This is a genomic window from Streptococcus henryi DSM 19005, from assembly GCF_000376985.1.
Taxonomy (GTDB): Bacteria; Bacillota; Bacilli; order Lactobacillales; family Streptococcaceae; genus Streptococcus; species Streptococcus henryi.
The window spans coordinates 1-55407 of the sequence record NZ_AQYA01000024.1 but is presented as its reverse complement, the minus strand read 5'-3'; the positions used below and the strand labels follow the sequence as shown (position 1 = coordinate 55407).

The following is a 55407-nucleotide window of genomic DNA, read 5'->3' as shown; positions in this document are numbered from 1 at the left end:
CCATACGATACTCTCTAGAAGTATATTGAGATCCTCGGTCACTATGAAGAAGAGGTCTGGCACCAGGATTGTCTTCCATAGCTTTAGCTAGTGTTGTCATAACAAGCGGATTATCATTATGTTGGCTGATATGATAGGCTACGATTGAGCCATCGTAGAGATCCTTAATAGCACTTAAATAGGCCTTACTGCCTAATCCGTAGGTCATAAAAGTGACATCTGTACACCATTTCTGATTGGGAGCAGTGGCAGTAAAATCGCGATTAAGGAGATTGTCTTCAATATTCTTGTAACTGGTCTTTGTGCAGTAACCTCTTGACCGGCGAATGACAGATTGAAGTCCTAAGATTTGCATAAGACGACGAATGCGTTTCTTGTTGTAGTTAGTGCCTAGCAGACGATTGATGTTAAGCGTCATCCGACGATAGCCAAAGATGCCATTATACTCACAATGAAGGTCTTTAATGTGACTCATAAGTTCCCTATTAAGCTTCTCTGATGCAGTTTCCTTATGGTTTAATAGCCTGACCGAGACACCTTCAAAATCTGGCAAAGAGCACTGATAGATAGCTCTTTTTCCTCGTCATAATAATCCTTAAGGGCTTGAAATTTCTCTAAGTGACGACCTAGTCTTACCTCTGGTTTCGACGTTTGATTTCTTCCAACTTTTTTAGCAGGCCAACCTCCGCTTCTAAATAGCGGTTACGTTCCTCAAGCTGTTTGATCTTGAGTTGTAACTCTTCCTCAGTAGTCAGGTTTGGTTTACTATCAAGGCCCTTACCACGGCGGTCTACTAAACCTTGACTACCTTGCTTTTCAAACTTCTTAACCCAAGAATAGACCTGCTGGTAGGAAACACTATATTTCTCTACAGCTGCCTGGTAATTCTTCTCATGAGCAATGGTAAAATTGACAATCTCAACTCGCTCTTCAAAACTTGTCTTACGTCCCTGCTTCATTCGACTTAATCCTTTACTAGTAGCTTTGATTTCTTTACCACTAGTATACTCTTTTATCCATCGTACGAGAACAGATTTACTAGAAATACCATACTTTTGACAAATAGTATTTAATCCTCTCTGACCAGATAGATAATCTTCAACAGCAGCTTGCTTCAATTCCGACGTGTATTTCTTCCAAGTACGACTTTCCACAAGACCATCTTCACCATCAGATTGGTAACGTCTAATCCATCTTTCTAGAGTCGAGATGGCGACATCAAATCTCCTTGACAACTGACTTAGTGATTGCCCCTTCTCAAGGTGAGACAAGACAGCCTCTAACTTTTCTTCTACACTCTTTGGACTTCTTTTGGACATACGAAAACCCCTCATAGTTTCTAGTGAAATGTTTTTGTTATTTCACTGTCCACTATAAGGGGAGTATATCATAGCAAAATCCTGAGGGCTGGTTTTGATTTAACTTAAATCACTAGAAAGTTAATAAATTTGACCACGAACACTACAAGACTCTCCCGATTATATTAATATTTCAAACGAATCACTGAAAACTAACCCATATTCATTAATCATATATTTAGTATAGCCCATTATCTTATCATTAGATTCGCTATATTATGAAATGTCACATTTAGTATTGAACGAGCAATTTTGTGCGCTGAATAGAAAAAGAACCAACCTGTATTAAGCTGATTCTCTTACACTCTTACCTTTTATTCTGTCTTTGACAGACCTATGATAATCATAGCTGTACTCATAACAAATGCAGATAGCAATCCCATTGTAGTACTATTTATAAAAGGCTTATAAAAAATATAATAGTTGTAAATAGAAAATCCTATTCCAACAGCAGTTACGGCAACAGAAACACTAAGTAAGATTAACAAAAATTTTTTTCTACTCATAATTAACAACCCATTTCTATAACGATTATCGTTTCGATTCATTATACCAACCTTTGAGGTCGAACTATTTTTATTCTGACAAATTTTTTAGTTTATATTTTCAGATAGATGAAGTAGACCAACCAAAATCCCTAATACCATTATCATTGATAATGGGTAGTCCAACTCTTTATGAGTCAATGCTTTACCAATAAAATACATCAAGCCACAACTAAGACCAGAATAGATAAAGGTATCTATTAAGATATTCTTTTTCATGTTATTCCACCTATTACCGGCTATATTTGATAGCCTGTCCTATTGCATATCCCAAAGCAAACGAAGTCGAAACAATTTTAACTCCAGTGTAAATCATCACACCTGTGATAATTAATTCACCATCGTTAATAGACTTAAGCTCCTGTTTTCTCAACTCTTTCATGAGCAGCTCCTTTTTGTTTTTGTTTACAAGCTAAGTATACAATAAGGTGAGGGTTTATTTCAGTCATGTCGCCAAATGTCCTAAAGTGGTAATGAATAACCATTTTTTATCATTCAGAACAAAATATGACATTTGACTATTTGTTTCCCTCAAAAAACGTTAATTCTTGGATAAATTGGTGGTTATAACTATTAGTCGAAAGGGAAACATTTGGATATTTGTTTACAATAGTTTTAACATTTGCTAGTCCGATTCCCCTCCCCACTCCTTTACTAGAGATACCATAGTCATATATTGAACTGATTTCAACACTTTCTTCCTGAATGGAATTTTCAATAACCATAATTTTTCGATCTTCTTTTACAAAATAGGCAAAACCAAGACGACCATCTCTCACTTCTGCTGCAGCTTCTGTAGCATTATCAAGAAGAATAGAGAGCATGGTTATAAAATCAATAAGTTCCATATCTGGTGTATCTATTTGAGATGCAACTTCTACCGAAATAGCAATTCCTTTATTCTGGGCCTCCAACATCTTGGCAGATAGCAGACTTTTCATAGCATCGTTCTGAATATTAGACAATTCTGCAATATCATACTTGCTGTTATAGAATTGTTTATCTGAATCAGCTATAACTGCTTGGTAAACTGATTTTATTTGAGAAATATCCTCTGCCTTAATAGCTTCATTAAGACTTACCAAAATATTAGTATAATCATGCCTAAAACTCCTGATATCTCTATAAAGAGATTCCACGTGCCTGCTATATTGGGACAAATTCGTCAGTTGCCTATCCTTCAAATATTGAATTTCTTCCTCTTTCTTCTCTTTAAGTCGATAATTTAAAAATAGCAAGCTAACCGTAAATAGAACAAAATAGATTAGTAAAATATTAGTACGAATGAAGTACGGATCCCAGTTTAGATGAATGAAATTCCTTTCATTTGCTATTTCTAAAATAATATTCCCTCTAATTAGCAAAAGATAAGTAAGAAATAAAGTATTCATAGCTACAACGACATTTTTCACCATACTATCTTTTGTATCTATCTCAAACTCCTCTGCCTTTACACCTAAGCCCTTAAAAAAATAATGGTAGAAGGGAATCAGCAGTAGAGTGAGTAGAACATTAAAGAAGATACTATTATTAAAAGTAACAATATCAACGTTAAGCAAGAATCTCAAATAGAGACCAATGACACGCATGAACATATCTGAAATAACAGCTGGAAGTAAACCATAAAAAATTTTCTGAGTTTTGTTCCAGTCTGTTTTCAAAAAAGGAATTACTGCTAAAAGAAAGAATGGCTCTAAGAAAATAGAACTTCTAAGTAAAATAAGTCTAACACCCCACAAAATTAAACTAATTTTAACTATAAGTCTTACTCTTAAACCTAAACCACTGATTTGTCGAAAAATAAATAGTCGAATTAAGATATCAATATATAATATAACTTGAATTGAAAGAAAGGTTTGAAGTAGCGTCATAACTTATTCTCCATTATCTCCACTAACTTTTTCTGTTTCAATCGTGAGATGAAGCAGGAATCTCCATTCTCAAAAAAGACAATATGATTAGTGCGATCAATGCGGGTAATGTTATCTGGGTTGACGACACAAGCTCTGTGGGCGTGGTAGAGACGCTTATCAGTTTTTGCTATATCTGAAATCTTTCCATAAAATTCCATCTGCCCAGTCTTGGTTCTTAAAATAATTTTATGAACCGTAGGGGATGTCTCAAAATAGAGAATATCATTAAATGGTACCTGAACATGAGAATGATTCGTCTTATAAACAAATGAGTTGTCCGCAACTGAATAAGGAATATTTTTATAAGCATGTTCTAAAACTTGAGAGACTGCTTCCTGAAATTCAGTTTCTTTCAATCCTTTATCAATAAAATCTAGAGCTGATACATGATAACGATATGTTACTGGCATAAACTCAGAATGAGTTGTTACAAAAACAATAACAGCATTTGGATCCCTCTCTCGAATCTCACGCGCAACCTCTATCCCTTTTTTCTCCTGTCCTTTAATCTCAATATCTAAAAAGAAAAACTGATGGTTCCCTGTTTCTGTGATAGCCTCCAACAACTGATTAGGTTTCCCAAAAACTTCACAATACTTATATTTGACATCTGTTGTATCTATACAATTTTTTATAGCATTTTCCAATCGTGCTTGCTGAAAATGATCATCTTCTAGAATAAAAATATTTAACATTTTAACTCCTAAATTTGTTTCCAAAGTTTCTCTAATTCTTTTTGCTTCAGACGTGAATAAGAGATTGTATCAATTGCCTCATCTAAGAACATAATGGTACGATTCACCTTATCAAGTGCTCGAATCTTTTCAAGGTTAACAATATATTTTCGATGACATCTGTAAAAAATAAAACTTAATTTATCCTCCACATTAGTTAGACTATTATAAATTTCATAAACCCCATTAACTGTCACAACTTTCAAAATATGATTTTTATCTGAAGCCGGTGTGATGTAAAAAATATCCATTAAATCAACTTTAACTTGTACCTTCTGATCATTTACAATAATAGAACGCATAAGCTCCTCCTTAAATAAGCTACCTAAATACACAAGGTCGAATCGAAATAGGGACTATATCATTTTAAAAAAACTTTTTTATAATTCTTCGACCAAATTCACTTTAGATTATCTTATCAAATTTGAAAGAAATAAAGATGCATATATCGTAAACTGTCAATTTTATGTCATGAAATGCTATTTATGGTTACTGATTATAAAAAAACAGCTATTCACGACATTAATAATTAGCCTCGCGTAATAAAATATATAATAGACTTTAGATACCAAATCAAACCGAAAGGAGGTTAATTTGCTTTATATTATCACAAATGACAAATACAAACAAGATGTTCAAAAAACTATCACAAACTACATACAGCAACATTATCCCAAAGTAGATATCAAGATTCAAGAGACGGGACAAATCTATGAATCACAACATCATACTAATCTCTATTTTATCGTAAATAAGCATGGATTAGATATTGCGCAATATATTCGTAATCATGATCAAGGCGGACACATCGTCCTCGTTACAGAAAATATTGACTATACACAACTTTTTCGCTCCCATATCCGTTTCTTAGGTGTCATTGATAGTAATCACGATGTTCAAGCAGAAATAGAAGATTATATTGATTTTGCAATGAACAATCAGATGTTCTAATCAGAGAAATAATACTTAAAAATAGTTAGTCCACAGCTCTGGAAGGGGGCTCAAAGAGAAATAGCAAAGCTAATAGATCTATTATTCTATCACTACCTGAAGCATATAAAAAATCTAGGAGACCCTAGATTTTTTCTTATAATTTCTTACCTAGCATACCTACTAAACTTACCAATAAGAATATTGAAATAAATATCATGGTAATGGTTGCACTTGCTGGTGTTTCCCAATAGTAAGATCCAATAATACCAGCAACCATGCCAATAAATCCTATAAGAATACCAATAAAGATAACTGACTTAAAGTTTTTCCCTAATCGCATAGCAATACTTGCCGGCAAGACCATAATAGTTGATACAAGCAAAGCTCCAGCAGCAGGAATCGTTAAAGCGATAGCAATCCCAGTCACTACATTAAACAGTATTGACATCAAGCGCACAGGCAACCCATCCACCAAGGCAGTATCCTCATCAAATGTCAGAATATACATTGGTCTAATGAATAAAATCGTCAACAATAAAACAATCACTGCAATGACGAACAAGGCAATAACTTGCTCTTGGCTAATTGTGATAATCGACCCAAAGAGGTATTGTTCCAAACTGACACTCCCAGCATTACCAGATTTACTCATAATAATCAGCGAGATTGCCAGACCCAGCGACATAAGAATTGCATTGGAAATTTCCATATAATGCTTATAAACAGTTCTCAAGTACTCTAAGACTACCGCTGCTACTGTTACAACTGCAATCGTTGACCAAGTCGTTGATACTCCTAACATGATACCAAAGGCAACCCCTGCCAAGGATACATGACTAAGAGTGTCGCTCATCAAACTTTGACGTCGTAAAATGAGAAACATCCCCAGAATAGGAGCAAAAATACTAATGGCAACGACCGCCAGAATAGCTCTCTGCATAAAATCATAGGCAAAAATCTCAGTGAACATGATTATCCCCTTTCTGATCATTTTCATGAACATTGAAGCATCTCCAAGGCAAGTCCTGATTTCTCACCAAATGAATATTGCGATCAGCATAATCCTTGACTTCGTCAGGATCATGAGTAATCATAAGAACTGATTTACCATGCTTATGGGCACTATGATGCATGAGTTCGTAAAACGTTTTTGTCGTCCCAGCATCCATACCAGTTGTCGGTTCATCCAATACAAAAATATCTGGATCAGAGGCGAACATACGAGCAATAACAGCTCGTTGCTTTTGTCCCCCGGACAAACTTCCAATGCGCTTATGACGATTTTCCCACATTCCAACAGCTTCTAAACTTACTTTAATATGCTCTTCATCATGCTTATCCAAACGACGAAACCAGCCATTACGAGGATAGCGACCAGACTTAACAAACTCATAGACTGTCGAAGGGAAGCCAGCATTAAAACTAGCAATCTGTTGAGGTAAATATGCCAAGCGAAGCTTTTTCCCATCCTTATTTGTTTTTGACATGGTTACTTTTCCAACCTTAGGTGTTAAAATGCCCAGAGTAGCCTTAATCAAAGTAGATTTAGCTGCTCCATTTTCACCAGTCAGAGTTACAAACTCACCACTGTCCACATAATAGTTGATCCCCTCTAAAACAGGCTCACTATCGTATTGGAATGTCAAATCTTCAACTGTTATATACCTCATATTTCTCCTTCCAGTTTCTTTGAGAATGAATCTAGGAAGCGCTCAATTACCTCTTGATCCGCATCTGAAAACTCATCAATTAAACTACGATAAACACTTAATGTCTTTGTATGGTGATGACTATGTTCAGAAGCTATTGGCTTGGCAGACTCTGTTAATTCAAAATAAGTGACACGTGCATCCACTGTATCTTTTTTCGCTGCCAAAAGATCCCGAGCCAACAAGCTTTTGATAGCTTTTGTAATGGCTGCCTGACTTACATTTAACTTTTTAGCTAAATCCGAATTCGTTAATCGTTCTTGTGACAAAAGCATAAGAATATGCTCCTGAGTATTAGTCAGTTTAACACCACTTTCACAGACACCAAACAATAGCTCATGCTGATTTTCAGCCTTAAGCAAAATCTTATTGACTAAAGTATCAATACTATTTTCTAATTCTTTCATCAAATCGCCTCTTTTCTTAACCAGTTAATTATATCAAAAAAGAAAAAAAGAAGCAAACTAGAGCTACTTTCCGGGAAACTAGTAAATAATACTAGAAAATTAAACAAAAAAGCTGACTACTTAAAAGTAAAAGTAACCAGCAACCACTTAATTCCATATCATTTTTGATAAACTCAACATAATTCAGTAAATCCTATATTATCATTATAGTATTCTAACTTTATAAACTTCTTTGCAGAAGCCACGCATTCCATTAACAATACGATCAGCTTTTTTTTCAGTCTGACAAAGAGCAAAAACAGTTGGACCACTTCCTGTCATCAAGGCAACATCTGCACCACACTTCATCATCTTATCTTTAATCTTTTGGATAAAAGGTTTACGAGATATGGTGACATCTTCAAGCGAATTTCCCATATGACTGATCATAGCCTGGTAATCTTGACTGAGAATCGCTTCCTTAAGAGCTGGAATATTAACCCGAGAAATCGTACTACAATCAATCTCAGGAAAGACCGTTCGAGTCGAAACCCCAAATTCAGGCTTAACAAGTACAACCCATGATGATATCCGGCTGTCTAAACATTCAACAACCTCACCCTTACCAGAAATAAGCGAACAACCCGCCTCAATACAATAAGGAACATCGCTACCAATCTCAAAACCAATTGAAACCATCTCACTCTTAGATAAATTCAAGTCCCACAATTGATTCAAAGCACGAATAGTCGCAGCCGCATCTGTTGAACCACCACCTAATCCAGCACAAATCGGTATAGATTTTTCCAAAACAATCTTAACACCCTTAGAAATACCGTATCGCTCCCTAATCATAGCAGCAGCCTTAAAAACATCATTTCTACCATTTAAAGGCATCTTATGATTATTGGATTCAATAACAATCTCATTAGAATCTATCTCAGTTACAGTGACATAGTCGCTAAGATCTACACTAACCATTATCATTGATAATTCATGATAACCATCTTCACGCTTACCAACAATATCTAAACCCAAATTAATCTTAGCAGGAGCTTTCTCAATAATACTAGACATCAATCTTCCTTTATAAAATAATATTAATATTATACAAAAAACAAAGGCAGAACTCAAAACATATCTTTATAAGATTAGTAAATCCATCTGAAATAATTAAAAAAATAACAAAAAAACGTTGATAACTCAACGCTTTCTAACTTTATGCCATACCGGCGGCCGGTAATAACTGGCTACCCTTTGAATTAATTTATTAGTTTTAAAGCATTTGAACAACTTTAAATTCGTATGAAACTTTATTTTTCTAATATTTTTGGGAGATATTTTGGGAAACTAAAATCTTTTTCCAATCCCATTTGAACAAATAACACAGAGGTGTGAAGCTTTACAATCTTTCTTAAAACCTGGTTTTGGGTGACAAAAATCAAATATCTGTAATAACATATTAAATCAACCTTTCAAAATTCGTTTTCATTGAATATAGGCACTTATTACCTAATCTGACAAACAATGGATTACCATTAGATTACCAAAATTCCGTTTTCGGAGCTTATGTAGTTGAGGAAATTACCCATTTAAAATTTCTTAGTTTTTACTTCATTTCTAACTTATAGTATTTACTACAATCCCTTGTACTAGTACCATACCAAGTTAAAATTGTTCTATCACGCAATCCTTTTAGTAATTAAAACTGTTTTTTATAGATTATGAAATGTTATTGTCATCTTAGTACCTTTTCCTAAACTACTTTGAACTTGAATAGAGGCATTATGAAGCGACAAGCCGTGTTTGACGATAGAGAGTCCCAGACCAGTTCCACCAACTTTTTTTGAACGACTTTTATCCACACGGTAAAAGCGTTCAAAGATACGGTCTTGATCTTCTTTAGCAATGCCGATTCCCGTATCTTCGATTTCCAAGAGAATAGTCTTGTTAGTTTGTGGCTTAACTTTGATAGAGGCATCGCCATTTTCACGATTGTACTTAATTGCATTGTCGCAGAGGTTATAAATAACAGAGTAGAGCAGCACAGGATTTCCCTTTAGTTTGCTGGTCTCTCCTGACAGATGCAGGTGGACTCTCTTCTCTTGAGCTGTTGGTAAAAGGGTATCTTGAACATTCTTAGCAATTTGGTAAAGGTCAACCTCTTCCATGGTTAGCTGATAAGCTTCATCTAGTTGAGAAAGATTGATGATATCCTCCACCAAACTCATGAGTCGTTGTGATTCCTTGTAAATCTTTGTAGAGAAGGCTTGCGCATCAGCTTTTGAAACGAGATTATTAGCAAGAACTTCTGCGTAACCCGAAATCAAATGCAAGGGCGTTTTTAGCTCATGAGATACATTAGCTGTAAATTCTCGTCTCATTTGCTCAGCTTGGAGTTGCTCACTGACATCAAACAAGAGGAGAACAAGACCAGTCACTTTACCATCAGCTAAAATTGGACGAATAAGAGCTCGGTAGGTGCTAGTATCAAAGATAACAAGCCCCTCGCATTTTTGACCTTTGAGTCCTCGGTCAACAAGTTCAACTAAAGGGAGATTGCGGGTAATTTCTAAAATATCCTGCCCCTTACTAAACTCGTCTGCCTCCAGTAAGCTTAAGGCTGCGCCATTGATACTTAAAATCCTGCGCTGATCATCTAGTAAAATCATTCCTTCTTTAATCTTGGAGATGATGGTATCAAATTCCTTCTGATGTCTAGCCAGCAGAGTTTTTTTATGAAGAATTTCCCTTTGGTGACGGTCAAGACGTCGTAACAAGGGCGACAGTTCCTCATAGGCATCATTAGCCAAGGGCTGATCTAGGTTTAGACGGTTGAGCGGTTGGACAATTCTATTGGCCGTATAGCGGGCGATAAGTATTGACAGGATAAGCGCCAGCAAAACAATCAAGAAAATAGGCTGAATCATCCTCAGTAAAAGAAGTAAGACACTGTGCTGAGTGACAGATAAACGGACAATGGTGCCATTATCCAGACGCTGAGCCACATAAAAAGAGCGCTGCGTTAAGGTGGAAGAATAACGAGAGCTTTCACCGTAGCCTTCAGTCAAGGCTTCCTTGATTTCTTCTCTCTTGAGATGATTTTCCATTTTAGCAGAATCTGACTTGCTATCATAGAGAACGTTTCCTAGATTATCCACCCAAGTAATGCGAACGTTAGAAATCTTCAAACCTTGAAAATAATCTTTTCCTTCCGCTGAAATCCCTTGAGCTACTAATGAGCTTGCTGTGTGAAGCTGATCAAATTGAATCTGAGTAAAATAGCGGTAGAGTACCCCCATGATAAGAATGAGAGAGGCCAGTAGGACGCCGATAGCGGCAGACAAAATGGATTTAAAGATTCTTTTGGTCATAAGCTTCCTCCATGCGGTAGCCGACACCACGAACAGTTTGAATGTAGGATCCGCAAGTTCCTAGCTTTGTCCGTAAGGTGCCGATATGAACATCAACCGTCCGTGTTTCAAGCAAGACATCATCTCCCCAAACCATATCTAGCAACTCCTGACGCGTAAATACACGACTAGGATTACGCATAAGGAGAAACAAGAGGTCAAATTCTTTCCGCGTCAAGTCAATTCGCTGACCTTCAACTGTTACAATATGGTTTCTACTATTTAGGGTCAGCTGACCCAGACGAAGTGCGACCTCTTGGGACTGGCTGGCTTGTGTGCGACGAAGAACAGCCTTGATGCGCGAAATCATCTCCATCATTCCAAAAGGCTTGACTAAATAGTCATCAGCCCCCAAATCAAGACCATTAACCTTATCAAATTCTGTTCCCTTAGCTGTTGTCATGATGACAGGAATTTCTTTCATTGCACTAAATGACCGCAGTCGTTTTAAAATACTAAGCCCATCTTCCTCTGGCAACATAATATCCAACAGAATCAGTTCAGGTAGCGGAGCCTCACTCAGCATTTCCCAAAACGGTTTGCTGGAAGAAAATCCCTGTACCTCAAAGCCAGCTATTCGCAAAGTGTAAAGCACCAGTTCTCGAATATCGTCATCATCTTCAACGCAATAAATCATGTCACATCTCCATCTAACTGCCCTGTAATTGAAAAAATCACCCATTTAGCAATATTAACTGTGTGGTCACCAATTCTTTCGATATATTTGGCGACCATAAGAACATCAATAGCCTGCTCACCGTCAACATCTTCTCCCGAAAAGTAGGCTATTAACCTCTTCTTCATTGTATCAAATTCTTGGTCAACTTTATCATCTTTTTTAATGACTTGATTGGCTAAAGTAACATCTTCTTGAACAAAGGCATCTATGCCAGTTGTTACCATGCCTAAAACATGGTCAACCATTACATGAAGTCCAGCCAACTCCTTTTCTGATTGGATGCGACCTGCACCGACAATTTCAGCCACTTCGGCTGCCTGCGCACCGATCCGCTTTAGGTCGTAGACCATTTTTAAGGCAGCAGAAATATGACGAAGGTCTGAAGCAACTGGTTGCTGGAGTAAGAGTAACTTTAAGCACTGTGCTTCAATATCACGCTCTAATTGTTCAATTTTTTGGTAAATGCTAAGTGCATTTTCAGCACTGCTACTATCACCACTCAGGAGTTCAATGGATTTTGAAATAATATCCTCACAGAGAGCACCCATAAGAATCATGTCGTTATTAAGCCTATGAAGCTGATTTTCAAATCTGCTGCGAATCATCCGAATCTCCCCGTAATATAATTTTCTGTTCTTTCATCTTGAGGCAGAGAGAACAATTGACTAGTCTTATTGTATTCAACTACCTCTCCTAGGAGGAAGAAGGCTGTCTTATCTGAAATGCGAACAGCCTGCTGCATGTTATGAGTCACTATAACAATGGTATATTTTTTCTTAAGCTCAATGACCAGTTCTTCAATTTTGGCTGTTGAAATAGGATCTAAAGCCGATGTTGGCTCATCCATCAGGAGAATATCTGGCTCTACGGCTAAGGCACGAGCGATGCAAAGACGTTGTTGCTGACCACCCGACATACCCAAAGCCGACTTGTTCAGTCTATCCTTGACTTCATCCCAAATAGCAGCCTGTCGAAGGGACTTCTCCACAACCTCATCTAGCTGAGTTTTATTGTGAATGCCATGAGTGCGCGGTCCAAAGGCAATATTATCATAAATACTCATTGGAAAAGGATTGGGCTTTTGGAAAACCATCCCCACCTTTTTACGGAGCACATTGATATCAATGTCGCGATAGAGGTCTTCACCATCTAATAGAACCTGACCCGTAATCCGACAATTTTTGACCAAGTCATTCATGCGGTTGAGACTTTTTAAGAGGGTTGATTTCCCACAACCCGACGGTCCAATGAAGGCGGTAATTTCATTAGCCTCAATCTCTAAATTAATATTTTTCAAGGCTTGAAAATCATTGTAATATAAATCCAAATGGTTAATGACTAATTTACTCATCAGCTGTCCTACTTCCTAAGCGTTTTGCAATTAAACCTGAAATAAAATTCACAACAAGAACCAATAGCAACAGAATCACGGCTGTTGCGTATGTCTGGTTGACATAAAGGCCTTCGCCTGAAATAGTGTACATGTGTACAGCCAAGGTACGTGTGGAACTAAAAATGCTCTTAGCTACTTCTGCCACTGTCCCCGCTGTAAAAATCAAGGCTGCGGATTCTCCGATAATGCGCCCAATAGCCAGAACGACCCCTGCAAAAATACCTGACATGGCACTTGGTAGAACAATTTTAAAAATGGTTCTAAGTTTTCCTGCCCCTAGGGCAAAAGCTCCCTCACGATATAAATCAGGAACCGATAGCAAAGCCTCTTCAGTTGTCTGAATAATCACTGGTAAAATCATAATAGCCAGTGTGATGGCACCAGATATGAGGGACAAGCCCAAATGCAGGTATTTAACCAAAAAGAGAGAGCCAAATAAACCGTAAATGATAGAGGGAATACCAGACAGGGTCTGAGCAGCTATACGGATTAACTTGACCATAGGATTGTCACGACGCGCATACTCCGTTAGGTAAATGGAACCTCCAATACCAACCGGTACTGCAATCAATAAGGTCAATACAATCATGTAAATCGTGTTGATAAGAGCTGGCATGAGTGAAACATTCTCACTATCATAAGTCCAAGCAAAGAGGTTAATCTGGATATGAGGAAGCCCCATGATTAAGATATAAGCAACAATAAAAATAATCGCCAAGAAGCTCAGAAGAGCCATGAGATAAACCAAACAAAATAATAACAAAGAAAGCTTATCTTTTTTTCGTGACAGAAGACGCTCCTTCCAGTTTCTTTGATTGATATTTTCCATACTAGTCCTCTTTATTGATTACTGAAAAGCTGATATTGATGATTAAGATAAAGACAAAGAGCACTACGCCTGTTGCAATAAGAGCTCTGCGGTGTAAACCACTGGAATAGCCCATCTCCATGACAATATTGGTGGTCAGCGTACGAACCCCAGATGTCAAATTTTGCGGTAGCACAGCTTGATTCCCCGCAACCATGATAACAGCCATCGTCTCCCCAATCGCTCTGCCAACACCTAGAATGATGGCAGACAGAATTCCCCGCTTGGCAGCTGGAACTACTGCTTTAAAAACACTACGTTCATGGGAAGCACCCAAGGCTAAACCACCCTCATAATACGATGGGGGAACTGCACGAAGCGATGCCTCTGATACACTGATGATGGTTGGTAAAATCATAATACCTAGCAAAATAGAGGCCGCCAAGACTCCCATCCCAAAACCGCCAACTTGCTGACGAATTAAAGGGACGATCACTACTAAGCCAAAGAAACCGTAAACGACTGAAGGAATTCCAGCCATGAGATTGATTGTTGCTTTTAAGGGCTTGTATAGTTTATCGGGACAAAAATAGGCCATAAAAATCGCTGTCAGAACCCCAATAGGAACTCCCAGCAGTAAGGATCCTACCGTCACATACAAGGAACCCACAATCATCGGTAAAATACCGTAAAGATGATTAGCTGGTCGCCATACAGTACCCGAAATAAATGACCAAAATCCGATTTCCTTGATAGCAGGTAAACCACTAACAAATAAAAATAAGCAAATGAGTAAAACCGAAATAACGGTCAGACAGGCAGTAAATAAAAACACTCCTTGCACAATCTTTTCCTTGAAATGATTCATAAGAACCTCTTAATCTGAAAGGCCGTCCCAAGTTGTCGTGTCTCCTACATAGATACTCTCAACCTGCTTAGAACTTAGGTTATCAATGCTATTATCTTTATTGACAATCACGGCGATACCATCCATGGCAATTGCCGTAGAAGAAACACCTTTTTTACTTTCGTCACTTGTTAGATCACGTGAAGCCATTCCCAAATCTGATGTTCCATCTATGGCATCTGTGATGCCTGTGGTAGAGTCGCTGGTCTGAACTTCGACTGTTACAGAGGCATTGACCTTCTCATAAGCTTCCTTCAACTTTTCCATGACAGGTGATACCGAACTTGAACCTGAAACCACGACTTTTCCTGAATTAACAACAGGGCTGTAAGTCTTGTTTGTATCAACTGGAATATAACCATTATCTTCAACGATAGCTTGACCGTCGTTGCTCATGATAAAATTCATAAAATCTTGTGACACCTGGCTAAGATTATCCTTAGTCACAATGTTAAAGGGACGAGAAATTTTATAAGATCCATTTTTGACATTCTCAACAGTCGCTTTTTCCCCATCAATCGTAACAGCCTTAACACTTTTGTCCAGAGAACCTAGAGAAGCATAACCAATCGCTGCCTTATCCCCAGCAACGGTTGTCATCATAACTGAAGTTGAATTGGTAACAACGGCATTTGATGTCGTCCTGTCAACATCATCCTTTTCAACACCAAAGAGTTCGATAAAGGCGCCCCGTGTACCTGACCCATCTTCACGCGTCACAACATCAATAGTGGAAGTGGAAGAAGATTTCGTCCCGCCACAAGCCACTAATAAACTAGTACTCGTCAAACCTACTAAAGCTAGTAAAGATAATTTTTTCAAAAATACCATTTCCTTCTCCTTATCAAACAGTGTTTTTACAAGGCCATTTAAAGACATGAGCCTTTGTAAAACTATCATTAATTTTTACACTTTCATTATAACTACTCTTCATCAAATCTATTCCCATGCTTTTGTAAAGTTTATGTAAAATCAGTCTGAACTTAATATAAATAAATCAGACCTTACGACAAAGTACCAACATTGTTAACGAGAACTTAAAAATAGCTGCAATCCATCAGGTAATTCCTCAAAAAATGTTAACCTATAATGAAGGTTAGATAGACTTTTTCGTAGTTTTCACAAATTATCTGAGATCCAAAGAAAATACCAATACTCATGAGTCTTTAATTCAGATGAGTGCAAACTTCACATCATAAGAATGACAGAAATCAGCACACAATACAATTCAAATCGTATAACAGCTGTGGATTGACCATCATAATTAAGTTTTTCGAGCTTTATTTTACAAAGTTTCCCATTTTAAAAATCGGTCAAAAAAAAAACAATAAATCACCTGATAGGTTTGCAAATATTGAATTTAATCGTATTGAAATAAAAAGTTAGTTTAGCAATTAATAAGATTTTTAAGACAGGGGTTTGGGGATTCTCCCCAAAATAAAACATACCATCAGTCAAAAAGCATCAATCTGACCTTTACTGATTTTTGTTTTTTGCGATAGTGTGTATACACTATCTGAGCTCGCAAAGACCTAAAATTATGTTTTTGTATCAATTCTAAATTCCCCGTGCCAGACACGGTGGCTGACATTGTCAGACAATCATTTTTTAGAAGGACATAAGAAAACCGCAGATAAATTCCTGCTGTTTCATTTACTTATTTAATGTTTAGTAGACTTCTTTTTCAGGTTAACTGAGAGTCCCTTTCCCAATTCATCCAATAATTGAGTTATCAACTGACCAAGTTCTATAAAATTCTGTTGTGAAATATTTCCAACCTGAGTTGACAACTTGGCAATCCTATTAATTGATCTGCCAATCTGAATGAATCGCTCTGTCAGTTGCTCATACTCTGGAAAATTAATCGTCCATGATTCAATCTCTTGGTTAAATAATTTCTTTCTGGCAAAAGCGGAAAAGTTTGACTCTTTTTCATTAGCCATTAATGCTAACAATCTTTTATTCTCATCCTCAGTCAAAAAGACTTGCTTCACGATATTTTTAATTCTATTTTTCATTCATCCACTTTTGATAGTAACCTCGCCTTTTTCGTTTTATGGTATTTATGGAACGATTTTTCATATTTTTCAATCATTTGAACACTGTAAGTCATAGCTCGTAATGCTTGAAGATCCTGAGATTGCTCTGCTATCCTTGCTAACTGATTGATATTATTTTTAATTCGCCTCAAAGAAAATATCAAGTCTTCAAATGAAGTTTCATCAAATACCACAACAATAGGGAATTTCTTAAATAACATTTTCCTAGCATAGTTAGAAAAATTCCTTAAACTTGTATAACTGATAAGCTAGTTTAGCGTTTGATTCTGCGATTTTGTGATATAGAATTTTTTCAGAACTGTTCGATAACGCTCAACCACGATAAATTCTCCTTGTGTATTTTTCTGCCTGAGACACATCGTATTCCCTCAAATATTCTACAAGTTCCTGATAATCTTGCAACAGCCCTTCTTCTAAATTTGGGAAGTCATTTTCTCTACTCTGGATAATAATTTCTAATTGATTGACAATTTCTCTAATTGAGAAACTATAATCCAGGGTTTCTTCCTCATACTCTGCTTTTAACCCTTGATACCGTTGTAACTCTTCTTCTGATTTAAAACCAGCGACTAGCATATTCTCCAATTGATAATAAATTGTCATTCTACTCTCCTTATCTCTTTTGGTAAAACTTTCTAGCATTTTCATGAGCAATTACCTTAGCTTCCAATAATCGCTCATCTTTTAGGCGCTCCATAGAGCTCATTAAATAGGCTAATGGTGACTCTACATCATTAGGAATACAATCTATCATTCCCAAGACTTCATCAGAAGTCATATAGCCTTCGCTTAAAAACTGTCAGTGAGAACTATTGGACAGTTAACGAGTTGCATCATTTTTTGACAATCATTTTAGAAAATGAACCTTATAAACATTATGCACTATTTCGATTACTAGCATACAGCGGGTTACGAAAAGGAGAGCTCTACGCCCTTAAATGGGAAGATTTTGATTATGAGAATCAACTATTAACAGTTAGCAAAAGTTTAGGAAGAATAGATGGCCATGCCATTGAAAAAGGAACTAAAAATACATTCTCTGTGCGCTCTATCTATCTTGATGATGAAACCTGTACTATCCTCAACAAATGGAAACAGGAAACTAGCAGAGAAAAGTGGCAATTATCAGTACAGCCTCTTTCTCTCGACAAAGAATTTATGTTTACATACTGCAACCGAGATGGTGAGATAGAACCCTTACACGCTGACTATATCAACAATATTCTAAAACGTATTATACGTAAGCATAATCCTAAAAAGATTAGCCCACATGGGTTTCGACACACTCACGCAACCTTGATGATTGAAATGGGAATTGACCCAGTCAATACTGCTAAACGCTTAGGCCATGCAAGCAGCCAGATGACTTTAGACACTTATAGCCATGCTACAAAAGCTGGTGAAAAACAGTCAATTACAAAATTTGCAGAGTATCTTAATAAGGCTAAATAAACTAGATTTATTGCTCAGCTTCATATTGACCAAAAACCAAGTCTCGAAAGATTACCAAAAGGATTACCAAAGCACTTTTTTCATCAAAAAAGCACCTTGCGAAAACTTCGCAAAGTGCTCTGAAACGTTGATATAACTGAATATTAACGTTTTGAGAATTGTGATGCCTTGCGGGCTTTTTTGAGACCTGGTTTCACCTTTTCTATTTTGAGTTAGCGTAAATAACCTATATTTCTGGCTGCTTTTGTTATTAAGTTTTATCAATCATTCAACTAATTTCAAACCATTTCACTTGAATAAGGTGAACTTTTTATGCCTATAACATTAATTAAGGTGAAAATAATTTTGAAGCATTTGAACAACTTTAGATTCGTATGAAACTTCATTTTTGAGAGATATTTTATGAAATAAAATCTTTGGATATATTTCAAGAAATAGTAGATTTTTATTGGTATCAGTCGGACTTTAAAAAATATCATTGAGAGAAATAAACCATCCCCCTATATAGAATTAGAAATTGTAGTCCGGTTTGAACGGCCAATTTGTTATATGTGACTCTTACATCCATTTACACAAACAATATGTCAATATTTATTTTTTAACTGTTTCTCCAACCTGCACATCTTTACTATAAAACACCAAGCGTTCGATTTCTTCAAAGCCATTTTTTTGGTAAAAAGCTTCCGCTGGCATTCCTCTATCGGTCAGAAGAGACAGATAAGCAACCTTATCGTCCAGTTCCTTACTCAAATGATCTAGCAGAGTAGAACCAATCTCTTGCCCGTGATAGGCAGGCTTGACACCCATTTCATGGATAAAAAATTCATCACCTGACCACCAAGATCGCTTGACTCCGTAGATAAAACCAATGATGTCATCTCCATCCATCGCCAGATAGCCTTGGAAATTGGGTGTCTGAAAAAACTCAGTTATATAGGTCAAAGCTCTTTCAAAGGTCCACTGGTCATTCCAGGGTTCGTCATTGAAAATCTCCACAAAGACCTGGGCGCAGGCTCGTATGTCTTTTTCAGTTAGTTCATTAATAGTCATATTATCTCTCATTTTACAAAATCAACCTTTTTATTTTACCATTTTTGAGGTGAAAAATCAGATTAGAACCACAAAAAAACGAACTACAAAGAGCTCGTTTTAGGGGAGATTAAAAATTAAACACATCATTCAAGTTTTCAGCCAAGGTTGGGTGGGTGAAGACTTGGTTTTTGATGTAGGTATATGGGATTTTGTTATCCATTGCCATTTTAATGAGGTTGATGATTTCGTGGCTGCCTGCGCCAAAGAGGGTTGCACCAAGAATTTCAGCAGTTTCAGTGTTTACTACAACTTTGAAAATTCCACGGAGGTCATTGTTGACGTGGGCGCGTGGCATATTGGCTACTGGGAGCTCATTTGCCTTATATGGCAATCCAGCCTCCTGCGCAGCTTTTTCCGTCAAACCGACCTGTGACAAAGGTGGCTCAATAAAGAGTGAATTTGGTACATTCTTGCGGCTTTGAAGATTGTAAGTGCCATTACCTGTCAACTTGCCAAAGACGATACGGAAGTCATCGAGGGAGGTGTAGGTAAATTGAAGTCCACCGTTGACATCGCCGACAGCGTAAACACCAGGAACAGCTGTTTCACAGAAGTCATCCACTTGAACAGCCCCACGCTCTGTAACCAAGATGTCGGTATTTTCAAGACCGAGACCTTCCGTCGCTGGTTTGCGCCCCATAGCATACATGAGCGCATCAAAGACGTACTCAGTGCCACTTTCGGTCACGACTACTTCCTTGCCACGGTTAGCGACTGACTCTACTTCACTTCCAAGAACAAAGCTGACGCCATCTTCTTCCAAGTACTGCTGAGCCAGTTTAGCCGCAACTTCTTCGTATCGTCCAAGAAGAGCTGGCGCAGTTTCGAAAACAGTTACCTGGCTACCGAGACGAGCATAGAGTGAGGCAAATTCAAGTCCGATATTACCCCCACCGATGATACCTAGGCGTGCTGGTTTTTCAGGCAAGTTTTGAATGCCAGTTGAGTCAACAACGTTTTTAGATTCCAAGAGACCTGGAATTGGAAAGACATTTGACACCGCACCAGTGTTGATGACGATAGTTTCTGCTGTCAGCTGCTCCGTTTCCTCACCAGCAGACACTTCGATAACCTTGTTTGAAACAAACTTAGCATGAGCATTAATCAAATCAGCTCCGCTATTTTCCAAAACCATCTGGTTCTTATTACGAAGACGGGTTGTGACCGTATCTTTGAGTTCCATGGCTTGATCGAAAGTCAAATTGTTTTCAGCTGCATGGATAAGGGTCTTGGTTGGAATACATCCGATGTTGATACAAGTCCCGCCGTAGTTGGCCGCATTTTGCTCAACCAAGGCTACTTTTTTACCCAAGGCAGCCATTTTACCAGCAAGGGTCTTCCCTGCCTTACCAAAACCAACGACAATAACATCATATTGTTTCATAGATAAAAATACAAAGAGCGTAAAGCTGTTTTGGGCCAGGAACCATGTCAAGTTATCCTGTTTAGCTACTTCTCACAAGAATTGATAAACTACCCAAACACAAAGCCTCTCTCGCTCTTTCCTTTCTGTATATAATCTTCTGAGTTGGCTACTTCTTAAAAACCAATTCAATTACCTAAATTCTACCAAAGTTTTAAAATAATGTCTTAGATCTGCTACAGCATATTTATTATCACTCAATATAATAATTAGAATTTTCCTTATGAAAACACATCGTTTACAATCTCAAAAAACAACGTTCCTTACGTCTCATGTCCAAACCCTTCTCTTTTTCCGATATTGGAAAAAAGCTGATAAGGAAATCCAGCAAGCAGCACATCGTGTTTTGGTATGTCCTCTACATTAATTTTGGTAATGCCTCCGAATGGTACTTCGCCATAATTAGCTTTATAAGTCTTTGCAGAAAATTTATCCCATTCTGAAGAAAATGCACATCTGGTATTCATATCTTCAAAGCCTTGACGAATATCGGCAACACCGGCAAACAAATCTATAAGGGAACCTCTAAAAACATCAATAGATCATCAAATTTGTCTTGAATCTACTGTTTACTTCTTGCAATTTATTATTTGTGAGTCTTACTCAAGGCTATTTCCCAATTTTTGGGCGCACTAAGCCCATGATTTCAACCCTAGTCGTTTGATCTGTTCAAATCGAAAGATATTATAGAGGAGGTTGGTTAAGGTCACATTTGTCTTTGCCCTAGCCATTCCAATCCCTCTAAAGGTACTTCCCTTCATACTATTTTCAATAAATCCGAAAACATGCTCAACTCGACAACGCACTTTGACAATTATTTTGGAAAATGAACCCTATAAACATTATGCGCTATTCCGATTATTAGCTTATAGCTGATTACGCAAGGGAGAACTATATGCTCTCAAGTGGGAAGATTTTGATTCTGAGAATCAACTATTAACAGTTAGCAAAAGTTTAGGAAGAATAGATGATCATGCCATTGAAAAAGGAACAAAAAATACTTTCTCAGTCCGCTCTATCTATCTTGATGACGAAACTTGTTCTATCCTCAACAAATGGAAACAAGAAACTAGCAAAGAAAAAGGGCAATTATCAGTACAACCTCTTTCTCTCAACAAAGAATTTATGTTTACATACTGCAACCGAGATGGTAAGATAGAACCCTTACATGCTGACTATATCAACAATATTCTAAAACGTATTATACGAAATCATCATCTCAAAAAGATTAGCCCACATGGTTTTAGACACACTCACGCAACCTTGATGATTGAAATGGGAATTGACCCTGTAAATACCGCTAAACGTATAGGTCATGCTACCAGCCAGATGACTTTAGATACTTATAGTCATGCTACAAAATCAGGAGAAAAACAATCTATTAAAAAGTTCGCGGATTACCTCAATAAAGCTAAATAGTCATTCTAGCTTAACCACTCTCAAAACTAGGCCTCAACAGATTACCAAAAGGATTACCAAGGCGCTTTTTTCAACAAAAAAGCACCTTGCGAAATCTTCGCAAAGTGCTCTGAAACGTTGATATAACTGGATATTAACGTTTTGAGAATTGTGATGCCTTGCGGGCTTTTTTGAGACCTGGTTTGTCAGGGTTGAATTTCATAATCTTGAAAAAAGCTTTAATCACAACTCGTAAACGTTTTTACTGTTCAAAAAAATTGAATAAATTTCATCTAATTTGAAATAACTCAGTTAACTTCTTTCCTATTTTCTTGACATAATTTAATTCATTTTTCTTTATATTCATTATAGCATATATACCACTAAATCCTGTAATGCTTTTGACATCATTACTAACATTGTTTACAATAAAACTAAATATACTTTAAGGAGAACTACCATGACAAATTTTGAAGAACTTTATGATAACTTGGAAGACTTTATTTCTAATCTTGAAATTCTCTTAACCAAGAATATATTTCACGGTGAATTTCAGCAAACTGTCAAAAACTTCGGAACAGAACTATTCAATCTTTGCAAGCAAAAGCAATTTAATATTGAATCTGCTGACATTCTAACTTTACCCTCATTTGTTGAACTATTTAATCATACCCCAAAACAGTCGAAAGGTTATCTTACTGCAAATATTGAAAGCTTCTTTTCGGATATAATCGAACCTACCAAAAATGAAATCGAATTAAAAAAAGATTGAATTCATAACTTTCATTTAAGCCTAGTTTGGCTAGCTCATCATCTTTAACGTCTCTCTTTTAAAAAACCTCCTAAAACGTATGACGTTGTATGAGAGTACCATATCTACCATCATAAAGTAATCTATCGTTTACAATATTTTCTGTAAATCTCATTGCCTCAAAGTTCTATCATACTTATCTTGCATTCTTTATTCCTAGTCTGATAACAAATTAATCACTTCTGAACTACCAAACAATTGATTTCGTTGCTTGTTTTTCACACGCCAGGCGTTCCCATGATTTTTCCCAGAATATTTCCCTTCTTTAGTAGTATATCCTCGCCAATCATATGTTACGACACCCGATTTTATCAGGGAGATAAACGTCATAAATTGAGGTGAACGAGTGAGCTCTGCTTCTACATATTTAAATTCACCAATATTACCACTCATTCTTCTTTCCGCCTTCACCCATAATGTTGCTGGATGTTTCAGGTGTAGTTCATTTTCTAAATCATCAAAATTCCAATAACCAGCTTTATGACTACTACCGTTTTCTGCCTTTCTGATTTCAACGGTACGGTCATTTTCATTTACCTCTAGATAAAAACCTTGATTATTTTGAGGAGCATTTTCAGAACCAATCGTAATATAGAGGCTACTCATACCTGGATGCTTATCTGATTCATACCCATAATATCTTGCAAATCCTGAAACCCTACTACGGTCATTGGGTTCAAACTCCTCTACGGGTGTCCCATCAAATTGGGGTCTCAATGTAAATAGTGTATCGAGCGTTTTTGACGTTTTAGATTTTAACTCTATAACGCCTTCAAAATCAGCATCCTGTCGATTATTTGTTTCAATTCCTAGCAAAGACTCTAGTGTATCGCCAGCATCTTTCGGTGCAATCTTCCCAGCTCCTTTAGAATTTGGGTGAAAGCCTTGTGAGGCAATTTCTTTAATACTAGGAAGCAATCTTGTTAGAGATTCCTTTATTTTGTCTACACCAAAGACTGATGATAATTGAATATCTTCAATCATTTCAGTTGAAAGATTGATGGTAATAACTTTATCTTTATCAGGATTAACAGTAATATAAATTAATTGACCAGGTTCTACTTGGTCTTTAAATTTTTTCCCATAAATCCAAAATCTTTCATCACCTCTTGTCTTTGCTCTATAGCATGACATTTTTGTTTCAAAATCAGCATTTTTTCCAACCACCTTTGCTTGAAGTATTTTTTTCTCACCTTTTTCAAGTTTTGAAAAATCTAACAAGCCATATTTTTTTAGAATATCTTGAACAAAAACATTTGCATCAATAATTCTTTTACCGATCATTGTGTCTGTTAGCCTTATAATTGTATAGTCTTTACTATTATATTCATGAATCTTTTCAATATAAGAAAGTTCATCTTCATATGGCTCAAATAACATCTACTTTACCTCTTCAAAAAGTTTTTCTATCGGCACCTCTATTGAATTTGCTATTTTCAATAGTGTACGTACCTGTGGATCTTTTGTTTTTCCATTTAATAGGTCACTAATCGTAGACTGACTAAGACCCGATTCTGTTCTAATAAAATAACGATATCTATCATTGAGTTTATTTTTTACATTGATAACAAAGCACTCTAGGTATCTTTCTGCTGTATAGTCCGTATCAAAGCTACCATAATCAACCTGACCACGTTTAAATAGTTTTTTAAAATCTACATTCAAAGCTTTAGCCATGCTTACTGTAATTGCCAATCTGGTTTCAAAATTAGTATTCCTTGAAAGCAATTTGGCAATAGACTTTCTTGAGTACCCTGATATTTTGCTTAATTCAGAGATACTTAGGTCTCGTTTGGTTCTGATTTTATCTAAGTTGTTAAAAATAATCTCCATAACTACTCCTGTAGGTTATATTTAATGATATTTTACTGTAATACCACGCTTTATAATTCGGTAAAGGTATCTTTTTATCTGGTATATTGTTCTTCAATGTAATTTACGAATATATCAACGAGGGCTAATTTAGCCTCCATCCTGGACTTATCAAATACTTTTTGATATAATTTATTAAGAAAGAAAGAGGTAAAACGATGCCTTACGCAATTGATTTATTTTCTGGAGCTGGCGGTTTTAGTGAAGGTATTCTTCAAGCTGGCTTTAACATTATTTTTTCTAGCGATAAGAGTCCAATGGTTGAGGAGACTTATGTTAATAGACATAGGCAATTGGGTCTTATTGAAGGAGTTGATACTCACTTTGAACTTGCTGATATAAAGGATTTGACTTCTGAGTTAATCTTCGAAAAAATAAACAATCTAAGATATGGTCCTATTTTTGAGACTGGTAATGTAGATGCAATTTTTGGTGGTCCTCCTTGTCAAGGTTTTAGCCGTTTAGGTAAACGAGACGCAAGTGACCCTAGAAATATGCTCTTCCATGAATATCTAAGAATCATCCGAGACATTAGACCTAGGTATGTTGTGATGGAAAATGTTACTGGCATTCTCGACATGTTAATGTTAGACTTTCCAAGTGTGCTAAACGATGAACTATACCTTGGTCAAAGATTGGTCAAAGATATTTTAAATGATGAATTTGACGGTCTCGGATATACCTTGCTAGATGTAAAAGTATTAAATGCATCCGAATTTGGAGTTCCTCAACAACGTAACCGTGTTGTCTTTTTAGCATATCGAAACGATGTTGCTCCGATTGAATATCCTGAGTCTGAGAATTACCCTACTGTTACTGTATCTGATGCTTTAGGCAACCTATACAATGAAATACATTACGACTCAGACTATTCAATTGAACGTATGAATGGTGTCACTCCAAACGTTAATGGCGATTTCATTCCTAGAGATGAAATCAAGAATATGGAAGAATCACGCCATGACATTATCGTTTCACAACGCTTTGCTCTTTATAGACCTGGAGAAAATACTCGAGCGGTAATTAATCGCCTCAAGAAGGAAGGCATCAATCTTCGTGATAATTCACCTGAATTATTTAACGAAAGTCTCTTTCAAGTTAATTCAGAAGCAAACTTTGTTATCATACTTGAACAGCTCAGAGAACTTGGTATTTACCAAGACAGGTTCAAGGAGAGTCGCTGGGTGCACTTTACAAATAGACAACTCTCTCAACTAGCTATATTAGACCCAGACGGTAATGAATTTGCTTCAATTATCAAGTCACTTTCAAATCGCTTAGATTCAAGTATAGAAACAACTTTACATTTCTGGGATTCAATAGAAGATAATTTAAATCAATATCTTAATGAAGAAGCGTTTCATGAGATTCTGGTTGACGGTGAGTTTACTGATAGAATCGGTGAAGCCATCTTAACCAAAAAATCTATACGTACAAGACTTAACCCTGATTCTGTGTCCCCTACAATGGTAACATTACCAGATGACTTTATTCATCCTTATTTTAACCGTGTTCTGACTGTTCGTGAGATGGCTCGTATGCAATCATTTGATGATAGTTTTGAATTTCTCGGTAAAAGAACTACAGGCGGGGATAAACGATCTCAGGAAACACCTCAGTTTACTCAAGTTGGAAACGCCGTTCCTCCTCTACTCGCAAGAGCTATTGCTGAACAAGTAGCCATTGCAATCAACCAAAATTAAAATCAGTCAATTTGACTGATTTTTTCTATATCATAAACTCTCCGAAAAATAAGTCTTTTCGAGAAAGAAATAATCTAAACTCTATTTTCAGTTTCTAAGATAATAAGAAAATTTCAATCATAACCAAAAAAATTTTTTAGGAAAAAAATGCCAAAAATGTACTTTATTAACGACAAAACTGGAAATTTTTTCAAAAGTACATTTTCCTATTTAAGCGGAGCGACATTATCTTGATAACCACCTTCGTATCGCTACTGCCTTATACGGTTTGGTTTAATCAGTCCCATTTTCTCTCCAAATATCCGTAAACCCATGGTTAAAATTGTCTTTATGGAAAATAGAAACGGAAAGCCAAAAGTTCATTCAACTATTTCTAAAAAAGGACGAGGTCGTTTGATCTCACTAATGGCTGAAAAGCAAATTGAAACCATTGAGCAAATCAAACACCTAACCTTTGACGGCTTCCAATCCTCACCAGAATTATCCCAATACCAAACCCTCACCTTTATCCGTGAACAAGAATAACATCCCAAAAATAAAAAGCAAACGAATCGTTGGTTTGGTTGGTTTTTATTTTTGGGATGTTATTTTCGATAATAATATACATCTGCAGGGAAATCAGTAAATTGTTGTCATACAACCAACCTTGGTTTTGAAGTATCTGAATAATCTCCTAATGGATTTTCAACACCAATTGGAAATAATCCAATCGCAAATCCTCCTGGAGCTCCATTGTTAGAACCAGCTGCTAAATAAACAAGTCTGTTATCATTCTTACCTGCCGAACGGATTACACCATCTTCGTTAATTGTCCCATCAGCACTGATAGTCAACGTATCGCCTTTGCCATTAACCCATTTTCCGACTAATGATTCGTAATTTCCACTAAGTATCTGATTAACATCTAAATCATCAGAATTTGCTTGTTCAGATACTAATGGTTGCCAAGCAAGCACACTAAAATCAAATGTCTCTTTATTTTTTACATCAAAGTAATCCGTTAATTCCACATCTTTACCAATCGGTACAGTAGCACTTTTTATAGTATCAATACCACTATTATCTGCTCTCAATTGATACTGGGTATCTTCCATTTCTGTTCCTGTTGACATCCACTTAGCAGTAATAATCGTTCCATCTGTGTAAATATTTGTAGCTTCTCGATAACCACCACTTGATGCAACATAACTTTGTGCCAAATAGTCAGCTACTCCGTTATTATCATAATAAAGAGCCGCAAATTCAACTGTTCCTGTAGACTCCCAGTACCGTCCAGAAAATAGTTCATCCTGACCATTCCCATCGATATCATAATAGGCGTAATGCGTCGCTGGAGTATCACTTGTATCATTTCTAAGTTTTTCTAAAACGATATCATAAATACTATTATTACTCATCGTTTTCTCATTACCTTCAGTTTGTGATGAACTAGAAGTCGAGCTACTACTTTCATTTGAACTAGTATACCAACTGCCAGTCGCCGCTTGATTACTATCTTTTTTAGAGCAACCAAACAATATCGATAATCCCATCATTCCTAGCAAAGCCATCTTTTTCATCTAAATTTTCTCCTTAATTAATTATACTATTGGAGATAATAATAGGCGTCAGCTGGTAAATTATATACACCATTTTGGGTTGGTACAATTCGTGGTTTAGAAGTATCCGAATTATCTCCTGTTGTCTTAAAACCAACCTTAAGCAATGCCAATAAACCTCCAGTATACCCATTACTGACTCCAATATAAGGAACACCATCACTTTCGTACCTAAAAGCACCACCCAAACTTCCTTTACCTGACCTTCCATCTACTGTGCTAACGATTAAGCCATCACTTTGAATAATGAGAGTCTCACCTTTGCCATTAACCCATGTTCCGACTAATGATTCGTAATTTCCAGAACTAATCGCAGTTAAATCAATATCTTTGACTGATTGTTGTTCTTGATCATAAGCTGATTTTACTCGAAGAGCACCTGACCAAACGTAACATACTTTTCCATCAAGGGTTACTTCCTGCCAAGTTGAAATATCATTATATTTATCACCATTAACGTAATCAGATACTTGGATAATATCACCCTTTCGTCTTGAATCAATAATATCGGAATTTAAGCTTGGTTTTGAACGTAGATTTACCTCATCTACATTAACAACATATTCTGTTTCATTAGGTTTTCCATGAAAATAGACTTGTATTGTTGATTTATTTTCTTCTCCTGTTGTTAATACTTTATTCTCTTCATCATTGCTATATCCATATAATACTTCCGTCTGGTTTTCCGAAGGGGTAGCTGAACCATTAAGTCTCTCAATATTTTCAGAAGAAATATTAATTACAATCTTAATACGTGGCATAACTGCTGTTCGACTAGGTTCTTCACCATTTACGGTCATATTTCCCGAAGTGACATAGGTTTGAATAGAATCCGATCCTTTATACTCTTCGATTATGTATGTCCCTATCAGAGGACTTCCTTGATTATATGCCATTAGCTCTGCACCAGATCTATATAATATTGCGGTACCATCATTATTTAATGATAACCCTCCAACCATTAATGATGATGTATTAGCTCGGACATAATAATACTTATAATTTAGGTACCATTCACTATAATCTTTACTCTCTTCTTGTGATGATATATTACTACTGCTAGAAGTTTGTATTCTTTCACTACTTTGCGTTGTTTTAGTATTATTTGATTCCTGATGACAGCCTACTAGTAATAAACAAAAAAAATAAAACAAGCTTTTTTCATAATAATCCCTCTTTTTTCTTTCGCTTTATACTCATTATATCATAACAAATGTTCCTCTGAATAAATTATAGTAACTTTCTAAAAATGTTAAAAATTATGGGACAAACCCAGAAAAAAGTGAGATACAATAATTATCTCACTTTAGTTTTAATATAAAATTCTAAGATTTTTAGACGACTCACGTCGCCTTTTTTGATATTCACGCAAATACTATATCTTGTGGTTGGTGTAAACTGGTATATAGTTCCCAAAATTTATATAAAATGACACATTATCGTCTTCAAAAAGTGTACATTTGAACCTACTTCCTCTCCTCTATTTTCTACTACATTTTGTACAATTGAATTTCCACCATAACTACAATATACTCACCCAGCTCTGTACATTATTAGTGTTTAAAATAAAGTACAAAATAAAAATAAAGTACATTTTTCAATCTATGTACTTTATGATTCTATCCCTGTATTATCAGGGTTTAGACCATGTTAGGTCAATTGTTCATAAATTTTTAGTTTTCCGTTATAACAGACTTTTCTAAAAACGTCCATTATAACGGAAGTCATTCTTTGGCAAAAAAGAAATAGCCAATGCATAATGCAATGACTATTTCAAGGAGATTATGAAAAAGAAAAGTTTTAGGGTTGATTGTAGTATAGCCATACGAGCTTAAAATTTCCTAAATTACAACCTAACATAGTTTTAGCTTTGTACTTTGTCCCACGTATCGAAATATCCTGACGTTTTTGTTATCTCTCCCCAAAGATACTTGGAACTGAAAATAATGGTCTCGTCCATCAATTGACTTTTCCTTATTGAGCTTGAAATAGTTTTTATGAGATAATAGAATATCATCAATGATAAATGTGAGAGGCGTTCCATCCGCTGAGTGACGATAAAAATCTTCTTCAAACTTGATATAGCTCTCTGAAAAATAGTCTATCTGTAGCTTATCTTTATATAGTTCACGCCTATCCACTTTCCATTCCTCCTTCTGCTAATTGAATATCTAGAATAGTCTCAACTTCAACCAAATGAAACCTACTATCCGATTTAATTACAATTTCATCTTTGGATATTTCCGTCACCTGTCCATGATAGGTGACTTTTTGATTGTGTGTTTTTACAGTAAATTGTCCTTCAAGTTGACCTGCATAGAGTTGTGAGATAAGTGTTAGCTTATCAAGCAAACTAAGCTCATCTGAAAATTTTATTTTATATTTCTCTTCAACTAGAGACGTAGTATGCTCAGATAAGAAAAAGCCCATCCATTTCATCATACCACGGTCTTGATGTTCTCTAGCTGATTGAAAAGGTAAATAACTTCTATCTATCACTAGTTTAATCCATCTAATCCTCCAGCTGAATGACCACCAACTAATTTACTTCTTGCGATTACTCGTGACCCTTCTGCTAAAGCATTAGCTTTTAGTAAAGAAGTAAAACCAAATTCTTGTCTGATGGTATCAATCGCAGACTGGATCCTTTCTTCCTTCTCGATTTTTTCTACGTCGTCAAATAATGAAATAAGTCCAAAAGATTCGTCTACTAATTGTGAATAATAAATACTAGTACTTCTAACAGCACCAAAACTATACTTTTTATGGAAAAGCGATAAGACATGATTTTTTAAAGTTTCTGTCTGATTGGTTGGCTCTATCTTCATCTGTGCATGAATACTCTTCTTATTCTCACTACGTGAATAACCTACTCCAATGGAAACACATGTCGTCTTCTTACCAGCTTTTCTGAGTCTAACCGCCACTTGCTCAGCCATTTCTGAAAGAACTATTTCAATCTCTCTTTGTCTGATATAGTCTCTTGGTAAAACTTGTGAATTCCCTATTCCATTTGATTTTGGATTATAGGGTTTAGGGACATTGCTTTCATCAATCCCATTAGCGTGGAAAAAGAGATCAACACCATTAATGCCTAGATGAGCCTTAAGAATATCTGGATTACTGTTTGCAAGTTCTTTAATAGACATGATTCCTAAAGCATTGAGTCTTTTTTTCATTCGACTACCAATTCCCCAGAAATCTGTCATTTCCTGGATACCCCATACCTTAGATTCGACATCTTCGTAAGACCAATTAGCACGCATTGTCTTTGTTTTCTTAGCTTCGTTGTCTAATGCTAATTTAGCAAGTAAAGGGTTGCTATTTGACATGCCTACTGTAGAGAAAATACCAGTTTTTCTATAGATGTCATGTTGAATTTTACTAGAAACAATATCTAGCTTTTCTTTTTTAGATATTGTTTTGTCAGTCACAAAGTAATTGAGTGATCCTGTTAAGTCAATAAACCCTTCATCAATTGAATAAGGGAGAATATCTTCTGGGCTACCATAGTTCTTTAAAACACGTTGAATTTCTATGTTTTTCTCAATATATAAGCTCATGCGAGGTGGGACTATAAAAGTAACTTTTGCCCATTCCTCTATATAGCGAATATATTCTGGTGTAATCTCAAGACCTTGTCGCTTGGCGTTATAATAAAAAAACTTTCGGATATGAATATCAAAGGGTAGGTCATACACCCGCCCTACATTACTCTTACCAAAGATTTTCTTAAACATAGGTGATGAAGCTAAAATTAAGCCATTCGAATTATCTGCTCTACTCATTACGCATAAGGAAGTTTTTAATGGATGTAATCCACGCTCTACACATTCTACACTGGCATAGAAGGACTTCATATCAATAAAGGCAATGTCACTTTTAGGCTCTCTTGAATAGTTAAAATAGCCCATGAATCTATCCTCCTACAATTGGCATGAAATGACCAATGATTTTACCAACAATCCTTGGATTATCTTCTGCCGAGGCAAACATATCAGGATAATCAGTATTGAGCGATACAAGGCGGTACCCGTCTTCTTCTAGATAAACTTTCTTGATATAGGCTCTCTCATTCCAAACGACAGCATAGACAGCGCCATCATAGTCAAAGCCACCTTCTCGTATAAGCGCTACTTCTCCACTCAGATATATTGGTTCCATAGAATCCCCTTTAATCCAAGTAGCAATATCATAGCTATAGTCCTCATCCGCAAAGACTTCAACCGACTCTGATTGATCATAAATACTTTCCCCTAGACCAGCTGACAATTCAATATCATCAATAACCTTAATACTGTATAGGGAAACAACCTTGTTTTCTTCCTGAACAGTTAGTAGTTCTTCTGCATAGTGTTCAACCTTTTCACGATTAAGTGAATTAAGCTGTAGGTAAGTATTAACAATTTTATATTCTGATTCAAAATAGCTGCTAGATACCCCTAGAATATCAGCTAACTTCTCAATATTTTGACTATTTGGCTTAGTCTTTCCACTCTCCCAAGCAAAATAAGACTGGCGGGTAATATCTAACTCCCTAGCTATGTCAGATTGAGTAAGTTTTAATTCTTTGCGCCTTTGCTTTAGCATTTCTGGTGAAAACATATCTGCCTCCTTAACTTAAATAATATTTATTTTTAGCTTTTTGATAAGCTACTTTTTCTGTTAGTTTCTTTTTATCCCATGCATAAAAGATCGTTTTTCCCCTATCATAATATGCCCAAGTTCCAATAGTTTTAGAAGTAATCGCATTTCTAAACTCTATTTGAGCTAATTCTGCCACGTCATCATCAGTAATAAACCCTTTTTGCTCTATTAAGTATATAGATCTTTCTTGTGGAATAGGTTCATAAGATTGATAATCTTGAACAATAATATCATGAAACTCAGTAAACACATTAATAATTTCTGAATTAGCTCCAGACTGATAGTGTAAAACAATACTTTGTATCAGTTCTTTTTTTCCACCTAATAAGTGACTTAAAAAATCTATCAATCTAATACTTAGAGTTTCAGTGGATACGTATAGAGAGTTAGCAACTTCTTGAAAACTCAATTTTTGATAGAAAACTTTAGATAACAAAACAATATCTGGCATGAGAAGGCAAGCTGAAAAATAGTTTGCTTCGACTTCTTCTAGAGAAAATTGAGGTTCTTTCAATTCAGTAAAGACACTTCCTTGATGACCAAGTAAAAAATGTCCCAACTCATGACATTTAGTAAAGTTTTGGCGGACAGTAGGATTTTCTTTTTCATAAGAAAGTGAGGTTCTGCCTCTACTATCTATCAACGTTAGACCATCAATTTTTCGCATTGAAAAGTGATGATCTAATACTTTGATATCATTCTCTTTAACCACATGATTAAAAAAATCTTCAAACGTGTAGGTCAACAAAGATAATTTTCTGAGCTTAATGAAGGGATAGAGTTGTGATTTTACAACTGAACTAATCTTTGAAAAGGTGGTTTCCAAATACTTCACCTCCTTGTCAGTTTTTAAACTGACATCATTATATAAAAAAAGTGGACAATTGTCCACTTAAAAAGTATTCATACTACTATTTTACAGAGATAAAAGATTTTTCATTATGAAATCCATTAAAAAGCTTTATGATCTGTTTTTCCTCTTTCAATTGCATTACGCTCAAGTACTTTTATATCTTCGATTTCACTTTCATGTAATTTTATTTCATAGTCAAACTTACTAGAATCTTTAGAATCAACTAGAATATAAGGTTCATAACTATCGTCAGCAAGACTATCTAACTTATAAACCACTCCTTTAATAACTTGTCCCTTCTTAGTGATAAAAAATGCTCTATCTCTAATATTAAAATCAAGGTAAAGGCGTTTTCCCATAAAATACTCCCATTATTTCGTAGTAATAAAATTAAGGCGAAACAAAATCATCTAAACTTACATTGAAATAATCCGCTAATCTAATTGCTGTTTTTAAGAACATATCTGTTTCACCATTCTCCCATCTTGCAATAGTGCGTACTGGTACATCAATTGCTTTAGAAAGTTGTACACGTGTCATTTCTTTAGTTTGTCTTAATTCTTTTAATTTCATCAGTTTCCTCACTTTCTCTCTACTATATTATTCGTAATAGAAATTGAAAAAGTAGAAAAAAGTAAAGAATTTTTTTATTTGTTATTCTCATCAAACAATTTTTGGCGTTCTTTCATAAATTCTAGTAATTCTTGCTTAAAAATTGCTTTTTCTTCATCTGTCATATCAAGTGATGTAGCACGGAAAAGCATTTCTACTTCTGACAGCTCATCTTCTTCTACTGTACGATAGTCTGAATTACCTAATAAATAATCTGTTGATACTCCAAAGAATTTAGAAAACTTCTCTAAGGTTTCAGAACCTGGTTTCCTTTTACCTTTTTCCCATGCTAAATAAGCTGGTTGAGAAATACCAAATTTTTCAGCCATATCTTTTTGTGTTAAATTTGCCTCTAAGCGTAGGGCTTTTAAGCGTTCTGGGAATCCCATAGATGACCTCTTTTAAAAATTTTTTAGTTTTTTTGATAAAAACGGTTGACAATATAAACAGAAGTATATATAATATAATTATAAACATTAGTTTATAATGGTTTCAAAAAAATAATAAGCATTACTTAGAAACCAAACAATGTCCCTTGAAATCCTAATAAAAAATGTGCGTCTGACAACCAGAGGACTGACCGACAAACACACACTATACTTCGTACCTATATTGTATCATATTTGTCAAATTCGTCAAGTCCGTGTACTGGTTGGAGTTGGATTCTACACTTTAGTAGAAACCCATACGCATATCGGACTTTAGCACTTTTCCGAATAGTAAAGTGAACTGGCTTCGCCAACAGGCGTAAGAGAATCGTGACAGGGATGATAATGACTCCTGAATGATTGGCCGGGAAACCGATGGTAATTGACGTCATGCACCTGACTAAACGTTGCCACCGTGAGAATAGTTTTGGCTATTCTCAACCAAATAACATTGATGAAAACTTGCCATGACAAGACTGGAAATCTCCGAGCGAGCTTCATCTCTTAACACATATGCTACTAGATTGTTGAACTTTTAATAATCTAGTAGTCTTTGTTATTTGGAAAGGACATTATGACTTATTGTGAACAAAAACTAAATGCTATCTATCAAAATTTCAAATTCTCCTATCACGTTTATGATCGTGACCCACACCTTCTGCGCCTGCTTTATAACCAAGCTCTAGAGCGCCTGACCCAACAATTGAAGAAATTAAAAGAAGCTTCACTATCCTAATGGTGAGATTTTATTTTACGGCAACACCTACCGCCATCTCATTACCCAATACTACAATTCTCAAGCTTTGGCTTGATTTTTTAATACCCTGAAAGGAAAACTTTATGATTAAAGAAACTCTTAAAATGAACCCTGACTTTATCGGCACTGCTCTTTATGAAAAATTGGGAAACGCCCCACGTACCGTCTTTGGCAAACAAGGGCAATTTCAACGTCATGAAGTGGTTAATGAAAAACACTTGCAATTCTATGTGATCACACCTGCAACTGCTCAAGTCTTTGAAGAAGATGCTGAAGTGGAATTGGTTAACCCTATTTTCTACCCAGATGCTATTAATGGTCGTGATATGGCACCTGCTCTTAACGTCTATGCAGACAAACTAATTGTTAAGAAATAAAACAGATCAGTACCTAAATTAAAACTAAGAAAGATAAGAGGAAAAACATTATGGCAAAAGTTGGATTGAAATTTGATAAAGTGGACATTACAGACAAGCGTTACTTGAATATCACCCCAGCCCTTAAACTGGATGAAGTTTTTGGAAAACTCACTTGGCGTGGAATCAATGAAGTGGAACAAAAGTATGAAGATGACACGACTCAACCTCGTAATCAAGATGGCTCTTACCCACAAGTCCCAACTGGAGAAATCATTTCAACTAAGGTAGCGATTAAATCCGCAAATCAACATGGTACCGAAGAATTCTCCATTGTGGGCATGCTCCCAAGTGAGATTGAAGCGCTCGGACTTAAATTCGGGGATGAAGTGGAACTCTCTGATATCATTGTGACTTACTCTTCTGTCTCAGGTGGGGTCTATAAATTCTTTGCCCAACGCATCAATAAAAAAGGCACCCCTGCTCCCAAACCAGATCAAGTAAAGGCTAAAGAATGAAACTCTGGCACTCTAGAGGACGTCGTGTCCGAAAATACCATCAACACATTAGAGGGATAACCTTTACCCTCTTCTACCTGCCATTTCTAATCGGAAGTGGCTTTTTTCTTGGCTTACAAGTCAATGAAGTAATGAGTCAACCACTCTATTATGGTCTCATAATAGGAGGGATTTTAGGGAGTGGTCTCCTCTTTGCTTTCCTTCTCAATCGTTATCTCTATTCCCATTCACTAGCTTTTTCCAAGCTAGATAACAAGCGTATCATGGCTACCTTTCTTCTCGAAAATGGCTACTACCTCTCCAAGAAAATCAAGCGGGATAAGCAGGTCAAAGAGAAAATCACCCTCCCCAAGGTCTACCTCAAACAGGGGAAATATGACCTCAAAGCCTCCTTCATCCTTCAAGGAAACAAGTTTCAAGATAAGTTTTTGACACTTGGAAACACCCTTGAAATTCAACACGATGGGGACTTTACAGGCAAGAAATTTTCGAAAGGCTACGTCACCTATGAGATAGCCATTGACCAATTTGCTGGCCGTCTCAAGCTCTCAGATGTCAAAGTAACCAAACAGGGTCTCCGCCTCATGAAAGATGTCTATTGGGACTACGTTAAACAACCTCACCTCCTCATTGGTGGTGGGACTGGTGGTGGAAAGACCGTTCTCCTTATGATTTTGCTTTACGGTCTCACACCCATTGCAGATATTGATATCTGTGATCCCAAGCAGTCAGACCTTTCTTCTTTTGCTGATGTTCCCATTTACCAAGGGCATATCTTTGTAACCAAAGAAGAGATTGTTGATTGCTTGAGAGCTAATGTGGAAGAAATGGAAGAACGCTACCTCTACATGAAAAGCCATCCTGACTTTGTGGCTGGCATGAACTTTGCCAAATTTGGTCTCCGTCCAAAATTCATTATCTTTGATGAGTGGGCGGCACTCATGGCTAAACTAGAAGGAAACTACCAACTCCAACATCAAGTTAACCAGTACCTGACCCAACTCATCCTTGAAGCCCGTCAAGCTGGTATCTTTGTCATCATGGCCATGCAACGGCCGGACGGAGAATACATCAAGACAAGTCTTCGTGACCAGTTCATGAAACGTTTATCTGTTGGCCACTTGGAAGACACCGGCTATACCATGATGTATGGAGATGCCAATAAGCACAAGGAATTTAAGTACATTGATGAAATTGATGGCAAGAAAGTCATTGGCCGAGGTTATATCTCTAATGCCGGTGAGGTGGCCCGTGAGTTCTTCTCGCCTTATGTCCCACTAGACAAGGGCTTTTCCTTTAAAGAGGCCTTTATGAAGATGTCTCCCCTGTCAGAATCGCCTATCATGGCCTCTTCGGTCGTTGACACCTCTTCTGCTATCTTTGATGATAGTCAAGAACAAGCTTCTAGCTTTATGACCCTATCTGAAGCCAAGGGCGAATTGGACAAGTCCTATGATCAGCTGAAGAAACTAATCACTCTCATTGAAAAGAATGGCTTTTACACCTTTGGGAAGAGTGAGGGGAAACTGGCCTTTAGCCCTGATGAATTGGAGATTTTGAGAACCATTTTCATTGTCATTGACCAAGAAGACTTAACCTACAAGGAGGCCGTAGAATCCTACTTTAAAGATCCCTAACTGACAACTGGAGGCCCTTAGCGCCCCACCCCTGTGAGCGAGCCGAAGGCGAAGCGAACAGAGCAGGGTGGGGTAGGCGCTAAGGGCCTCTGGTTGTCATCTCTATCCCCGGTCTCTAATAGGGGGGTAGAGATTTGAAAAATCTACGAAGTAACACCTCCCTAGTCCTTGTGGGGTAAGGGATTGCGAGATTTGGACTTTGTACACTTTTTGCTCGAAATTTGTACACCACGTTCTAAAATGGCGTTAGAAAGGAGGGATGCCTCATTGATGGTAGAACACTACAGAAACTAAGAAAAGAGCTAAAGGTTAGTCAAAAGCAGTTTGCGGAGATTGCTGATATGAGTCTATCAACCTTAAAGTCATACGAATGTGGACGTAGGGAATTCAGTCTAGAAAAATTCAAAGAAATCAAATCAAAAATTGGATTTAAGGTCTATGACCAAAAAAGCCCCTTACGTGTTATGGTCGACTATCTAAGGATTACCTTCATGAATGTTCAAAACCTTAAAGACTTTGTTCAGACTTACCTCTATGTTCCGCTTAAAGATTTCACCGATAGCGAAACAGGATTGCTGAATTACAATCACCTTTATAGACGGGGCGACATTTGGATCTTTGACTTCTTAGATAAGGAGGAGAGAAATAATTACCAAATATCCATTCAACTTTCTGGACAAGGGTGTCGTCAGATGGAATTGATTTTAGAGAAACACAATCTAGATTGGCGACAATTCCTTGAAAAGATGCTCTACGAACGAGGAGATATGCAAGTCACACGTCTAGATATTGCACTTGATGAAATGTACCGTGGGTTTGACCAAGAGTCAAGCCATTTTTATTTATCCGATTTAATGAGCCAAGTCTATAAAAAACAAGTGATTTTTGAACATCTTAAAGTTTGGAACCATGTGGGTGGAGGAAGCCTTTCCCTAGACGCTACTGATGATGACCGTCAAGGCATTTCCCTCTACTTTGGTTCTCGTCAATCGAATATGTTCTTTAACTTTTATGAAAAGCGTTACGAGTACGCCAAGAAAGAGAAAATCAGTGTCGAGGAAGCCCTTGAAACCTTCGGCGTTTGGAATCGTTACGAAATCCGATTGGCACAAGAGAAAGCTCATGGCTTAGTTGAAAAATTTATTGACGGTTCAGAATTAGGGGAGTTAGCCCGTGGCTTAGTAAACAATGAAATGACCGTCTATAACGGAATCGGTCAATACGGCGCCTATATCCCAGATCAGAAATGGGAAGATATGTTTGGTTCTGCGGAACCTCTTCAACTCTCCGTTAAACCAGAACCTTACTCCATTGACAGAACTATTCGTTGGCTACTCTTCCAAGTCTCAAACTCATTGGCTTATGTGGAAGAGGCTGATAGAATCATGGACACTGAATACCTGAAAATGATTCAGAATTCTGGAAAACCAACCGACAAAATGGAAAAAGAACTCAAATTCCTTAAGAAAAATTATCAGATGATGGCTGCATCTTAATGGAATAGGAAGGAGGATAACTTGGAACACTACATCATTCAAAACTTTGGTCCCAACTTAAAACGGTTAAGACAAAAAGCTGGGCTTAGTCAAACGGATTTGGCTAAGGAACTAGGTATCGGAAAACAATATCTTTCAGATTATGAAAAGCAAAAATCCTATCCCACTTTTGCTAACCTCGATAAGATAGCCTGTTTTTTTCAAGTCAATTCTAGTCAGTTGTTTGGGACAATCAAAGAAAGCGTTGTTGAGGATAGGTCATCTGATTTAGAGAATCTTATGGATGAGTTTTGCGAGTTGTTAGAAAAACGACTTAAACAATCTGCTAAATGAAAGGAGAAAACAATGGAAGTATTTACTGCACGTTCTCGTTACCGCTCTGAAGGGGTGACTTGGATTTGGTATCGAAATGATGAAGAGGAGGTTCATTCTAATCTTCAACTTTCTGAAGTCTTTCGCTTAATTCGTCAAGAACTAGATAAATTCGTTGATGAAGGTATCCTAACCAAAGAACAAGCCTATGACTTATCGAACGATTGGTTAGCTTATGATGAATTTGTGGAAGGACTGATGTACGCATGATTGGAACCATCAGAATCATTCAGGATGGTCACTCTAAAGAATTGGCCAAAGTTGATTTGATACGCTTCAACGAGGAGGATATTCGTCAACGTTTGCTTGATAAGGGTTATCCTTATGACAGTGAACTCATCATTGCTGGTATTTGTGACTGGGACATTGAAGCCCACTTTACCTTTCAAGAGATTAAGTTTTTGAAGGTTTGTTTAGAACAACTCTATGACAATGATGACTACATTATTGTTTTTTTACTCCAACGTCATTGGAAAGTCATGGACATCATTGACGTTTACTACAAATTTGCTAGTCAAGATGAAGTTGAAGCGCTCAGTCTCCTACTCAAAGATAAAGACAACAAAGAGTTAATTCAGACCTTCTATCAAGCAAATTCTTGGATTAATTGTATCCAAACTTACCTGTCCTCAGGTGAGTTACTCAACACCCCAAAAGGCTTTTATCGAAAAGTCGGTTAAATAGAAACGAGGTTACTTATGACACAAGGAAAATTAGAAAAAGAGATCTTAACAACTGCTTCAGAACTGGGAACCCTTCTGACAGGGTATCACTTTGACGAAGCATGGACAGTGGCTGGACGTTTAAATAGCTTGTTCAAATCTGAAGATGTTATTCAGCTTCCGGCAGACCAGCTAGAAAGTATTCGCTCTGAGCTTAAAGGCTATTATGCAACAAACGCTGAAGTCAATCGTCTCAATAAACGACTGGTTGCTAAAGGGCACAAGCTCCAAGAACTCTCCACAAAATAAAGGAGGTACTGATGACAGACATGCCTAAAGCATCAAAAGACTTTGGACAAGAGCTTTTAGACTTGCTGAAAGACCTAACCCTTCAACTAAAGAACTTTAACTTTGATGAGGCTTGGACGACTGCTGAACAGTTACACAAACTCCTATCCTCAAGAGAGGAAAAGATTTATCTTACTGCTCAAGAACGACAAGCCATTTTTAGGGAGCTAGACAAATGCAGTTACTACACGGTCAATCGTGAACTAAAAGCGTTACGCCAACAGCTCCTTGTAAGATAAGCCCACGACAGAAAGGAGGCTATATGGAAATTGAAATGCTCAGACAAGATACAGGTGAGTTTCGGGCTCGCCTGTCTTACTTTGTCCAAGAGTTCCTGAAAGAAAATGCTGACCATATCGCTCAAATGGTCAAAGGGGAAGTTTTCCAAAAGCGTAAAGAAATTACACTTGATCAGGAAGCTCAATATTATGACATGACTTTTATTTTCCGAAAAGGAGGGTGGATAAAAAAGTCAACCCTTGAAGTTATTGTCAACGGTGCGATGACCGCCAAAATACAAGTCTGAGAAAGGAGAAAAATGACGACTAAAAAGACAACATTTCTTAAGCGTATCAAACCCAAACAAGGCTTTGAAATGCGAGAAGTAAATCAAAAGACCATGAACAGGCTTTTCCTTTCAGGATTAGGTCTAATCATTGGTCTATCTTTCTTATCCATTGTCGCGAGTTTGGCACGTACAAACAAGCCTCAAACCATCGTTCAAGAAGTGAAGAATGAGCCTACTACAGTAGATTATCGTTTGACCTACTTTTTGGATGACTTTGTTTCGAGTTACTTTTCACTGTCAGAGGATACCTCTAAGCAAAGTGAAGAACTAGAACACCTCAATAGTTTTTATTTAAGCCTTCCTGAGACTAAAAATCAAGGACAATCTAGGGTAACAACATCACTCCTTAACTCAAAGCTATTGACCATTGAAGAAGACGTGGCAACCTATCAAGTCACCTTTACAACAGGAAAAGGGGATGATGCCAAAGAAATCACGACTGGCTTTGCCATACCTTATGGTGAACAAGAGGGTACCTATTATGTCGCTGGTCTTCCTTGGTACACCACCATTACAAGCTCCAAGGCAACAGCTACGTCTGATAAAAATGAGCTAACCTTTCTTGATGACACCACAACCAGTGAAAAAACTAAGGAAAAGCTGGACAATTTCATCAAGCTCTTCTTCACTAACTACACCAGCAACCAAGAAAACCTTGATTTGTTGGCAAATAACCTGTTAGCACTTGAAAACACAACTTTCAAGACCTTAGATTATAGCTACTATCAGGAAAAAGGTAAAGAAACCATGGCTTATGTTCAAGTCACTTTTGAAATGGCTGGTAATACTCATAGCGAGAATTTCACACTTACTCTTAGGGACAAAGATAAATCCTATTTTGTCAAAAACCTTAAACACACCATCCCTACAAACTATACAGAAACAGGAGATACAAAATGACACTACAAAGCTTATTTGAATGGTTCGTAAACAACATTGGCGTTTGGATTGTGGCTGGCTTAGCAGGCTGGAAATTTATTGAAGCTGTCCGAGACCAACGAATTGGTCGCGCGATTACAGCTCTTTGTATTGGTGGAGCAGCTATTTTCTTCCTTACGAATCCAATAACTATTCTTAGTACCGTTGGGTCTATCGTTGGCCGTATTTTCGAGCATAGGAGCTAGTTATGAAGGAAGACTTACAGGATAAGAAACTCTACTCTTACAAACAAGCTCTCAGTCAGCCCTATTGGATTCAAAAAATCAATGATGATTTTTCCTTACAATCACCCATCAAGTTCTCTCGTATTGCTTATGCCGTAACCATCTTCTCATCCTTGTTCTTTCTGTCTGAGAACTTGCTAGTCTTTCTTCCCATAGGCTTAAGACTAACACTATCAGGTCTTGTCGCTTGGGTCTTATCTGAGACCCTTGCTAACCTGATGATTGACGGAAAAACATTTATCTTTTACCTCTATGATTATCTGAAATACTACTTTCAGTATGGCATGAGACATGACAGCATCTACTTGAACAAGGGGATCATCTACAAACGACCACCTGCTATCATCAAACGAAAGAAGACACATGAACTATCAAAATAACATTTGGGACATCAAAGATAACCTCATCTTAAGAAAAGATGGTTCAGTCTTTGCCATTTATCAAATCCCTTCAAAGGTTATCAATTCCGTTGATGGGAAAACCAAAGAGAAGCACAAAGACCTTGTCTATACCGCTCTCAGTCATCTCAGGACTTATCATGACTTTGAAATTCGTATGGTTCCAATGGATTTGAACCTCTACTCTCGCTATCAAAAATTGGCTCTTGATATTGATTGGGAATCGGAAGCTGGGAATCTTGCGGATTATATCTTAAACAATACCATTGACCATTTGGAAAGTGAAATTGGCCAACTCTATGAATACCACTATTTTATTCTAGTCCCTCTAAAGTCACTAATGGTTTCCATGGATTTGAAATCAGTTATCTACGAAGGCTACCGCTCCTCTAGAAACCTTGTCTTAAATACCTTAGGTATTGGTGAGACCGTCCCTAGCAACTGGACGGAAGCCTACCAAAGTCAGAAAGAGGTCTTAGAAAACAATCTCTCACTCCTTAACGCTCAACGACTGACAACTGACGAAAACATCTTCATCCACCGCCTTCAATACTTACGAGGACAGGTATATAACAAAGAATCAGAGATTGAAATGGTTCATAATGCTATCGAAAATCTAGATGAAACCAACATTGAATTTGAACATGTTAACATTATGAAACTCACCAATATGGGAGAAACCTCTTATGTTGCTTTCCTTCCCATCAATGGACTTCCTGAAAACATGTCTTATCTTCATCTTCAAGAAGAATTACAAGCCCTGCGTTTTCCAGTTGAGTCTGACTTTAAGATTCAATTTTCCCTTCCTAAAGGAATCTTCTCACTTTTAGGAAAAGCCAAGCGGGCTAGACAGCGTCTTAAAAATACCATTACGGAAGCTGAAGAGGTTGAGGATGTCCAAAAAGGATCGGTAATCAAGAGTAAATTCTTGCTCGAAGATTTACAGGCCAAATTTGATAAAGATGAACCACTGGTCACTTATCTCCATACCTTAACCATTACTGCTTTTACACTTGAAGAATTAAAAGCCAAGTATGAACTCCTTTATGCCACCCTTAATCAACTCTCTGTAGAGGTGGTTAGAGCCAATGCCGATCAGGTCTATCTCTTTTACAAAAACCGGATGACAGAAACCCTTGATAGAGAAGATAGAAACTTTCTCCAAGCCATGTCCCTTAAAGCTTTTTGTGAAAACTTATTCTTCATGACAAAGAAGGTAGGAACAGATATTGGCTTTGCCATCGGACGTATTGACAATCAAATCGATTCTTGGCAAGGGGATTATCAAAAAGCCATTGAAGCGTCATCAAGTCCTGTTTTTACCAACCTTCTTCAAGCCAACAAACTAGGGGTTAAAGACAAGTCTACCAATAACCCACACGTGGCTATTATTGGTGAAACAGGGACAGGGAAATCCTTTCTGACCAAACTCCTTTTTACCTACCATTCTCTCCTTAAAACCAACATTCTTTACATCGATCCAAAAGCTGAGATGCGCAAACAATACCAAAAAGTCTTAATCCAATGATTTTGAAGAACTCCAAGACTACATCAAGTCCATCAACTTTATCACCTTGGATGCTCGCTATGAGAAGAATCATGGTACCCTTGACCCCTTAGTCTTCCTAAAAGGCCAAGAAGCCCGTGACCTTGCTGATTCCATGATTGATACCCTACTTGGAAAAGATAATAGCCTTCGTATCCGTAATGCCTATCTTAAGAGTTTGGACAAGTATTTAGCCAAAAGAGCTCACGGTGAAAAGGTGGGAATGAATCACGTTTTTAAAGACCTCCTAAAACATGAGGATAATAGTGTTAAAGAAGCTGGTGACTACTTGTTGACAGCAGTCAATCAGTCTATTTTGTCTCTCTGTTTTTCAGATGGCCAAAATGAAGCCATCTCAGTTGATTCTAAAATCACTATCCTTGAAATTAATGGCCTCAATCTCCCCAATGATAAAGCCAATAATGACTTAACACCTGATGAGAAAAAGAGTTTAACCATCATGTATGCCTTAGGCTATTACTGTACCAAGTTTGGAAAACAGGACAGGACGGTAGAAACTATTGAATTTTTCGATGAGGCTTGGTTCTTTAATTCAACCACTGTAGGGAAACAGATTCTCAAACGCATGAAACGTGTTGGACGTTCTGAAAATAACTTCCTTGTCTTTATTACACAATCCGTTCATGACTTATCCAGTGAGGAAGACGGTACAGGTTTTGGTTCGGTATTCGCCTTCTTAGAAGACACCGAAATTGATGACGTTCTTGACTATCTCAAAATTCCTAACAATGAGACTACCAAGGAATGGCTTGGTAATATGACCATGGCACAATGTATTTACCTTGATACCTTTGGAAGAAAAGAACGCATCACTGTTGATGGCATGTTCCCAGAAATCACACTACTCTTTGATACTGTAGAAACCAAATTACAGGCAGTTTAGCCAAACACTCTTAAAATACTTCTACCAGATTTTTAGAAAGGAGACGGATGAAACAGTTTAAATTAAAACCAATCATAGCGCTAAGCACTTTGATTGGTTCACTACTCACACAAGTTACCGTATTTGCCTCAGATGTAGATTATACTTACGTTAAAGATAATCTTCCTCAAATTACAAGCAAGGTCTGGTTTGAAGGTTCTTGGTTTGGATTAGATACGGCAATGCTTTACTTAATTAATAAGATGGTTCAAGCAGTCTTTTGGTTAGCCAAATTTTGCTTTACCATCTTTGCTTCCATTTATGAAAAATTGGTTGAATCACCTCAACAGTTTGCGGACTATGTTTCTGATATTATTACTGCAACTGCATCTATTTTTGACAGTTTAAAGGGAGTTATGTTGCCACTCATTGGAGCAAGCATGGCCATTTATATTACTTATGTTTACTTTGTTAAGCACGGGTCATTTTTCAAAACACTTTTAAGGCTCTTCTTTGTATTTGGATGCAGCATCTTATTCTTCTCCAAATATAGTGACGGAACCTATGTCATTTCACGCTTTTACACCAATACAACCTCTGTTACTGCCAACCTTTCGTCTAATGTCACCAAAAGTTTGACTGGCACGAAACTGTCAAGTTCAAGCGCCACTGGTGCTTTAACAGAATACGCAAAGTCAGCTATCTGGACACCTTACAGCTACCTCAATTCAGACACTGCTGATACCGATAATGGCTTTGTCCTCTCTACTGCTCAACTTAAGAGTCTACTGGATTATAATGATGGAGATGATGACTTTAAAGTATCTGATGGTACGGGTGAAGTTTCTATTAAGGAACTCGCTGGAACTGAGGATGCCCCTAAAAATACCATGCTAAAATCAAATTGGGGCGCTATGTTCTCCTACTCCCTTGTAGCTGTTCTTGAATCGATTCTCATGGGATTGATTTTGATATTCTTTGCCATTATGCAGTTCATTCTCAATGTCGCTCTTTTAATTCTCTTAGTTTTTTCACCCTTTGCATTGGTCTTCTCAATGATACCAACCTTTGAGAATATTCTTTTCAACTTAATCAAGAAACTTGGTGGGACAATTGTTCTTAGTGGTCTCATGACTCTCTTAGCTACGATTGCTCTCTACTTTAACAATATTTTGACAACCATTACAACTGCTATTGGTTTTGATAATATGATTGTTGGCTATGTTCTCAAAGCCTTTGTCCTAGTTATTCTTTGGAAAAAACGGAACTACTTCTTGTCTATCTTGACTGCCAATCGTATTCATCATATCTCTAATCGCTTTACTCAACGAATTGATAAAGCTGGTAGAGTCCTCCAAGAAAACACCCTTGGTCGTGTTCAAAAGAATACTCAGGCTAAACTTGCTGTGGCAGGTAGTGTCCTAGCTGGTTCAACCACTTTAGCCAAAGAGGCTATTAACATGAAAACCCGACAAGTGGCAAGTACAGGCTACAATGTCACTAGTCAGGCTATCTCAGATTCAATGGCTCAATCTTCTGCTAGACGGGCTGAAAAACGTGGGGATAGTTATGATGTCGCCTTTAAAGAGGCCAAAGCCAAACAAGCTCACCGTAGTGAAGTGGCTGCTAGCGCCATTCTCAACGTCCGAAAAGGACTTAAAAATGCGGAGTATGGCATCTATCATGCTAAGTCAGTAGCTACTAACGATGACAAGGATAAGATTAAGGCTTCTGAAGCTCGAAACAGATTCCAAGAATTAGGACAAGCTATCCAAACTAAGCGTGAGAAAGTCTCACAACTTCGACAATCAGCCTATAATCAGAAGTCTAAGGAAAGAATTCAAGCGGAGCGAAAGAACCGTCAGGAACTCCCTAAGACCAAATTCAAGGACTATCTCGAAAAAGAGAGAGCCATGAGAGATCAATTAGCACAACTCAATCCAAACATTCTCCGTTCTCAGGAGGTTTAATATGAAATTAGTAAAACGTTTTGGGCTCCTGACAACACTTCTAGCACCCTTATTTGCGGTGCTTTTTCTTTTTGTCGGAGCAAGTAGTATAACATCAACCAGTTCTGCTTCAGTCATTGAAGGTCAAACCTACGTAGAACATTGGTCAGATGGGGATGCCTATAGTCATAATCTTCTTGTCCATAGGTATGGCATTACCGCTGAACAGTTAGATGGCTTTTTAGAAACAACGGGCATTGCTTATGATAAAAGCCGAATTAATGGCAAACTTCTTTTAGAGTGGTCTCAAAAATCTGGACTTGATGTGAGAGCGATTGTCGCTATTGCTCAAATGGAGAGTTCATTTGGGACATCTGGTGTCGCTACTCAAAAGGGAGCTAACATGTTTGGCTATGGTGCCTTTGATTCTAACCCTTCTAATGCTACACAATACAATGATGAAGTGGCAGTAACCGACCTGACAAAGATTACTATCATTAAGAATAAGAATGAGACCTTTAAGATTCAAGATGAGAAAGCTCAAAAGAATGCCAAGGGAACCTTAAACCCAGCGACAGATGGTGGGGTCTATTTCACTGATACGTCTGGTTCTGGAAAACGTAGAGCTGAGGTCATGGAAAAGCTAGACAAGTACATTGATGAACACGGAGGAACACCCAAAGCCCCACAAAGCACTGCTAGTCAATCCCGTGATGGAGGAGGCGTGACGGCAAGTGGTGTCCCTGATGGCTATAGTCTCGTTAAGACGATTGATACTTCAGGATACAATGCAACTAGCTACCCTTGGGGACAATGTACATGGTTTGTCTATAACCGAGCAAAAGAATTTGGTATCTCTTATGATATGTATATGGGTAATGGTGGCGATTGGAGAAACAAATCAGGTTATCAAACCACTCATACGCCTACCGAGCACTCAGCCATTTCATTTGCGCCTGGTCAAGCAAACTCTGATCCAACTTATGGACATGTTGTCTTTGTCGAACAAGTAAAATCAGATGGCTCAATCTTGGTATCAGAATCAAATGCTCTAGGTTTGGGCGTCATCTCATACCGTGTATTTGATGCAGAAACCGCAAAACAATTTACTTATGTCATTGGAAAGTAGTTAAGGATTGTTTAAGTTCATCTAGCTATACTACTATCAATCCTAAAACTTTTCTTTTTCATAATCTCCTAAAGACTAAAGGTGTTTTCCTTTGGTCTCTTTTTTACGTTTAAGGAAGGAAATACAAGATGGAAAAACAACTTATTACAAAACAAGACTTAATAAAACAGGGGTTAAAAGAAGGTACAGCAAGAAAAGTAATCCATGAGGCAAAACAAGTTCTTGTTAGTCAAGGATTTCAATTTTACAACAACAGAAGACTAGGTGCTGTACCAATCAGTACAGTTGAAGAAATACTTCATGTGAAGTTTTAAGGAGGCTTTTTGTGTATATTCCTCAATTCAATCCACGTGTTAGAAAAAATAAAAAATCGGGATTATTCTTTTTTGAAATCAGAGATAATGAAGGTAAGACTGTAGAGTATCAGTCAGGATTTAATTCTAAACGAGATGCAGAGAATGCAGCCTTAGAAATTCAACAAAAATTACGTCAAGGTTATACACTTGATAGATATACTTCTCTATACGATTGGTTTCAAACATGGTATGATTTAAAAATTCGACCAAAGAAAAATTTATCCCAAGAAACTAAGAAAAATTATAAGATTTATGGTGAAACACTAAAACGACTTTTTGGTGATAAAGCAATTGTCGATATTAAAGCAACTGAGTACCAAAGAATCATGAACATATACGGTGAAACAGTCGGCTATGACTATCTTAGCAGAATAAATTCTATTATTAGAAAAACTATTAAATTAGCACAATCTGACAGAATCGTAATTGAAGACTTTACAAGTAATATAGAGCTTTTTGCTGGAAAAGATGGACAAAAACCAGAAGATAAATATATTCATAGTGTTGAAGACTACCATAAGCTAATCCGATATTTAGAAAATAACCTAAATTATGAAGAATCCGTAGTAAATCATATCATATACACAATAGCAAAAACTGGTATGAGATATGGAGAATTAATAGGGTTACTTGATGAAGATTCAAAACTTGAAGAACACTATTTGCATACTCATGAACGCTACAATACAACAGCTTGGAAATGGACTTTAGCAAAGAATGATTCCTCAAAGAGATATGTACCAATAGATAATAAAACAATAAAGGTTTTAACAGATATGAAAAACGAGAGAGAAAGAATCAATAAGCAACTCAAAATAAAAAATAAAGTAGGATTTCTCTTCTTTCATTATGGTCTAGAGCATGGAGTACCTTCGGTCGCAACCGTTAATAAAGCTTTAAAAAAAATACTGAAAGAACTAGACATACAACCACAAATTACAACTAAAGGACTAAGACATACATACGGATCTTATCTGCTTCACAATAATGTAGATATGGGAGTTGTAGCAAAAATACTTGGTCACAAAGATATTCAAATGTTAATTGAAGTCTATGGGCATACACTTACAGAAAAAATTGATAAAGAGTTCAAACAAGTAGAAGAAATCATGAAAAAAATATAAATTGGGACAATATTTGGGATAGACAAATTAAAAACAAAGAAAAAACCCTGTAAAACAGGGCTTTTCATAAACTTTATGCTATACCGGCGGCCGGTGTTGACTGGGTACGTTTTTGATTACTTTGTTTTTTTTGTCGCGTTTGTCTGCCTTTTCCTTCGTGTGGGCCTTTATTTTTCTTGTGTTTTTTGGATTTGTTTTGGGGCATTAGGGTGTTTTTGTCCTTTGCTTTGCCGCTTTGCTATAGCGGTGTGTATCTTTGGCGTGTTTTTTGAATCGTGGTTTTGGGTGTCAGAGCTCCAATCTGTTTTGTTACCTATTTCATCACCCTTTCCATATTCTTTTTTATTGCGTGTAGTCGGTTTTTACCTCATCTTGCAGGTTTTGGATTCCTTTTTTCTTCCTTTAATTTCTTTTTGTGATCTTGTGTGGTTGGGGTTCTTACCCCTTTACCCTTTGTTGGTTTTTTCTTGTTTTCTGCGTTTTGGTTTTTCGTTCCCTTTCTTGTTCTTGTATTATTGGCGGTTGACGTTGTTGTATCGCGGACTCCTTTTGGTTCTTTCCATTGTTTTTTCTAGTTTGTTACCTGTTCTTGTCTTTTTATTACTTTTTGGTGCAGTATTTTGACCTTGGATCTTGGGGTTATGAGGCGGCCGGGCTTGTTTGCTGCTCGATCGTGCGATACCAGTTTCTCTAACTTTTTTTGGGCTGTTTTTTTCGACCCGGTGCACGCTTTTACAGGTCTGGTGTTTTTCTTGTTTGTTCCTTTCGGTTGGCGTTTGTTCGTTTTCCAAGAGATTAGTCTTGTTAGTTTGTGGCTTAACTTTGATAGAGGCATCGCCATTTTCACGATTGTACTTAATTGCATTGTCGCAGAGGTTATAAATAACAGAGTAGAGCAGCACAGGATTTCCCTTTAGTTTGCTGGTCTCTCCTGACAGATGCAGGTGGACTCTCTTCTCTTGAGCTGTTGGTAAAAGGGTATCTTGAACATTCTTAGCAATTTGGTAAAGGTCAACCTCTTCCATGGTTAGCTGATAAGCTTCATCTAGTTGAGAAAGATTGATGATATCCTCCACCAAACTCATGAGTCGTTGTGATTCCTTGTAAATCTTTGTAGAGAAGGCTTGCGCATCAGCTTTTGAAACGAGATTATTAGCAAGAACTTCTGCGTAACCCGAAATCAAATGCAAGGGCGTTTTTAGCTCATGAGATACATTAGCTGTAAATTCTCGTCTCATTTGCTCAGCTTGGAGTTGCTCACTGACATCAAACAAGAGGAGAACAAGACCAGTCACTTTACCATCAGCTAAAATTGGACGAATAAGAGCTCGGTAGGTGCTAGTATCAAAGATAACAAGCCCCTCGCATTTTTGACCTTTGAGTCCTCGGTCAACAAGTTCAACTAAAGGGAGATTGCGGGTAATTTCTAAAATATCCTGCCCCTTACTAAACTCGTCTGCCTCCAGTAAGCTTAAGGCTGCGCCATTGATACTTAAAATCCTGCGCTGATCATCTAGTAAAATCATTCCTTCTTTAATCTTGGAGATGATGGTATCAAATTCCTTCTGATGTCTAGCCAGCAGAGTTTTTTTATGAAGAATTTCCCTTTGGTGACGGTCAAGACGTCGTAACAAGGGCGACAGTTCCTCATAGGCATCATTAGCCAAGGGCTGATCTAGGTTTAGACGGTTGAGCGGTTGGACAATTCTATTGGCCGTATAGCGGGCGATAAGTATTGACAGGATAAGCGCCAGCAAAACAATCAAGAAAATAGGCTGAATCATCCTCAGTAAAAGAAGTAAGACACTGTGCTGAGTGACAGATAAACGGACAATGGTGCCATTATCCAGACGCTGAGCCACATAAAAAGAGCGCTGCGTTAAGGTGGAAGAATAACGAGAGCTTTCACCGTAGCCTTCAGTCAAGGCTTCCTTGATTTCTTCTCTCTTGAGATGATTTTCCATTTTAGCAGAATCTGACTTGCTATCATAGAGAACGTTTCCTAGATTATCCACCCAAGTAATGCGAACGTTAGAAATCTTCAAACCTTGAAAATAATCTTTTCCTTCCGCTGAAATCCCTTGAGCTACTAATGAGCTTGCTGTGTGAAGCTGATCAAATTGAATCTGAGTAAAATAGCGGTAGAGTACCCCCATGATAAGAATGAGAGAGGCCAGTAGGACGCCGATAGCGGCAGACAAAATGGATTTAAAGATTCTTTTGGTCATAAGCTTCCTCCATGCGGTAGCCGACACCACGAACAGTTTGAATGTAGGATCCGCAAGTTCCTAGCTTTGTCCGTAAGGTGCCGATATGAACATCAACCGTCCGTGTTTCAAGCAAGACATCATCTCCCCAAACCATATCTAGCAACTCCTGACGCGTAAATACACGACTAGGATTACGCATAAGGAGAAACAAGAGGTCAAATTCTTTCCGCGTCAAGTCAATTCGCTGACCTTCAACTGTTACAATATGGTTTCTACTATTTAGGGTCAGCTGACCCAGACGAAGTGCGACCTCTTGGGACTGGCTGGCTTGTGTGCGACGAAGAACAGCCTTGATGCGCGAAATCATCTCCATCATTCCAAAAGGCTTGACTAAATAGTCATCAGCCCCCAAATCAAGACCATTAACCTTATCAAATTCTGTTCCCTTAGCTGTTGTCATGATGACAGGAATTTCTTTCATTGCACTAAATGACCGCAGTCGTTTTAAAATACTAAGCCCATCTTCCTCTGGCAACATAATATCCAACAGAATCAGTTCAGGTAGCGGAGCCTCACTCAGCATTTCCCAAAACGGTTTGCTGGAAGAAAATCCCTGTACCTCAAAGCCAGCTATTCGCAAAGTGTAAAGCACCAGTTCTCGAATATCGTCATCATCTTCAACGCAATAAATCATGTCACATCTCCATCTAACTGCCCTGTAATTGAAAAAATCACCCATTTAGCAATATTAACTGTGTGGTCACCAATTCTTTCGATATATTTGGCGACCATAAGAACATCAATAGCCTGCTCACCGTCAACATCTTCTCCCGAAAAGTAGGCTATTAACCTCTTCTTCATTGTATCAAATTCTTGGTCAACTTTATCATCTTTTTTAATGACTTGATTGGCTAAAGTAACATCTTCTTGAACAAAGGCATCTATGCCAGTTGTTACCATGCCTAAAACATGGTCAACCATTACATGAAGTCCAGCCAACTCCTTTTCTGATTGGATGCGACCTGCACCGACAATTTCAGCCACTTCGGCTGCCTGCGCACCGATCCGCTTTAGGTCGTAGACCATTTTTAAGGCAGCAGAAATATGACGAAGGTCTGAAGCAACTGGTTGCTGGAGTAAGAGTAACTTTAAGCACTGTGCTTCAATATCACGCTCTAATTGTTCAATTTTTTGGTAAATGCTAAGTGCATTTTCAGCACTGCTACTATCACCACTCAGGAGTTCAATGGATTTTGAAATAATATCCTCACAGAGAGCACCCATAAGAATCATGTCGTTATTAAGCCTATGAAGCTGATTTTCAAATCTGCTGCGAATCATCCGAATCTCCCCGTAATATAATTTTCTGTTCTTTCATCTTGAGGCAGAGAGAACAATTGACTAGTCTTATTGTATTCAACTACCTCTCCTAGGAGGAAGAAGGCTGTCTTATCTGAAATGCGAACAGCCTGCTGCATGTTATGAGTCACTATAACAATGGTATATTTTTTCTTAAGCTCAATGACCAGTTCTTCAATTTTGGCTGTTGAAATAGGATCTAAAGCCGATGTTGGCTCATCCATCAGGAGAATATCTGGCTCTACGGCTAAGGCACGAGCGATGCAAAGACGTTGTTGCTGACCACCCGACATACCCAAAGCCGACTTGTTCAGTCTATCCTTGACTTCATCCCAAATAGCAGCCTGTCGAAGGGACTTCTCCACAACCTCATCTAGCTGAGTTTTATTGTGAATGCCATGAGTGCGCGGTCCAAAGGCAATATTATCATAAATACTCATTGGAAAAGGATTGGGCTTTTGGAAAACCATCCCCACCTTTTTACGGAGCACATTGATATCAATGTCGCGATAGAGGTCTTCACCATCTAATAGAACCTGACCCGTAATCCGACAATTTTTGACCAAGTCATTCATGCGGTTGAGACTTTTTAAGAGGGTTGATTTCCCACAACCCGACGGTCCAATGAAGGCGGTAATTTCATTAGCCTCAATCTCTAAATTAATATTTTTCAAGGCTTGAAAATCATTGTAATATAAATCCAAATGGTTAATGACTAATTTACTCATCAGCTGTCCTACTTCCTAAGCGTTTTGCAATTAAACCTGAAATAAAATTCACAACAAGAACCAATAGCAACAGAATCACGGCTGTTGCGTATGTCTGGTTGACATAAAGGCCTTCGCCTGAAATAGTGTACATGTGTACAGCCAAGGTACGTGTGGAACTAAAAATGCTCTTAGCTACTTCTGCCACTGTCCCCGCTGTAAAAATCAAGGCTGCGGATTCTCCGATAATGCGCCCAATAGCCAGAACGACCCCTGCAAAAATACCTGACATGGCACTTGGTAGAACAATTTTAAAAATGGTTCTAAGTTTTCCTGCCCCTAGGGCAAAAGCTCCCTCACGATATAAATCAGGAACCGATAGCAAAGCCTCTTCAGTTGTCTGAATAATCACTGGTAAAATCATAATAGCCAGTGTGATGGCACCAGATATGAGGGACAAGCCCAAATGCAGGTATTTAACCAAAAAGAGAGAGCCAAATAAACCGTAAATGATAGAGGGAATACCAGACAGGGTCTGAGCAGCTATACGGATTAACTTGACCATAGGATTGTCACGACGCGCATACTCCGTTAGGTAAATGGAACCTCCAATACCAACCGGTACTGCAATCAATAAGGTCAATACAATCATGTAAATCGTGTTGATAAGAGCTGGCATGAGTGAAACATTCTCACTATCATAAGTCCAAGCAAAGAGGTTAATCTGGATATGAGGAAGCCCCATGATTAAGATATAAGCAACAATAAAAATAATCGCCAAGAAGCTCAGAAGAGCCATGAGATAAACCAAACAAAATAATAACAAAGAAAGCTTATCTTTTTTTCGTGACAGAAGACGCTCCTTCCAGTTTCTTTGATTGATATTTTCCATACTAGTCCTCTTTATTGATTACTGAAAAGCTGATATTGATGATTAAGATAAAGACAAAGAGCACTACGCCTGTTGCAATAAGAGCTCTGCGGTGTAAACCACTGGAATAGCCCATCTCCATGACAATATTGGTGGTCAGCGTACGAACCCCAGATGTCAAATTTTGCGGTAGCACAGCTTGATTCCCCGCAACCATGATAACAGCCATCGTCTCCCCAATCGCTCTGCCAACACCTAGAATGATGGCAGA

General features: G+C 37.4%; 60 protein-coding genes and 8 pseudogenes. 25 read left to right on the top strand and 43 right to left on the bottom strand.

Going from position 1 to position 55407, the window contains the following annotated elements; all coding sequences use genetic code 11:
* From F601_RS13045 to F601_RS0102410, 6 genes and pseudogenes are all read right to left on the bottom strand, one after another.
* Positions 1 to 1319: pseudogene (locus F601_RS13045) on the bottom strand (IS3 family transposase); the annotation flags it as partial.
* Positions 1320 to 1951: 632 nt separating this feature from the next.
* Positions 1952 to 2122 carry a hypothetical protein gene (locus F601_RS13040; protein WP_018164079.1) on the bottom strand — a complete coding sequence of 57 codons (171 nt, stop codon included), beginning with the start codon at positions 2120 to 2122 and terminating at the stop codon, positions 1952 to 1954.
* A 13-nt stretch (positions 2123 to 2135) separates the two neighbouring features.
* Entirely contained in the window at positions 2136 to 2285 is a 150-nt protein-coding gene (locus F601_RS13035) for a hypothetical protein (RefSeq protein WP_018164078.1), read from the bottom strand.
* 136 nt (positions 2286 to 2421) lie between these two features.
* On the bottom strand, positions 2422 to 3774 hold the full coding sequence (locus F601_RS0102420) for a sensor histidine kinase (RefSeq protein WP_018164077.1): 1353 nt from the start codon (positions 3772 to 3774) through the stop codon (positions 2422 to 2424).
* Complete coding sequence (locus F601_RS0102415) at positions 3771 to 4511, bottom strand: response regulator transcription factor (protein WP_018164076.1); 741 nt, start codon at positions 4509 to 4511, stop codon at positions 3771 to 3773. Before F601_RS0102415 ends, F601_RS0102420 begins: the two co-directional genes overlap by 4 nt.
* Positions 4512 to 4519: 8 nt before the next feature.
* Positions 4520 to 4852, bottom strand: coding sequence for a LytR/AlgR family response regulator transcription factor (locus F601_RS0102410; RefSeq protein ID WP_018164075.1), 333 nt, complete (start codon positions 4850 to 4852; stop codon positions 4520 to 4522).
* 292 nt (positions 4853 to 5144) lie between these two features.
* Here F601_RS0102410 and F601_RS12210 point away from each other — a divergent pair, with 292 nt between their 5' ends.
* The gene (locus F601_RS12210) at positions 5145 to 5501 is read left to right on the top strand and encodes a response regulator (RefSeq protein WP_018164074.1); all 357 of its coding nucleotides are present in this window, start codon (positions 5145 to 5147) and stop codon (positions 5499 to 5501) included.
* A 136-nt stretch (positions 5502 to 5637) separates the two neighbouring features.
* On the opposite strand, the gene F601_RS0102400 is transcribed toward F601_RS12210, so the two are convergent.
* The 15 genes and pseudogenes from F601_RS0102400 to F601_RS13030 all read right to left on the bottom strand — a co-directional run.
* Entirely contained in the window at positions 5638 to 6453 is an 816-nt protein-coding gene (locus tag F601_RS0102400; RefSeq protein ID WP_018164073.1) for a metal ABC transporter permease, read from the bottom strand.
* Positions 6443 to 7153, bottom strand: a complete 711-nt coding sequence (locus F601_RS0102395) for a metal ABC transporter ATP-binding protein (RefSeq protein WP_018164072.1) — start codon at positions 7151 to 7153, stop codon at positions 6443 to 6445. The genes F601_RS0102400 and F601_RS0102395 overlap by 11 nt, the downstream gene beginning before the upstream one ends.
* The gene (locus tag F601_RS0102390; protein WP_018164071.1) at positions 7150 to 7599 is read right to left on the bottom strand and encodes a zinc-dependent MarR family transcriptional regulator; all 450 of its coding nucleotides are present in this window, start codon (positions 7597 to 7599) and stop codon (positions 7150 to 7152) included. The genes F601_RS0102395 and F601_RS0102390 overlap by 4 nt, the downstream gene beginning before the upstream one ends.
* A gap of 204 nt (positions 7600 to 7803) precedes the next feature.
* Positions 7804 to 8655 (bottom strand): 4-(cytidine 5'-diphospho)-2-C-methyl-D-erythritol kinase, encoded by an 852-nt coding sequence (gene ispE / locus F601_RS0102385; protein WP_018164070.1) that lies wholly within the window; start codon positions 8653 to 8655, stop codon positions 7804 to 7806.
* Between the two features lie 638 nt (positions 8656 to 9293).
* On the bottom strand, positions 9294 to 10952 hold the full coding sequence (locus F601_RS0102380) for a sensor histidine kinase (RefSeq protein WP_018164069.1): 1659 nt from the start codon (positions 10950 to 10952) through the stop codon (positions 9294 to 9296).
* Positions 10933 to 11628 carry a winged helix-turn-helix domain-containing protein gene (locus F601_RS0102375; protein ID WP_018164022.1) on the bottom strand — a complete coding sequence of 232 codons (696 nt, stop codon included), beginning with the start codon at positions 11626 to 11628 and terminating at the stop codon, positions 10933 to 10935. Before F601_RS0102375 ends, F601_RS0102380 begins: the two co-directional genes overlap by 20 nt.
* Positions 11625 to 12275: a phosphate signaling complex protein PhoU gene (phoU, locus tag F601_RS0102370; RefSeq protein ID WP_018164021.1), complete on the bottom strand. Its 651-nt coding sequence runs from the start codon at positions 12273 to 12275 to the stop codon at positions 11625 to 11627. Before phoU (F601_RS0102370) ends, F601_RS0102375 begins: the two co-directional genes overlap by 4 nt.
* The gene (gene pstB / locus F601_RS0102365; protein ID WP_018164020.1) at positions 12272 to 13021 is read right to left on the bottom strand and encodes a phosphate ABC transporter ATP-binding protein PstB; all 750 of its coding nucleotides are present in this window, start codon (positions 13019 to 13021) and stop codon (positions 12272 to 12274) included. Before pstB (F601_RS0102365) ends, phoU (F601_RS0102370) begins: the two co-directional genes overlap by 4 nt.
* On the bottom strand, positions 13014 to 13892 hold the full coding sequence (gene pstA / locus F601_RS0102360) for a phosphate ABC transporter permease PstA (RefSeq protein ID WP_018164019.1): 879 nt from the start codon (positions 13890 to 13892) through the stop codon (positions 13014 to 13016). The genes pstB (F601_RS0102365) and pstA (F601_RS0102360) overlap by 8 nt, the downstream gene beginning before the upstream one ends.
* A 1-nt stretch (position 13893) precedes the next feature.
* Positions 13894 to 14739: a phosphate ABC transporter permease subunit PstC gene (gene pstC / locus F601_RS0102355; RefSeq protein ID WP_018164068.1), complete on the bottom strand. Its 846-nt coding sequence runs from the start codon at positions 14737 to 14739 to the stop codon at positions 13894 to 13896.
* A 9-nt stretch (positions 14740 to 14748) separates the two neighbouring features.
* On the bottom strand, positions 14749 to 15609 hold the full coding sequence (locus F601_RS0102350) for a substrate-binding domain-containing protein (RefSeq protein WP_018164067.1): 861 nt from the start codon (positions 15607 to 15609) through the stop codon (positions 14749 to 14751).
* Between the two features lie 830 nt (positions 15610 to 16439).
* A complete protein-coding gene (locus F601_RS0102345) occupies positions 16440 to 16796 on the bottom strand; it encodes a hypothetical protein (protein ID WP_018164066.1) in 357 nt (118 codons plus the stop codon).
* A pseudogene (locus F601_RS12205) lies at positions 16793 to 17158 on the bottom strand (plasmid mobilization protein). The gene F601_RS0102345 and the pseudogene F601_RS12205 overlap by 4 nt, the downstream one beginning before the upstream one ends.
* A complete protein-coding gene (locus F601_RS0102335; RefSeq protein ID WP_000158582.1) occupies positions 17151 to 17441 on the bottom strand; it encodes a DUF5962 family protein in 291 nt (96 codons plus the stop codon). Before F601_RS0102335 ends, F601_RS12205 begins: the two are co-directional and overlap by 8 nt.
* A gap of 10 nt (positions 17442 to 17451) precedes the next feature.
* A pseudogene (locus F601_RS13030) lies at positions 17452 to 17637 on the bottom strand (phage replisome organizer N-terminal domain-containing protein); the annotation flags it as partial.
* Here F601_RS13030 and F601_RS12200 point away from each other — a divergent pair.
* Positions 17631 to 18290: pseudogene (locus F601_RS12200) on the top strand (site-specific integrase); the annotation flags it as partial. The pseudogenes F601_RS13030 and F601_RS12200 overlap by 7 nt on opposite strands.
* Positions 18291 to 18881: 591 nt before the next feature.
* Here the strand turns inward: F601_RS12200 and F601_RS0102320 are convergent.
* The 4 genes and pseudogenes from F601_RS0102320 to F601_RS12795 form a co-directional block, all read right to left on the bottom strand.
* Complete coding sequence (locus F601_RS0102320) at positions 18882 to 19340, bottom strand: GNAT family N-acetyltransferase (RefSeq protein ID WP_018164062.1); 459 nt, start codon at positions 19338 to 19340, stop codon at positions 18882 to 18884.
* Between the two features lie 109 nt (positions 19341 to 19449).
* On the bottom strand, positions 19450 to 20766 hold the full coding sequence (locus F601_RS0102315; protein ID WP_018164061.1) for an FAD-containing oxidoreductase: 1317 nt from the start codon (positions 20764 to 20766) through the stop codon (positions 19450 to 19452).
* Between the two features lie 302 nt (positions 20767 to 21068).
* Entirely contained in the window at positions 21069 to 21314 is a 246-nt protein-coding gene (locus tag F601_RS0102310) for a DNA cytosine methyltransferase (RefSeq protein ID WP_018164060.1), read from the bottom strand.
* Positions 21315 to 21437: 123 nt separating this feature from the next.
* Positions 21438 to 21620, bottom strand: a pseudogene (locus F601_RS12795) (transposase); the annotation flags it as partial.
* On the opposite strand from F601_RS12795, the pseudogene F601_RS12195 reads away from it, so the two are divergent.
* Both F601_RS12195 and F601_RS0102295 read left to right on the top strand, forming a co-directional pair.
* Positions 21610 to 22224, top strand: a pseudogene (locus F601_RS12195) (site-specific integrase); the annotation flags it as partial. The pseudogenes F601_RS12795 and F601_RS12195 overlap by 11 nt on opposite strands.
* A 439-nt stretch (positions 22225 to 22663) precedes the next feature.
* Entirely contained in the window at positions 22664 to 22975 is a 312-nt protein-coding gene (locus tag F601_RS0102295) for a hypothetical protein (protein ID WP_018164057.1), read from the top strand.
* Positions 22976 to 23170: 195 nt separating this feature from the next.
* Here F601_RS0102295 and F601_RS0102290 read toward each other — a convergent pair whose 3' ends face one another.
* Positions 23171 to 24394, bottom strand: a complete 1224-nt coding sequence (locus F601_RS0102290; RefSeq protein WP_018164056.1) for an MvaI/BcnI family restriction endonuclease — start codon at positions 24392 to 24394, stop codon at positions 23171 to 23173.
* Positions 24395 to 24847, bottom strand: coding sequence for a helix-turn-helix domain-containing protein (locus F601_RS0102285; protein ID WP_018164055.1), 453 nt, complete (start codon positions 24845 to 24847; stop codon positions 24395 to 24397).
* Positions 24848 to 25044: 197 nt separating this feature from the next.
* Here F601_RS0102285 and F601_RS0102280 point away from each other — a divergent pair, with 197 nt between their 5' ends.
* Together F601_RS0102280 and yaaA are read left to right on the top strand one after the other, a co-directional pair.
* A complete protein-coding gene (locus F601_RS0102280; protein ID WP_018164054.1) occupies positions 25045 to 26589 on the top strand; it encodes a DNA cytosine methyltransferase in 1545 nt (514 codons plus the stop codon).
* Positions 26590 to 26919: 330 nt separating this feature from the next.
* Positions 26920 to 27114 carry a peroxide stress protein YaaA gene (gene yaaA / locus F601_RS13450; protein WP_248678551.1) on the top strand — a complete coding sequence of 65 codons (195 nt, stop codon included), beginning with the start codon at positions 26920 to 26922 and terminating at the stop codon, positions 27112 to 27114.
* A 107-nt stretch (positions 27115 to 27221) separates the two neighbouring features.
* Here yaaA and F601_RS12190 read toward each other — a convergent pair whose 3' ends face one another.
* The 10 genes from F601_RS12190 to F601_RS0102225 all read right to left on the bottom strand — a co-directional run bounded on the left by F601_RS12190 (position 27222) and on the right by F601_RS0102225 (position 34688).
* Positions 27222 to 27986, bottom strand: coding sequence for a DUF6287 domain-containing protein (locus tag F601_RS12190; protein ID WP_248678549.1), 765 nt, complete (start codon positions 27984 to 27986; stop codon positions 27222 to 27224).
* 188 nt (positions 27987 to 28174) lie between these two features.
* Entirely contained in the window at positions 28175 to 29341 is a 1167-nt protein-coding gene (locus F601_RS0102265) for a DUF6287 domain-containing protein (protein WP_026183070.1), read from the bottom strand.
* Positions 29342 to 30040: 699 nt separating this feature from the next.
* Positions 30041 to 30328 (bottom strand): DUF5960 family protein, encoded by a 288-nt coding sequence (locus tag F601_RS13445; protein ID WP_018164050.1) that lies wholly within the window; start codon positions 30326 to 30328, stop codon positions 30041 to 30043.
* The gene (locus F601_RS0102255) at positions 30321 to 30686 is read right to left on the bottom strand and encodes a hypothetical protein (RefSeq protein WP_018164049.1); all 366 of its coding nucleotides are present in this window, start codon (positions 30684 to 30686) and stop codon (positions 30321 to 30323) included. Before F601_RS0102255 ends, F601_RS13445 begins: the two co-directional genes overlap by 8 nt.
* Positions 30686 to 32101 (bottom strand): Y-family DNA polymerase, encoded by a 1416-nt coding sequence (locus tag F601_RS0102250; protein ID WP_018164048.1) that lies wholly within the window; start codon positions 32099 to 32101, stop codon positions 30686 to 30688. Before F601_RS0102250 ends, F601_RS0102255 begins: the two co-directional genes overlap by 1 nt.
* Positions 32102 to 32105: 4 nt before the next feature.
* On the bottom strand, positions 32106 to 32792 hold the full coding sequence (locus tag F601_RS0102245) for a LexA family transcriptional regulator (protein ID WP_018164047.1): 687 nt from the start codon (positions 32790 to 32792) through the stop codon (positions 32106 to 32108).
* 10 nt (positions 32793 to 32802) lie between these two features.
* Positions 32803 to 33669 carry an ImmA/IrrE family metallo-endopeptidase gene (locus tag F601_RS0102240; RefSeq protein ID WP_248678553.1) on the bottom strand — a complete coding sequence of 289 codons (867 nt, stop codon included), beginning with the start codon at positions 33667 to 33669 and terminating at the stop codon, positions 32803 to 32805.
* 116 nt (positions 33670 to 33785) lie between these two features.
* Entirely contained in the window at positions 33786 to 34046 is a 261-nt protein-coding gene (locus tag F601_RS0102235; protein WP_018164045.1) for a hypothetical protein, read from the bottom strand.
* 31 nt (positions 34047 to 34077) lie between these two features.
* Complete coding sequence (locus tag F601_RS0102230; protein ID WP_018164044.1) at positions 34078 to 34260, bottom strand: helix-turn-helix transcriptional regulator; 183 nt, start codon at positions 34258 to 34260, stop codon at positions 34078 to 34080.
* A 74-nt stretch (positions 34261 to 34334) separates the two neighbouring features.
* On the bottom strand, positions 34335 to 34688 hold the full coding sequence (locus tag F601_RS0102225) for a helix-turn-helix domain-containing protein (RefSeq protein ID WP_018164043.1): 354 nt from the start codon (positions 34686 to 34688) through the stop codon (positions 34335 to 34337).
* A 613-nt stretch (positions 34689 to 35301) separates the two neighbouring features.
* On the opposite strand from F601_RS0102225, the gene F601_RS12185 reads away from it, so the two are divergent.
* The 19 genes and pseudogenes from F601_RS12185 to F601_RS0102130 all read left to right on the top strand — a co-directional run bounded on the left by F601_RS12185 (position 35302) and on the right by F601_RS0102130 (position 49989).
* Positions 35302 to 35463 carry a hypothetical protein gene (locus F601_RS12185; protein ID WP_018164042.1) on the top strand — a complete coding sequence of 54 codons (162 nt, stop codon included), beginning with the start codon at positions 35302 to 35304 and terminating at the stop codon, positions 35461 to 35463.
* A 104-nt stretch (positions 35464 to 35567) separates the two neighbouring features.
* Complete coding sequence (locus tag F601_RS0102215; protein ID WP_018164041.1) at positions 35568 to 35861, top strand: hypothetical protein; 294 nt, start codon at positions 35568 to 35570, stop codon at positions 35859 to 35861.
* A gap of 50 nt (positions 35862 to 35911) precedes the next feature.
* Positions 35912 to 36358 (top strand): hypothetical protein, encoded by a 447-nt coding sequence (locus tag F601_RS0102210; protein WP_018164040.1) that lies wholly within the window; start codon positions 35912 to 35914, stop codon positions 36356 to 36358.
* Complete coding sequence (locus F601_RS0102205; protein WP_018164039.1) at positions 36355 to 37995, top strand: FtsK/SpoIIIE domain-containing protein; 1641 nt, start codon at positions 36355 to 36357, stop codon at positions 37993 to 37995. Before F601_RS0102210 ends, F601_RS0102205 begins: the two co-directional genes overlap by 4 nt.
* Positions 37996 to 38261: 266 nt before the next feature.
* The gene (locus F601_RS0102200; RefSeq protein WP_026183068.1) at positions 38262 to 39491 is read left to right on the top strand and encodes a replication initiation factor domain-containing protein; all 1230 of its coding nucleotides are present in this window, start codon (positions 38262 to 38264) and stop codon (positions 39489 to 39491) included.
* A 21-nt stretch (positions 39492 to 39512) separates the two neighbouring features.
* Positions 39513 to 39824: a helix-turn-helix domain-containing protein gene (locus tag F601_RS0102195; RefSeq protein WP_018164037.1), complete on the top strand. Its 312-nt coding sequence runs from the start codon at positions 39513 to 39515 to the stop codon at positions 39822 to 39824.
* 12 nt (positions 39825 to 39836) lie between these two features.
* Positions 39837 to 40073 carry a hypothetical protein gene (locus F601_RS0102190; protein ID WP_018164036.1) on the top strand — a complete coding sequence of 79 codons (237 nt, stop codon included), beginning with the start codon at positions 39837 to 39839 and terminating at the stop codon, positions 40071 to 40073.
* Positions 40070 to 40543 carry a hypothetical protein gene (locus F601_RS0102185; protein WP_018164035.1) on the top strand — a complete coding sequence of 158 codons (474 nt, stop codon included), beginning with the start codon at positions 40070 to 40072 and terminating at the stop codon, positions 40541 to 40543. The genes F601_RS0102190 and F601_RS0102185 overlap by 4 nt, the downstream gene beginning before the upstream one ends.
* An 18-nt stretch (positions 40544 to 40561) precedes the next feature.
* A complete protein-coding gene (locus F601_RS0102180; RefSeq protein ID WP_018164034.1) occupies positions 40562 to 40834 on the top strand; it encodes a hypothetical protein in 273 nt (90 codons plus the stop codon).
* Between the two features lie 11 nt (positions 40835 to 40845).
* The gene (locus F601_RS0102175; RefSeq protein ID WP_018164033.1) at positions 40846 to 41112 is read left to right on the top strand and encodes a hypothetical protein; all 267 of its coding nucleotides are present in this window, start codon (positions 40846 to 40848) and stop codon (positions 41110 to 41112) included.
* A 23-nt stretch (positions 41113 to 41135) separates the two neighbouring features.
* Positions 41136 to 41399 carry a hypothetical protein gene (locus F601_RS0102170; protein ID WP_018164032.1) on the top strand — a complete coding sequence of 88 codons (264 nt, stop codon included), beginning with the start codon at positions 41136 to 41138 and terminating at the stop codon, positions 41397 to 41399.
* 12 nt (positions 41400 to 41411) lie between these two features.
* The gene (locus tag F601_RS0102165) at positions 41412 to 42341 is read left to right on the top strand and encodes a conjugal transfer protein (RefSeq protein WP_018164031.1); all 930 of its coding nucleotides are present in this window, start codon (positions 41412 to 41414) and stop codon (positions 42339 to 42341) included.
* Positions 42338 to 42565: a TcpD family membrane protein gene (locus F601_RS0102160; protein ID WP_018164030.1), complete on the top strand. Its 228-nt coding sequence runs from the start codon at positions 42338 to 42340 to the stop codon at positions 42563 to 42565. The genes F601_RS0102165 and F601_RS0102160 overlap by 4 nt, the downstream gene beginning before the upstream one ends.
* Positions 42566 to 42567: 2 nt before the next feature.
* The gene (locus F601_RS0102155; RefSeq protein ID WP_018164029.1) at positions 42568 to 42984 is read left to right on the top strand and encodes a TcpE family conjugal transfer membrane protein; all 417 of its coding nucleotides are present in this window, start codon (positions 42568 to 42570) and stop codon (positions 42982 to 42984) included.
* A pseudogene (locus F601_RS12180) lies at positions 42968 to 45452 on the top strand (ATP-binding protein). Before F601_RS0102155 ends, F601_RS12180 begins: the two are co-directional and overlap by 17 nt.
* Before the next feature lie 47 nt (positions 45453 to 45499).
* Positions 45500 to 47401, top strand: a complete 1902-nt coding sequence (locus tag F601_RS0102145) for a hypothetical protein (RefSeq protein ID WP_018164028.1) — start codon at positions 45500 to 45502, stop codon at positions 47399 to 47401.
* 1 nt (position 47402) lies between these two features.
* The gene (locus tag F601_RS0102140; protein ID WP_018164027.1) at positions 47403 to 48509 is read left to right on the top strand and encodes a CHAP domain-containing protein; all 1107 of its coding nucleotides are present in this window, start codon (positions 47403 to 47405) and stop codon (positions 48507 to 48509) included.
* A gap of 128 nt (positions 48510 to 48637) precedes the next feature.
* Positions 48638 to 48823: a DUF3173 domain-containing protein gene (locus F601_RS0102135; RefSeq protein WP_018164026.1), complete on the top strand. Its 186-nt coding sequence runs from the start codon at positions 48638 to 48640 to the stop codon at positions 48821 to 48823.
* Between the two features lie 11 nt (positions 48824 to 48834).
* Positions 48835 to 49989 (top strand): tyrosine-type recombinase/integrase, encoded by a 1155-nt coding sequence (locus tag F601_RS0102130; RefSeq protein WP_018164025.1) that lies wholly within the window; start codon positions 48835 to 48837, stop codon positions 49987 to 49989.
* A gap of 512 nt (positions 49990 to 50501) precedes the next feature.
* Here F601_RS0102130 and F601_RS12175 read toward each other — a convergent pair.
* From F601_RS12175 to F601_RS12170, 6 genes and pseudogenes are all read right to left on the bottom strand, one after another.
* Positions 50502 to 52217, bottom strand: coding sequence for a sensor histidine kinase (locus tag F601_RS12175; protein ID WP_018164023.1), 1716 nt, complete (start codon positions 52215 to 52217; stop codon positions 50502 to 50504).
* A complete protein-coding gene (locus F601_RS0102115; protein ID WP_018164022.1) occupies positions 52198 to 52893 on the bottom strand; it encodes a winged helix-turn-helix domain-containing protein in 696 nt (231 codons plus the stop codon). The genes F601_RS12175 and F601_RS0102115 overlap by 20 nt, the downstream gene beginning before the upstream one ends.
* Entirely contained in the window at positions 52890 to 53540 is a 651-nt protein-coding gene (phoU, locus tag F601_RS0102110) for a phosphate signaling complex protein PhoU (RefSeq protein WP_018164021.1), read from the bottom strand. The genes F601_RS0102115 and phoU (F601_RS0102110) overlap by 4 nt, the downstream gene beginning before the upstream one ends.
* Positions 53537 to 54286 carry a phosphate ABC transporter ATP-binding protein PstB gene (gene pstB / locus F601_RS0102105; RefSeq protein WP_018164020.1) on the bottom strand — a complete coding sequence of 250 codons (750 nt, stop codon included), beginning with the start codon at positions 54284 to 54286 and terminating at the stop codon, positions 53537 to 53539. Before pstB (F601_RS0102105) ends, phoU (F601_RS0102110) begins: the two co-directional genes overlap by 4 nt.
* Positions 54279 to 55157, bottom strand: coding sequence for a phosphate ABC transporter permease PstA (pstA, locus tag F601_RS0102100; RefSeq protein ID WP_018164019.1), 879 nt, complete (start codon positions 55155 to 55157; stop codon positions 54279 to 54281). Before pstA (F601_RS0102100) ends, pstB (F601_RS0102105) begins: the two co-directional genes overlap by 8 nt.
* A gap of 1 nt (position 55158) precedes the next feature.
* Positions 55159 to 55407 (bottom strand): annotated as a pseudogene (locus F601_RS12170) (phosphate ABC transporter permease subunit PstC); the annotation flags it as partial.

Excerpts from the sequence above, each read along its gene's own strand:
- F601_RS13040 (WP_018164079.1), bottom strand. The coding sequence starts at position 2,122 with ATGAAAAAGAATATCTTAATAGATACCTTTATCTATTCTGGTCTTAGT.
- F601_RS0102185 (WP_018164035.1), top strand. The coding sequence starts at position 40,070 with ATGATTGGAACCATCAGAATCATTCAGGATGGTCACTCTAAAGAATTG.
- F601_RS0102245 (WP_018164047.1), bottom strand. The coding sequence starts at position 32,792 with ATGTTTTCACCAGAAATGCTAAAGCAAAGGCGCAAAGAATTAAAACTT.
- F601_RS0102410 (WP_018164075.1), bottom strand. The coding sequence starts at position 4,852 with ATGCGTTCTATTATTGTAAATGATCAGAAGGTACAAGTTAAAGTTGAT.
- F601_RS0102395 (WP_018164072.1), bottom strand. The coding sequence starts at position 7,153 with ATGAGGTATATAACAGTTGAAGATTTGACATTCCAATACGATAGTGAG.
- pstA (WP_018164019.1), bottom strand. The coding sequence starts at position 13,892 with ATGGAAAATATCAATCAAAGAAACTGGAAGGAGCGTCTTCTGTCACGA.
- phoU (WP_018164021.1), bottom strand. The coding sequence starts at position 12,275 with ATGATTCGCAGCAGATTTGAAAATCAGCTTCATAGGCTTAATAACGAC.
- F601_RS12185 (WP_018164042.1), top strand. The coding sequence starts at position 35,302 with ATGACTTATTGTGAACAAAAACTAAATGCTATCTATCAAAATTTCAAA.
- F601_RS0102390 (WP_018164071.1), bottom strand. The coding sequence starts at position 7,599 with ATGAAAGAATTAGAAAATAGTATTGATACTTTAGTCAATAAGATTTTG.
- F601_RS12190 (WP_248678549.1), bottom strand. The coding sequence starts at position 27,986 with ATGAGTAATAATAGTATTTATGATATCGTTTTAGAAAAACTTAGAAAT.
- F601_RS0102160 (WP_018164030.1), top strand. The coding sequence starts at position 42,338 with ATGACACTACAAAGCTTATTTGAATGGTTCGTAAACAACATTGGCGTT.
- F601_RS0102400 (WP_018164073.1), bottom strand. The coding sequence starts at position 6,453 with ATGTTCACTGAGATTTTTGCCTATGATTTTATGCAGAGAGCTATTCTG.
- F601_RS0102215 (WP_018164041.1), top strand. The coding sequence starts at position 35,568 with ATGATTAAAGAAACTCTTAAAATGAACCCTGACTTTATCGGCACTGCT.
- F601_RS0102115 (WP_018164022.1), bottom strand. The coding sequence starts at position 52,893 with ATGATTTATTGCGTTGAAGATGATGACGATATTCGAGAACTGGTGCTT.
- F601_RS0102345 (WP_018164066.1), bottom strand. The coding sequence starts at position 16,796 with ATGAAAAATAGAATTAAAAATATCGTGAAGCAAGTCTTTTTGACTGAG.
- F601_RS0102155 (WP_018164029.1), top strand. The coding sequence starts at position 42,568 with ATGAAGGAAGACTTACAGGATAAGAAACTCTACTCTTACAAACAAGCT.
- pstC (WP_018164068.1), bottom strand. The coding sequence starts at position 14,739 with ATGAATCATTTCAAGGAAAAGATTGTGCAAGGAGTGTTTTTATTTACT.
- F601_RS0102280 (WP_018164054.1), top strand. The coding sequence starts at position 25,045 with ATGCCTTACGCAATTGATTTATTTTCTGGAGCTGGCGGTTTTAGTGAA.
- F601_RS0102235 (WP_018164045.1), bottom strand. The coding sequence starts at position 34,046 with ATGGGAAAACGCCTTTACCTTGATTTTAATATTAGAGATAGAGCATTT.
- pstB (WP_018164020.1), bottom strand. The coding sequence starts at position 13,021 with ATGAGTAAATTAGTCATTAACCATTTGGATTTATATTACAATGATTTT.
- F601_RS0102335 (WP_000158582.1), bottom strand. The coding sequence starts at position 17,441 with ATGACAATTTATTATCAATTGGAGAATATGCTAGTCGCTGGTTTTAAA.
- F601_RS0102320 (WP_018164062.1), bottom strand. The coding sequence starts at position 19,340 with ATGACTATTAATGAACTAACTGAAAAAGACATACGAGCCTGCGCCCAG.
- ispE (WP_018164070.1), bottom strand. The coding sequence starts at position 8,655 with ATGTCTAGTATTATTGAGAAAGCTCCTGCTAAGATTAATTTGGGTTTA.
- F601_RS0102380 (WP_018164069.1), bottom strand. The coding sequence starts at position 10,952 with ATGACCAAAAGAATCTTTAAATCCATTTTGTCTGCCGCTATCGGCGTC.
- F601_RS0102210 (WP_018164040.1), top strand. The coding sequence starts at position 35,912 with ATGGCAAAAGTTGGATTGAAATTTGATAAAGTGGACATTACAGACAAG.
- F601_RS0102175 (WP_018164033.1), top strand. The coding sequence starts at position 40,846 with ATGACAGACATGCCTAAAGCATCAAAAGACTTTGGACAAGAGCTTTTA.
- F601_RS0102285 (WP_018164055.1), bottom strand. The coding sequence starts at position 24,847 with ATGGAGATTATTTTTAACAACTTAGATAAAATCAGAACCAAACGAGAC.
- F601_RS0102295 (WP_018164057.1), top strand. The coding sequence starts at position 22,664 with ATGACAAATTTTGAAGAACTTTATGATAACTTGGAAGACTTTATTTCT.
- F601_RS0102415 (WP_018164076.1), bottom strand. The coding sequence starts at position 4,511 with ATGTTAAATATTTTTATTCTAGAAGATGATCATTTTCAGCAAGCACGA.
- yaaA (WP_248678551.1), top strand. The coding sequence starts at position 26,920 with ATGGAAAATAGAAACGGAAAGCCAAAAGTTCATTCAACTATTTCTAAA.
- F601_RS0102190 (WP_018164036.1), top strand. The coding sequence starts at position 39,837 with ATGGAAGTATTTACTGCACGTTCTCGTTACCGCTCTGAAGGGGTGACT.
- F601_RS0102250 (WP_018164048.1), bottom strand. The coding sequence starts at position 32,101 with ATGGGCTATTTTAACTATTCAAGAGAGCCTAAAAGTGACATTGCCTTT.
- F601_RS0102165 (WP_018164031.1), top strand. The coding sequence starts at position 41,412 with ATGACGACTAAAAAGACAACATTTCTTAAGCGTATCAAACCCAAACAA.
- F601_RS0102225 (WP_018164043.1), bottom strand. The coding sequence starts at position 34,688 with ATGGGATTCCCAGAACGCTTAAAAGCCCTACGCTTAGAGGCAAATTTA.
- F601_RS0102420 (WP_018164077.1), bottom strand. The coding sequence starts at position 3,774 with ATGACGCTACTTCAAACCTTTCTTTCAATTCAAGTTATATTATATATT.
- F601_RS12175 (WP_018164023.1), bottom strand. The coding sequence starts at position 52,217 with ATGACCAAAAGAATCTTTAAATCCATTTTGTCTGCCGCTATCGGCGTC.
- F601_RS0102145 (WP_018164028.1), top strand. The coding sequence starts at position 45,500 with ATGAAACAGTTTAAATTAAAACCAATCATAGCGCTAAGCACTTTGATT.
- F601_RS0102375 (WP_018164022.1), bottom strand. The coding sequence starts at position 11,628 with ATGATTTATTGCGTTGAAGATGATGACGATATTCGAGAACTGGTGCTT.
- F601_RS0102230 (WP_018164044.1), bottom strand. The coding sequence starts at position 34,260 with ATGAAATTAAAAGAATTAAGACAAACTAAAGAAATGACACGTGTACAA.
- F601_RS0102180 (WP_018164034.1), top strand. The coding sequence starts at position 40,562 with ATGACACAAGGAAAATTAGAAAAAGAGATCTTAACAACTGCTTCAGAA.
- F601_RS0102315 (WP_018164061.1), bottom strand. The coding sequence starts at position 20,766 with ATGAAACAATATGATGTTATTGTCGTTGGTTTTGGTAAGGCAGGGAAG.
- pstA (WP_018164019.1), bottom strand. The coding sequence starts at position 55,157 with ATGGAAAATATCAATCAAAGAAACTGGAAGGAGCGTCTTCTGTCACGA.
- pstB (WP_018164020.1), bottom strand. The coding sequence starts at position 54,286 with ATGAGTAAATTAGTCATTAACCATTTGGATTTATATTACAATGATTTT.
- F601_RS0102350 (WP_018164067.1), bottom strand. The coding sequence starts at position 15,609 with ATGGTATTTTTGAAAAAATTATCTTTACTAGCTTTAGTAGGTTTGACG.
- F601_RS13035 (WP_018164078.1), bottom strand. The coding sequence starts at position 2,285 with ATGAAAGAGTTGAGAAAACAGGAGCTTAAGTCTATTAACGATGGTGAA.
- F601_RS0102205 (WP_018164039.1), top strand. The coding sequence starts at position 36,355 with ATGAAACTCTGGCACTCTAGAGGACGTCGTGTCCGAAAATACCATCAA.
- F601_RS0102290 (WP_018164056.1), bottom strand. The coding sequence starts at position 24,394 with ATGTTATTTGAGCCATATGAAGATGAACTTTCTTATATTGAAAAGATT.
- F601_RS0102140 (WP_018164027.1), top strand. The coding sequence starts at position 47,403 with ATGAAATTAGTAAAACGTTTTGGGCTCCTGACAACACTTCTAGCACCC.
- F601_RS0102135 (WP_018164026.1), top strand. The coding sequence starts at position 48,638 with ATGGAAAAACAACTTATTACAAAACAAGACTTAATAAAACAGGGGTTA.
- F601_RS0102170 (WP_018164032.1), top strand. The coding sequence starts at position 41,136 with ATGGAAATTGAAATGCTCAGACAAGATACAGGTGAGTTTCGGGCTCGC.
- phoU (WP_018164021.1), bottom strand. The coding sequence starts at position 53,540 with ATGATTCGCAGCAGATTTGAAAATCAGCTTCATAGGCTTAATAACGAC.